We start from the raw sequence: 55913 nt of genomic DNA, 5'->3' as shown, positions 1-55913 counted from the left end.
GCGCCCGTTTCCCGCACCCACACAGCAGCCGGAATGATACGCCCTTTCCCTGAAACAGCCTGTTGTACTTCGCCGCCGTCTCCCGCAGCTCCGGAAACTCTTCCATGGAAAGGGAGACGAGATTTGCCGCCTTCACTCCCGCCAGCGCGGGCCCGCAGTGATAGGCCAATACCTGGTCCAATTCTCTGTACATTCTGTTCCCTCATTTCTATTTCCACATAAGTTAGTTTCAGCTAACCGATGCAGAAATATAGAAGGGATTAAACCCCCCTTTGGTTAGCTTTTGCTAACTTACATATATGCTACCATGTCGCTGGGTCATTGTCAAGAGAATTTTTGCGCGGGAGGGCGCCTCCTCCTCACACTTTGCCCCGCAGTCCATTCCGGGCGCTATCTCTTCCTCAGCTTGCTGAGGGGGCTCCGCCGTCAGGCGCCGCCCCCTTTTCCCTCATTTTTTGCGATGTGTTCCTTCAGCCTCAGAAACGTCTCTTCGCTGATATCATGTTCGATCCGGCAGGCGTCCTCAGCCGCCACCTCCGGCGAGACACCCAGCTCGGAGAGCCACCGGGTGAGCAGCCTGTGGCGCTCATAAATCCGGGAGGCGATGGTCATGCCCGCCTCTGTCAGGGTCAGAAAGCCATCCTTGTCCATCTCCACATAGCCGTTTTCACGCAGCAGGCTCATCGCCCGGCTCACACTGGGTTTGGAATATCCCATATGATGCACCACATCGATGGAGCGCACCAAGCCTTTTTTCTCCTTCAAGATCAAGATAGACTCCAGATAGTCCTCGGCGGATTCCTGAACCTTCACGGACTTCCCTCCATTCCTTCCAAAAATATACGCCTGATGGGCGACTGCCTTTTTTGCTATTTTAGCACAAAAAACGGGGATACACAAGGGGCCCGTTTTTTGCCAAATGGGGATTGACAGAAATGGTTAGCCGTGGTAAACTACCAACGTAAGAGGGGTTAGAAAGAGCTAACCCCATATTATACGGGCACTGGTTAGCATCTTCTAACTTTCCTGCCCTGCTATTTTTTAAGAGAGGTGGTCGTTATCATGCCGTTGACTATGGCGCCTTCCGGGACTGTAACCACGGTAAAAAAAATCCACGGGAAGGACGAAACCCGCCGCTTCTTGGAAAGCCTGGGTTTTGTAGAGGGCGGAAAGGTCACCGTCGTGTCCGAAATGGGCGGGAACCTTATCGTCAACATCAAGGACGCCCGCATCGCCCTGAGCAAGAGCATGGCCGGTCGCATTATGGTCTGACCGGCCTGGAAAGGAGGAAGGAATCGATGAGCACACTGCGAAATGCAAAGATCGGACAAACCGTCACAGTCACCCGCCTGAACGGCGAGGGGGCTCTGCGCCGCCGCATCATGGATATGGGGATCACCAAAGGCACCCCCATTTACGTCCGTAAGGTCGCTCCCCTGGGGGATCCCGTGGAGGTCACGGTCCGCGGCTACGAGCTCTCCATCCGTAAGGGTGACGCCGAGAGCATCGAGGTCCAGTGATGGTTTCTTTGCAGTCAAGAGTTAGCCTAAAATAACCAGCCTTCAAAGACTGATTTTTGTCAGCGGGACCTCCATCCCGCAGAGGAGGAAATGAAAAAATGTCCATAACCATTGCCCTTGCGGGCAACCCGAACTGTGGCAAGACCACCATGTTCAACGCCCTCACCGGGTCCAATCAGTTTGTCGGAAACTGGCCCGGCGTCACAGTGGAAAAAAAGGAAGGCCGTTTGAAGGGACACAAGGATATCTCCATCATGGATCTTCCCGGTATCTACTCCCTGTCCCCCTACACCCTGGAAGAGGTCGTGGCCCGAAACTATCTGCTGCATGAAAGTCCCGATGTCATCCTGAACCTGGTGGACGCCTCCAACATCGAGCGGAACCTGTACCTCACCACACAGCTTCTGGAGCTGGGGCTTCCGGTCGTGATCGCCCTCAACATGATGGATGTGGTGAAGAAAAACGGCGACAAGATCGATACCGCCAAGCTCTCGGCCTCCTTGGGCTGCCCGGTGGTGGAGACCTCCGCCGTGAGGGGTGAAGGCTGTATCGCCGCGGCCGAAAAGGCTGCGGAGCTGGCTCGTTCCGGAAAGAACGCCGTTCCCCAGCATACCTTCTGCCAGAGCGTGGAGACCGCCCTCTCCACCATTGGGGATCTGGTAAAGGACGTGGTTCCTCAAGAGTCCGCCCGGTGGTTCGCCATCAAGCTCTTTGAACGGGACGAAAAGGTGATGGAGGGCTTTACCCTCTCCGCAGATGTAAAGGATCGTCTGGAATCCGCCATCCGCGTCTGTGAAGAGACAATGGACGACGACAGTGAAGGCATTATCACCGGTGAGCGCTATGAGTACATCTCTAAGTTGGTGGGCCACTGCGTCCGGAAGGGCAAGACAGGGCTTTCCACCTCGGATAAGATCGACCGCATCGTCACCAACCGCTGGCTGGCGCTTCCCATCTTTGCCGTGGTCATGACGCTGGTTTATTACATCTCTGTCTCCACCATCGGCGACATCGTCACCGGCTTTACCAACGACACCTTCTTCGGCGAGTGGATCTCCCCTGCCGTCGAAAATTTCCTGGTCGGCATCGGCTGCGCTGACTGGCTCACCGGCCTCATTGTAGAAGGCATCGTGGGCGGCGTGGGTGCTGTCATCGGCTTCGTGCCCCAGATGTTGGTTCTCTTCCTCATGCTGTGCATCCTGGAGGACTGCGGCTACATGGCCCGCGTTGCTTTCATCATGGACCGCATCTTCCGCCGTTTCGGCCTCTCCGGCAAGAGCTTCATCCCCATGCTCATCGGCTCCGGCTGCGGCGTCCCTGGCATTATGGCCTCCCGCACCATCGAGCAGGACCGCGACCGCAAGATGACCATTATGACCACCACCTTTATTCCCTGCGGCGCCAAGATGCCCATTGTGGCGCTGATCGCCGGCGCCTTCTTCGGCGGCGAGTGGTGGGTGGCCCCCTCCGCATACTTCATTGGCGTGGCCGCCATCGTGGTCTCCGGTATTCTGCTGAAAAAGACCAAGCGATTTGCCGGTGAGCCCGCCCCCTTCGTCATGGAGCTGCCCCCCTATCATGCCCCCAAAGCCGTCAATATCCTCCGCGGCACCTGGGAGAGGGGCTGGTCCTTCATCAAGCGCGCCGGCACCGTCATTGTCCTGGCCTCTATCTTTGTCTGGTTCACCTCCAGCTTCGGCTTTGTGGACGGCCATTTCACCATTCTTACAGAAGATGCTCTGGCCGCCATCAACCCCACACTTCTGGACGACACCACCGATTTTATGGATCTGTCCATCCTGGCCACCATTGGCTCCGCCATCGCCATTATCTTCCAGCCCCTGGGCTTCGGCAACTGGCAGGCCAGCGTGGCGACTTTCCTGGGCCTGGTGGCCAAGGAAGAGGTTGTTGGCTGCTTCGGTACACTGTTCGGCGTGGCCGGAGACGCGCTGGAGCTGGTGGATGCCGGTGAATTCGAGGCGCTTACCCCCATCGCAGCGGCTTTTGGCGGGTCTTCTCTGGCCGCTTACTCCTTCCTGGTCTTCAATCTGCTCTGCGCTCCCTGTTTCGCCGCCATCGGCGCCATCAAGCGGGAGATGAACAACGCCGGCTGGACGCTCTTCGCCATTGCCTATCAGTGCGTCTTTGCCTATGCCTGCTCCCTCATGGTCTTCCAGTTTGGCAGCCTCTTCCTTGGCGGAGGGTTCACCGTCGGTACCGTGGCCGCCATCATCGTTCTGGTCGCCATGCTCTATCTCCTGTTCCGCAAAGGATATCAGGGCGAGGGCTCCAAACTCCGTGCCGTGGACGCTGTCCACGCGTAAGAAAGGAAAGCACCCCATATGGCAACTTACATCGTCGGCGGCATTCTGCTGGTCGTGGTGGCGCTCATTGTCTACCATCAGTGGAAGAGCCGGAAAAAAGGCGGCTGCTCCGCCTGCGGCGGCGGCTGCGATCACTGCAGCGGCGGCTGTCACTGACCCTTTAACTGAAATTGCCCCTCCTTTGAAAGGAGGGGCAATTTTTCATGCTTGCCGGATGCTTTAAGTCTCCCGTTCCTCCCGCTCCACAGCGGACATGGCGTTTTCTGCGATCCGGTACAGCAGCGTCCGCGCCATTTCGGCCTCTTCCGGCGTCATGCCGCGGGTCAGGTACTCGTTCCACTGTTTTCTCGCCTCATTCACCGCCTTGGCGATGGGCTCCACCATATCGGTGGTATACAGCCGCCGCACTCGTTTGTCCCGTTCATCCGGTACACAGCGTACATATCCCTGTTCTTCCAGCTTCTGAACGGCCCGTGTGACTGTCCCTTTGTCGAACCGCCCCATCCGGGCCAGGTCGTACATACTGATCCCCTGGTTCTCATAGATTCTCAGGAGGAAGAACTGTTGTCCGCAGCCGATTTGATAGGGCGAGAGCACCCGGTCATAAAACCGGTTGCTCAGACGATAGGCGATGGAAATATTTCGCCCCAAATATGTGGACTCGCTCATGACCGTCCGCCTCCTTACGATCCGATGTTTTTTGTATTTTGGGGACCTAATTGAAAATTTCCGGCCCCTAGAATACCACAGTATGCTGGGATGGGTCAACCAAAATGTGGGGCTCTCCGACCATTCCCTACCCCGAATGCTCCGCGAAATAAATCAGATTGTGCTGGTAAGCGGGGTCCTCCGGCTTGTACTGTCCAGCCCGCAGGTTATACGCCTCGGCCAACTCCCGCCGGCCCAGACGGTCGTAGCAGACACACAGTTGAATACAGGGCAGATAGCCGTAGCAGTCCGGCTGGACGAAGGCCCCGCTCCTGTCTTCCCGTTCCCTGGTAAGGGCCAGCTCATACCAGAACGCCGCGCGGCGGTATTCTCCCCGGTCGAGGAAGTGTTTCCCCAGGTCACAGCAGGTCTCCGCCCGGGGATCATCGAAGCGGAAGCTCTCCAGCAGAGCCTGGAGCGCCTCATCCTGTTTTCCCATCTGATATGCGCAGTAGGCCAGGAACCGGCAGGCCTCGATCTCATTCTCTACCCAGCCTCCGCCCTCGTCCATGAAGGTGCGAAGCTCCCGTTCCGCCTCCTCATACCGGCCATGGTAGTAGAGCTCCCGGGCATAGTAAAACCGCTCTCTCGGCTCCGGATGGAGCCCTGCGGCCCGTCGCGCCTCAAAGATGCGCAGATTCCGGTCCGGGTCACCGGCGCCCTCCTTTTTGTGGGTCACCGCTACATCGGACCAGACCACCTGGCCAAAGGGCGGAATCACTTCATGGACCGCTCCCACCCACATGGGCCGTCCCGTATTTCGGATGATGCGCTCCCGATAATAGGAAAACGTAGGATTCCCGGCCCTGTCGAAAGCGGTGTGATACTTCATCATGACCACGTCCACAGAGGCCGGGAGAGAGCGCTTCAGGTCCAGAAACTTTTCCCGGTCCTGCATCAGCAGTACATCGTCGGCATCCAGCCACATGCAGTATTCCATACTCGCCTGGGCGAAAGCAAAGTTCCGCGCCGCCGCGAAGTCGTCTATCCAGGCAAACTCGCATACCCGGTCCGCATATCGCGCCGCGATCTCACGGGTGGCGTCGGTGCTCCCCGTATCCACCACCACAATCTCGTCTACCAGCCCCGCAGCGCTGTCTAGGCATCGCCCCAGTACCGCCTCTTCGTTTTTGACGATCATACACAGGCTGATCGTAGCCATCCGGCACTCCCCCTTTTCCGCCATCCTATGTGTGGGAGAGGTCGGATGTGAAAGGACCGCGCCCAGGCAGGGGCACGGTCCTTCTGTCTTTTACCGTTCCATACGGGAGAGGCCTATGACTTCATCCACCGGCAGAGAGAAGAGCACGCCGTGGCTCTCGGTGGCGATCCCCGCCTCGCGGTTCACTGCCTCCATAATGGGCTGGCGCAATTCTCTGGGGGCCAGGATCGCCACGATATCTTTTTCAGGCCGGACGCCGCTGCCGCCAGGCTTCTCACCTTCCGCCCCCAGTCTGCGGCCGTGGAGGATCGTGCCCCCCCTGGCCCCCGCGGACTTGGCGGCGGACATCACTGCGTCATCGCATCCGCTATTGACCACGACCACGATCAGGTCGTCTTTTTCCTTCTGCTGCATCGGTTCCTCCTTTTCCGCTCCGGTCCTCTGGACCTCTCGGTTCACAATTTGGGCAACCGCCCCACTCACCGCGGACAGGGGCATTGTAAAGAGTATCCCCTTGCCGGGCGTTGCCAGTTCCAGCTCCTTCCCCGCCGCCGCAAGCAGGGGCGGGACGGCATGCTCGGGCAGGAGGGTAAGGAGCACGTCCTTTTCCGTCTCCCCCAGACCCAGATAGTCCAATATATCCGAATTGGCGGTCCCCCTGCCCGGCGTGGCGTAATGCTGCCGGAGTCCTGCGCCCGCAAAGAGCTCCACCGCCCGTGCGCCCCGGCCCCGGTCCAGGATGGTGACCATCAGCTTGATTCTCGACTGTTCTTTCATCAGGCGTCCTCCAGGCGGACTGTCTCCTGGTCCGCGTCGTCATAGATGATGATCTCGTCCGCTTCCACCGCGGTCAAAAGGGCGCGCTCCGCCTCCAGGGCGGATTTCTTCTGGTAGACCAGACCCAGGACCTGGATGGCTACCAGAGGGGTCATGGCTACCATGGCCACGATGCCGAAAGCATCGGTCAGCACGTTGCCCCCCAGCGCCTCACAGGCGCCCATGGCGAAGGGCAGCAGAAAGGTCGCCGTCATGGGGCCGGAGGCCACGCCGCCGGAGTCGAAGGCAATGGCGGTAAAGACCTTGGGCACCTGAAAGGAGAGGCTCAAGGCCAGCATGTATCCGGGGACCAGGAACCAGAGGATGGATATCCCTGTCAGCACCCGCACCATGGCCAGGCCCAGCGCCGCCGCCATACCCACGGAGAGGGCCAGCCCCATGGACTTTTGAGACACGGCGCCGCCGGTGAGGTCCTCCACCTGCTGGTTCAGCACGTGGACGGCGGGCTCCGCCGCCACAATAAAGTAACCCACCACCATCCCGATGGGGATGAGGACCCAGTGATAGGGCAGCTTGGCGATCTGCGCGCCCAGGAAATGCCCCGCGGGCATGAAGCCCACGTTGACCCCCGTGAGGAAAAGCACCAATCCCACATATGTATAAAGCATCCCCACGATGATCTTGATGAGCTGCCGCTGGCGCAGATGGAGAGAAACGATCTGAAACACGGTGAAAAAGGCGACGATGGGCAGCAGCCCCAAGGCCACCTCCTTAATATAGGTAGGGAACCCAGATGCAAAATAGGCCCCCACATCGGCGGTGGTCTCCAGGTCCGGGATGGAAAAGGGTGTATAACTCAAGTCAGGGGCGTTGTAGCACAGTCCCAGGATCATAACAGCCAGAATGGGCCCGATGCTGCACAGCGCCACCACGCCGAAGCTGTCCGCCTCCGAATCCTTATGGCTGCGCAGGGCGGTCAGCCCGGCACCCATGGCCATAATAAAGGGCACGGTAATCGGCCCCGTGGTAACGCCGCCGGAATCAAAAGCCACGGCCAAAAATTCCTTGGGCACCAGAAAGGCCAGCAGAAAAACCAGAGCGTAAAAGCCAATTAGCAGCTTGTTGAGGGGCCACCCGAAGCGGGAACGCAGCAGCGCCACCGCCAGGAAAATGCCCACGCCCGCCGCCACGGTAAGGATGATCACCATGTCCGGCACAGCGGGAACCTGGTGGGCCAGCACTTGGAGGTCCGGCTCCGCAATGGTGACAAACACCCCGATGACAAAACACAACGGCACCATGGCCCACAATTTGCTCCCTCTGGCCACCTGCTCACCGATCCCATCTCCAATGGGCATCATCGCCATGTCCACGCCCAGAGAAAAAAAACCTACTCCCACAATGAGGAGCAGGGCCCCGACCAGGAAAAGGATCAGAGAGGCCACAGGCATAGGCGCCATCGTAAAGCTGAGCAGCAGGACGATGGCTGTGATCGGTACGACCGAGGAGAGGGCTTCCATTACTTTTTCCTTCAGTTTCTTATTCATTGACGCCTCCTTCAAAAAGTATATTATTTTCCCGTTTTATTTTACCAGATTTTTGCTGAGCTGTAAATCTATTTTTCGCTAAGAATATGCTAAGAATGTGGAAAGCATGTGGAAGAAGCCAGCCTCTCCCACATGCTTTCCACATCTCTCTTCCCGTATTCACCTCAGCGGCTGGCCGCACGGTCCTCCTGGATCAACCGCTTCAGGGCCTCCACCCCCACCTCGATGGCAGCGGCGAGGTCATGGCTCTCCTTCTGGTCCAGCCCTGCCGCCTCCCGCTCCTGGTTCCAAATGACATGGAAGCAAGAGCCGCATCGGACCCCCAGAGCGCTGGCGCAGCAGAAGAGCGCGGCAGATTCCATTTCGGAGGCCAGGACCCCCAGACGTTTCCATGCCTCCCACTTGTTCTGGAGCTCATAGCTCACCGGCATCCGCCCCGGGTCATGCTGTCCGTAAAAAGAGTCCTTGCATTGGACGACACCTGCGTGCCACGGCTTTCCCAGCGCCTTTGCCGCAGCCACAAGCGCCTCCTGTACATGGTAATCCGACACCGCCGGAAATTCGATGGGAGCATATTCCCGGCTGGCCCCCTCATGGCGGACCGCTCCGGTGGCGATCACCACATCGTCGCTCTGGACCTGCAATGCGATACCGCCGCAGGTCCCCACCCGAATAAAGGTATCCGCCCCTATGGCGGCAAGCTCCTCCATGGCGATGACGGCGGAGGGCCCGCCGATCCCGGTGGAGCAGACCGAAACCTTTTCCCCAAGCAGCGTCCCTGTATAGGTGGTGTATTCCCGATTGGACTGCACCTTCACGGGATCGTCAAAGTAGGCGGCAATCTTCTCGCACCGGCCCGGATCGCCGGGGAGGATGCAGTACCGCCCTACATCGCCCTCTTTACATTTGATATGGAATTGCAATTCATGCTTCTGCATTGGCTCACCTCCAAAATAACCGATAGCCATTTTTATTATAGCGCCTCTTCAGGCTTTTTGCAAGGAATCCGGCATATCTTGGTTTGTAACCATTTGTTCTTGCAATTTGTATTGCCCTTGAGTAGAATAGCTACAGATCAGGCTCTGATTTGGAAAGGAGGCGGCCATGAAAAAAAATGCACCGCTCTGTGTCCTCTGCCTGCTGCTGGGCTGCCTCGCCGGTCTCGCGCTCAACTTCTCCCTCTGGGACGGTGGCGGACTGTTCTCCGCTTATATTCCCTCCGGGGCCGCTGTCCCCGGCGCGGAGGCCCCGTCCCCGGAGTCATCCACGGATACCTGTGACCCCACGGACAACACTCCCCTGCTGGAGGCCGGAGACGCCGTGCTGGAGGCCCTCAAAAGAGGGGATATCCAAGTCCTTGCCGCTCTCATCGACACAGAGCGCGGGGTGACCTTCACTCCCTACTCCACCGTGGACCCCCGCAGCGATCTCACCTTTTTGCCCGACCAGTTCACCGAGGCCGGCATCAACGGCACGCGCTATGTCTGGGGCGCCACTCAGGGAAAGGGGGACCCCATCGAGCTCACACTTCCCGAATATCTGAAACGCTATGTCTATAACGCGGAATATACCCGGGCTCCGGTCATCGGCGTGGATCATGTGTTCTCCTCCGGAAATTCTCTGGAGAATGTGGCCGAGGCCTATCCCGACGCCCGCTTCCTGGAGTATTATTTCCCCGGGGTGGATCCGTCCAACAACGGCTTTGACTGGTGTGCGCTCAAACTGGTCTTTCTCCCCAGAGACGAGGGGTATCGACTGGTCGGTATCATCCACAGCGAATGGACCATATAGAGATTTCAGGCATCATCCCCACGCCCCGGTGGAGCCGGTGATGTTATGCGCCCATGCCATCCAAAAGAAATCTCGGCAAATTTCAGTAGGCCCTTGTCGATGCTGCCTCCGGTAGACATCCAAAATTTCCGGCCCGCATCCTGCTCCCGGGAATCCAGGCGTTTTCGAGAGCGTAGAGGGGTGACGGGAGATACGGGACCGAGTGTGTTTGACAAAAAGGCGTGGCCCATTTTTGAGCACAAATATGCGGGGCATCCATAAGAGGATACTCAGATCCTCTATAAAGGACGCTCCGCGGTAAACGCAGCGAGACTGAATGTGGCGAACGTAGTCATTTCAAGGCTTCAGACAGGGTGTTGTTCAATGAGAGCAACACCCTGTTCTATTGCTTTTTAGGCTCATTCTGGTATATCAGAAGTGTGTCCTATTAAGCTTCACGAACAATACTATTATCAGTTGCAGAACGATAAATAGATTCTCCATACACCACAATACTTAATATCTCATTTGTTGTCGGAATCTGATTCCCAATAATTAGTTGAAAGGCTTTGAACTCCATCGTAACTTCTCCCACGCCATGCATTTCCATGGTATCTATTTTAGCAGTTCATCAAACGATGTATCCAATAATTCTTTAATTGCTTTTAATTGAGTAGCGTAAATGTGTTGGACTCCACGTTCAATCTTTACAAGGGTTTCTCGTGTCATTGTAATACCCCTGAGTTGGATTTTTCGAACGAGTTCCGTTTGTCCCATTCCCTTAGATATTCTTATTTCCCTAATATTTTTCCCAATACAGATTTGATCCTGCTTTATCTTTGTATCCATCATACGTTCTCCAATCGTTGGACCAATTTCGGTCCATTTTTTACTTTATTTTACGATTGAAGTGTGATACAATGGGACCAGTATCGGTCCATACGTGAATTCGGATGCACAATATGTAATGGAGGCATAGGTAATGAAACAAAGCGGAATAGCTAGAAAATTGGATAAGCTTGGGCGAATTGTTGTACCTATTGAAGCTCGTAGAGTATTAGGGTGGGAAGATACTACACCTATTGAAATTAGTCTCTTTGGACATTACATTCTTTTGCATAAGTATGAAGATAGTAGTGCTGCATCCATTGAATTAAAACAAGGTGGACCTATATTAAGCGAATTATACGAAGCACTAAACAACCTTTCAGACAAAGACGCACTGATGGTATTAGAACTTTTGAGGCGATTCACGACGCCAAAAAACAATAATTAAAATAAGCGAAGTCCAAACTGGACCAAGTTGCAATGATACATCTCAAATTGAGACATATTTCGCCAACGTGTCCCAACTTAGGACGCAATTCGATGGTCAAAGATTACAACGGGGGAGCCTGCCGGATGGCAGGCTCCCCCGTTACCCGCCGCCACAAGGACGGCGCAAGCTGTTGTTTGAGGTAAATGGCGTGGGACGCTGTATTTTGCGTCCCGCCCAAGTCAGACAGCAAAACGCGGTCGGAAATCTGTTTGCCGTCCCTCTGCGGACCTCAGGAAGGTTACCGGTGCGCTCTAAAACCATTCAGCAACAGATTTGCAGTAGCATGATTTTCAGCAAGATTTTAAAAGCCAAGATAAAATAAAAAGTGCTGAGAAATTTGAAAAACTCCAAATTTCTCAGCACTTTTTGGTCCGAGTATCACTAAATAACCTGGAAAAATACATTAAAACAGTGCTTTGCCAGCAGCAAGAGGTTTTTATCCAGAAAAAGAAAGTCGAAAAGCTGCCGCTTATAAAAACTTGCGGATGTCTACAGCAAGCTGCTCTTCCAAATTGATGAGCCGTTTCGCAATATCCTTTGAAACTTCATCTGCTGCCTCATATTGGTTCAGATACTTGTTCAGCGATTTGACACCCATATTACAGCCGTCCGTCATCAGGTCTGCAATAGTCTGATCGGAGTTATCCATGCCCATTTTCATGTTGGTTTTAATCCAAGACATCCCCTTGGCAATGGGGGTTGGCTCTTTTCCATCATCATGGTATTTTTCCAGTAGGGTCTGAATCTCATTCTTTAGCTGTTCATGTTTCTTTTTGCACTCCGTCAGATATTGATTAAGCGCTCTACTGTGCACTTGATCAAGAACATCGTCAATGGACGCGACCCCCATTTTAACGCCTGCGTCACATTCTCGAAGCAGTTTTATCGTGTCCTGTTCAATCATAGAAATTCGCCCCCTTTAATAAGGTAAAGTTAGTCTGCACAGTTTTGCATTTCTTATTCTCTGACCCAACACCCAAGCTAGAACCATATTGACACCCATTTCTTGGTTAGACACCACACAGAGCATTGGACGTACAAAAAGTAAACCCCTTAGGGACGGTGTAGCAGGTAGCACGATAGAATTGAGATAGAGTTCTGGCCCGGGTCCTACTCCCGGAGATACAAGCCTTTTTCGAGAGCGAGGAGGGACAGCGGGAGTTTGCCGAGCGGAAAGCACGGCGGGACGCTGACGAGGCCAAACAAGAATAATGTGAAGGCGGGGACATCTTAAATGATGTTCCCGCCTTTGTTTGCAAGTGCGCATTATACCCAAGAAGGCGTAGTAGATCAACCTGACAACCTGAATTGTCACTTGAAATAATCATTGCAGGCGTCTCGCAAGGCAAAGCAAAACGCTCTCAGTTCGGTTTGGTCTATGCTGTTCTCAAATTCAAGTGTATGTTCATTGCCAGCTCTGTTCCCGCCATGTAAAAGGCCTTTGACGGAAATATGACCTTTTCCATCGCCTATAAATTGCAGATACATATGCAAACCATATGGTTCTTCAATCCTCGCCTCGCCGGACAGCGTATCATATACCTGGCACAATTTTTCAGAAAATACAGCTAGTTCCCTTATATCTATATCCATTGATGTGCTTGCACAAAATCCGTCACTATAGACGTTCACACCCATTATTGTATTAGTTGGATATGTTATATCCTCAATATAAAAATCCGGTGACAATTTGAGTTCAAGGTTTTCTGTAAGCAATTCAAATTCCATTTTTAGCACCTTACAAACCGAATTTTAACTAGTACGCATTTTTCTGTCTAAGCGTACCACGCTCTGCTTGTCAAGTAAATTATATCATTATTCCAGAAAGCAGGTAAGGGCAGGAACTCACGTTCCCGCCCTTGCTTGCTAAAGCACATTTTCAATAGAAATGATAAATCCGAACACATTACCCACCTGGATAATGTAGTTCGGATTATCATTGTTTGTCGTGTGTCGACAGAAAAGATGCCCTTTGCACATCATTTGTTGTATCGCTCTGAAATTTTCTTTCTCATATCTGGAGTCATAACTTTTTTGTACTGCTGTGCCATTTCGCAAAACTGGATTTTTAGTTCTTCGGTTACTTCCTTTTTCTTGCATCGTGTCTTAAACAAAGTGGGTTTTCCACCCAGAAAAATATACCGCCGCTTATCTGGAATATAATCTGTTACAAACACCAACCCAGCGTAGTACACAATCACCGAGAAAGAATGACTTTTTGCCAAGAACACAGAGTATCCAAAAATGCATCCTTTGGCAAGTTCATTTACCTCCGATTGCTTAATCAGTCGATTGAGTTTGTATACTCTGGTTTTAAATTGTTTTGGAATTTTGGAGTTTGCGCCATCTTTGAACGCAAGTAAGCATTTCCCCAATTCATCGCAATACTCTTCAAAAATATGTCTGGAGAAGTGTTCACAATGTGACTTCATGCGATACAAATCATCCCAAAGTACTCGCCATGCAACAGATAAAAAGTAATAGTTCACCCATGTTGAATGGAGGTTCTTCAGCTTTTCAGATTCTAAATACGGATCAAGGAAAAGCGTCGCAAACTTTGATTCAAACGCACTAAAGCGTTCTTCACAGTCGTGACATAACATTGGCCTTTTTTCACCATCTTGCATGGCTTTTGAAAAGTTATCTAAACTACGAAATCTTGATTTTGGATGAGACCTAATTCTCTTATAAATCAGTTTCGGAAAAATATGGCTCTGCATCAATGGCACATTTTTCTTACACAAAGCACAAGGCAATAACATCACCATCCCTAATTGCCATTCTCCGTGTGTTTAGCCGGAAATCATTTGTGTTGTAGGACCAACCAACATTATTAAAATTATACACCGCCTTTTAATTCCTGTCCACTACTGCACGCAATGAAATAAGGAATAGGGGCGTACTGAGCGATATGTCAGTACGCCTCTATTCCTTATTTTAGCCGCAGCATTTGCTCATACAGCACAACGAATCGTCTCTCCACCACCATGTTCTCATGGTAATGCCCGAAGAACCAGTACTGGAATCTGCAGCGTTCCTGAATCTCATCGAAGAAGTCTGTCAGCGCATCTCGCTGGTAGAATCCTCTACTGAAGGTGTCCTGGACACTGCTGGGGCAGCAATGGGTAATGATGTAATCTACATCCCACCTTGCCTGATTCAGAGTTTTCCTTGCAGTTTCGTATTCATCCACGCTGGGCAGTTCCTCTTTCCACCACGACCTGTGGTTGACGCGGAACAGCGCGCCTGCGGCGTTGAGCTGCCGCAGCTTTCGCTCATAGTCCGGATTATCCGGTTCCAGAATGCCGTCCCGGATATCGTGGCTGCTGGCGCCGCCCATGGTAAAGATGCGCTTTCCGCAGATCTCATAGAGCTGCCCCCGCATCAGATGCAGGACACCGGGACGGATCGTCTGCACCTGTCCGCCGTGCCATTCGCACGTCGGGTAGTTCCGCAGGAAGTCATAGTTTTCGTGATTACCGTCCACAAACAGGGTGGTAAAGGGCCTGTCCGCCAGCCAGTCCAGCCATTGTTGTTCAGTGTCGCTGCCATCCCAGATACCGCCAAAGTCCCCGCAGATGATTACATAATCCTCTTTGGTCAAGCGTTCCTGTTCCCGGAAGACCTCCGGGCGGAGGCGGCTGAAGTCGCCGTGCGTATCGCCTGTGAGAAAAATTGCCATTAGTTTCATCCCCATTTCTTTTTATAATTCCTGTTCCAGCACTTCGTCTGAGTCTCTGAAGTGGATGCGGATGGTTTCCGCGTCCTCCACCGTGATCTTTTGGATGACCTGCCGGACGAGCTCATTGTCAAATTCTGTATAGCCTGCGGCGCATTCCATGATGCTGTCCCACATCTGCCGGCGTCTGGTAGCCTGTTCCTCCAGATCGACTTCTGCCTGCTGCGCGTCCGCGATCTGTGCCTTGAGGGATTCCTTCTCATCCGTCAGCGCTTTCATTCTGGCATTCAGCTCGGTATCGGCCATGTTGACGAGCAGCCGATCCAGCACATCGCTTTGCTCCCGGCTCACCTCATCCATGCGCTTCTTCAGCTGCAGCAGCTGCGCGCCAGCCTGAGATAACGCCTGTTTTGCTTCCTCCGCCATGGCCAGCACATCGGGGCAGACCTCCTGCCGGATGGCGGCGTACTCGTTCATGGCCGCGAGGATGGCGCTGTGCAGCCTGCCTTCATCCAGTGTCGGGGAGTGCTGGCAGTATTTTGTACCGAACTCCAGCCGGGAGACACAGCGCCACACGATGCGCTTTTTCCCATTTCTGGCCCATGTGACCCGCTTGTAGGGGGAGCCGCACTCGCCGCACACCAGCAGTTCTGTCAGCGCGTATTTGCCGGAGTATTTCCCAAGTTCCGTTTTTCCGCTCTTTTGCAGCACCTTCCGTTTGCTGGACCGGCGTGTCATCTCCTGCTGCACCTGATTGAACAAGTCCTTTGAGACAATAGCCGGGTGGCTGTTCTCCACATAGTACATCGTGCGTTCACCGCGGTTCTTTTTGACCTTTTTGGTGATGCAGTCCGTCACATAGGTTTTCTGCAGCAGGGCGTCTCCAATGTACTTTTCATTGGTCAGGATATTGTGGATCATGGAGGGAGACCAACGCTCTACACCCTGTGCGGTGGGAACGCCGTCCTCGTCCAGCTCCCGCTTGATCTGGCCCAGGGTGCAGCCGTCCAGATACCTGTGGTAAATGCGGCGGATGATCTCCGCTTCCTCCGGTACGATCTCCGGCTGTCCGTCCGCCCCCTTCCGGTATCCCAGCATCTTTTTGTACTGGAAGGTGACCTTTCCCGCCTCCGCGCTCTTCTGCTTTCCCCATGCGACATTCTTGCTGAGAGACTCGGATTCCGCCTGGGCGAAGCCGCTGAACAGGGTGATGAGAAATTCGCTGGATTCCGTGAGGGTGTTGATGTTTTCCTTCTCGAAGTACACCCCAATGCCGTTTGCTTTCAGGAGCCGTACCGTATCCAGGCAATCCACCGTGTTTCTGGCAAAGCGGGAGAGGGACTTGGTGATGATGAGGTCGATGTGTCCCCGCTTGCAGGCAGTGATCATCTTGTTGAACTGCGTTCGTTTTTTCAGGCTGGTGCCTGAGATACCCTCATCGGCATAGATCCCTGCCATCTCCCAATCCGGGCTGTCCTGGATCTTCTGGGTGTAGTAGGTCTTTTGCGCCTCATAGCTGTTGAGCTGCTCTTCACTGTCCGTCGAGACGCGGCAGTAGGCTGCTACGCGCATTTTTCCGTCATGGTCTCTGTGCAGTTCTTCCGGTTTTCTGGTTGCGGGGATCACCCGAACCCGCCGCTCTAAGGTAGCTGCTGTCGCTTCCATGGATCATTCGTCCTTTCCTGTCGCTTTTTTATCCGTAAATATAAGAGTTACTTCGGCATCCTGTGAGATGATGATATGGGAGACTGTCCTGCGGAAGCGTTTCCAATTCGTCTCCGTCAGCCGCTCCGACCCCTCAGATTCGGCAGACGGCTCTGGACAGCAGGCATACCGCGCTGCCGCACCCTGCAGGATCAGCGCCATCACCGTTTCCGGCGAGGCCGGCTGCTCCAGCCCCCGGTTGATGGCATTGTCCAGCCGCATGACCTCCGCAGAGGGCGTGTAGGCGGTGCAGCTGGGCGGTTCATGGTCCCGGAACTGACGGACGATCCAGTTTACCGTCGCATCCATGTCCATGACCGCGGTATTCCCGCAGCCTTCGCATCTCAGATACAGCTTGCCGCTGTCCTGCCAGCCGCCGCCCAGCCGGGTCATCTTCCCGCCGCAGGTGCAGCGGAAGTATGGAGTCAACCGCGCAATGGCAGGCTTCTCTCCGTGGGACTGCTTCCTGGCATTCTTTTCCGCCGTCTTTTCCTGCGCCGCTTGGAAAATATCCGCTTCCACCAGTATGGGGTATCCCTCCTTACCGGTGTAACGGGGATTTTCCAAAAGGCGCTTTACCTTATGCTTGTTCCAGAGCGGCACTTCCCGGCAATACGGAATACTCTGCCGGTTCAAGGCGTCCGAGATGGCCTGATAGGAAGCCCCGGCGTTGTAGAGCGTAAAGACCATACTGACGGTCCGCTGCTCCTCCGGCACGATCTCTAACGCGCCGTTTTGGATCTGATACCCGTATAACACCTTGCGGTTGATCATCTTGCCGCCACCTCCCATTGTTCTGTCAGTTCCAAGCCTCCGTAAAGCCGGAAGCGGATACGGTTTTGAGACTCTGCAATGATCTTCTCCACCAGATGTTCGAACAGCTCTTCATCGAAGCCGTCCAGCCGTTCCGGTCCGTTGAGAAACGTCTGCTCCACCTTGCGGAGCGCATCCATCGTTTCGTCTATCGCTTCGTTCTCTGTCAGCCTGCGCCGTTCTCCGCGAAGCTGCGCCAGTCTGGCGCTGATGGCATTCATGCGGGCGGCGCAGATATCCGCGTCCAGCAAGCCATTGGCCCGCAGAGTGCTGATCTTATGGCTTTCTTCTGTTGCTTCCGCGATGGCCCGGTTGATGGTCAGCAACTGCGGATGATTCTGCCGCAGGATCGTGTCCAGCGTGTTCAGCTGCCGGAGGGCCGGGGCCAGAATGATGTCCGCGTTGCTTTTGAGCCTGTGGTACATCCGCAGGAAGGCGGCATGGATCTCCGCTTCCGGGATGCGTCCTACAGGGCAGTCCGCGGCGTGGCGGTCGTGGGTTCGGCAGACCCATGTCACATATCCGCTCTGGCTGCTTCGGCGCTGAAACACCGTCCCGCAGTTCCCGCAAACGATTTTTAAGGCAAGAGGGCTTTTTTCTCTGCGCTTTTTCTCTTTCTGCGCTTTCTTTTGCAGCAGTGCCTGCACCCGCTCAAAGGTGTCCCGGTCGATGATAGCTGGATGGGAGTTCTCCGTGTAGTATTGCAGGCGTTCCCCGTGATTTCGTTTCTGCACGAAGGGAAAGCCGCAGCTGTAGGATTTCTGGCTCAGAGCGTCTCCAATGTACTTTTCATTGGTCAGCAGGTATCGAACCCCCGTTTCTCTCCAGCATTCCGCGCCGGACTGGGAGGGGATGCCTTTCGCCGTCAGCTGCTCCGCGATCCATCCGGAGCTGCGCCCCTTGAGGTATGCGTCGAAGATCCAGCGCACCGTGGCGGCTTCCTCTGGGACGATCTCAAGATCTTTCTTATTTACGATTCGGTATCCGTAAGGGGCGGTGCAGGTGATAAATTCCCCACGCTCCATCCGCCGCTGATAGCTCATCTTCTGATTGGCGGAGATGGAGATGGATTCTTGCTGGGCAAGAGAACCGGAAACGCTCACCATCAGTTCGGTGGTGAGCGTTTTCGTGTCGATATTTTCTTTTTCAAACCGGACGCTGACGCCCATGGCGGATAACTCCCGCAGGGCGGACAGGCAGTCTCTGGTATTCCGGGCGAAGCGGGATACGGACTTCACCAGAATGCGGTCGATCTTGCCCTTCCGGCAGTCCCGCATCATACGGTTGAAGTCATCCCGCTGATCCATCCGGGTGCCGGTCAGCCCTTCGTCGGCATACACATCCACCAGCTCCCAGCCGTCATGCTGGGCGATCTCTTCCGTATAACTGCGGATCTGGGCGGCGTAGGAATGCAGCTGATCCTTGGAGTCCGAACTGACCCGGCAGTAGGCTGCCACCCGCAGATGTTCCGCTTCCCGCGTCTGCGGCGCGATGATTTTTACCTGTGCCATGTTTTTCACTTCCTTGTATCTTTTTTGTCAACACACAAGCTACCACACGATCCGCAGAATATCCAGCACTATTCCCAAACAGTCTGCGGGGTGTATTTTTCTCCGGCCAGCCTTTTGGCATAGACCAGCTCTTCCGCGCTCAGCAGGCCGATTTCCGCCAGATGCTCCAGCATCCTGACTGCCAGCCGATACTGCAATTCTTTCTTTGCGTCGATCATCTTTCTACCTCAAAATAGCTCTCCGGCTTTTTCTCCCGCAGAAACCTTGTCACTTCCCGCAGGCTGCCAGTCCTCCGCATTTCCGGCAATGCCTCACTCACAGCCTGGGCGTATCTGCGGCCACGGCAGGCCCGTTCATCCAGAATGGCGATGACGCAGGTATCGCTCTCCGTGCGGATGGCCCGGCCAAAGCCCTGGCGCAGCTTGATCTGCATCTCCGGTACAGCTACCTCACGGATGAATGCGTGAAGGGAAGAATACTTCTCCAATTCCCGTTCCTTTCGTGCGTCTGGGTAGGCGAAAGGCAGGCGTGGGATGATCAGCAGAGATACACAGTCGCCGGGGAAATCAAAGCCCTCCCATGCCGCGCCGGTGGCCAGCAGCACCGCTCCCGGCGTGTGCCGGAACTGTTCAATGATGTGGGGCGCGTTGCGGCCCAGCGTCAGGAATGGGAATGGGAGAGATTCCTCCCGCAGCCGCTCCTTCACAGCCGACATGGCTGCGTAGGAGGTAAAGAGCACCAGTGCGTGACCGGAAGCTGCTTTGATGAGTCCGACGAGCTCGGCAGTCAGCTCATTAAAGTACACATCCGTATCCTCCGCTCTCTGGCGGGGCGGGATTTGCGGAAGGTAGAGCAGGCAGTTGTTCCGGTAGTCAAAGGGGGATGGAGAAACGGATTCCATAACACGGTGCCCCTTCTCCAATCCTGCCTGCGTTTTGAAACGGCGGAAATCGCTGCCCACCGCCATGGTGCCGGAGGTCAGAACAAACGCCTGATCCGGCTGCCACAGGATCTTTTTTATTCGCTGCGTGATATCGCCGGCTGCGGCGCACAGCATGGCGCCGCCTGTGCTGACATCTTCGGCAGTGTAAAAAATCATATCTGTCTGGGAACTGGTGAACAGCTTGACCGCGTCCAGCACCGTATTCAGCTGGCGGCTTCCCAGCGGGGAGAGCAGGCTGCCGATCTGCCGCTGGATGATGGGCAGTGTGCAGGATGGCGCGGTCAGCAATCGCAAACAGGCTTCCACCGGCTCCGCTTCCTCTCTGGGCTGTGCCAGCTTGCGCAGCAAAGGACCTGTGCTGTCCTCCAGCATTTCTGCCGCCAGTAAGTACCGTTCCTCTTTTAGCTGAAGGATAAGGTTTCGTATCTCTTCGGCCGCCAACGTCACACCCAGCATCTGCTGTGCGGTTTCCGGGAGCTTATGGGCTTCATCCACGATGATGATGCTGTGCTCCGGGAAGATGGGGCGTTTTCCCTCGCTGCGGTGGATGGCGTCTGCCACCAGCAAATTATGATTGCAGATTTGAAACAAAAATTGATCTTTGTCGCAAGTCTTGAGGAACCGCTGATATCGGCAGTCCCTCTGCTTGCAGTCGCAGACCTGCGGTACGCAGACACGCTCCCGGTCATAGCCGCTGAGATGAGAAACTCTGTCCATGTCCAGCGTTTCCCTAAGAGTCCGGAGCGCCGTCAGCGCTTCCGGATTTTTCTTTGCAGGATATACCTGACGCAGCCGCCTGTCCAGCCGCTCGTCGCAGACATAATGGCTTTTGCCTTTGCGGATGACCGCTTTCAGTGGCTTGGTAAGAATCCCGTCCGCCATTAGGACGCAGGACAGCAGCGGCAGATACTCCGTCAGCACCGCGTTTTGCAGCGCGATACTGGAAGTGGAAATGATGATGGGGCGGGCGATCTGCCCTGTCGGGAAAGCAGACGCTGCCGTGGCAGCCGCCAGATAAGCGTAGGTCTTGCCGATGCCCGTCCCGGCATCGCACAAGGCGATCCTCCCGTCCTGCATGGCTTCCAGCATCCGGTGACTCAATTGGATCTGCTCCGGACGCTGCGCCATACCGTGGGCGGGAAGAAGGTCCTGAAAAATATGGTCGATCAGTTTATGGGCTTTCAGCCTGTTATCGTTGGTATTCATCCGATAATTACCTCTTTTCCTGTCATGCTTTGTTTTCGTTTCCACCGTATTTGCAGCGCGCCCCGGTGGGAAAAGGGAACAATACGGACAAGGTCCGGCAAGACCTTCACGGGCGTATTTCCGGGATCTCTACTGCTTTCAATCCCGGAGCAGCCCAGCCTCTTCATGCTGGCCAGTGCATTGTGTCTCATTATCTGCCCGGACAGCGTCTCTGCGGGCGGCGCTGCCAACGCCGCCCCTGCGCAGGTAAAATCGCTCGCCGCGGGAAGCTGCAAGGCTTCCCACGGGTCGTGGCGCACACTGCGCGGATCGCTCTTCTGTCCGGGTGGTTATCCGTATTGCTGGTATGCAATTTTCAAGGAACAGCGAGGGGCGATTCGGAGCCCCTCACTGTCCTCCCGAAAATTGCGTTCGGTGAATACCCTTATTTCGAGGAATTTTCAAAAAACTTTTTGAGATCCCGCAGGATACGGTCTCTCCGCTTGATGACCGCCCGCTGGCTGACGCCCATTCTTTGGGCGTATTCCCGTGTAGACGCGCCGTCGAAGAACAGGGCGTTGATGAGTTCCCGGTCGGTATCCTTTAGTGACAGCAGCGCCAGCAAAAGGATCTGCTTCTGCTCTGCCAGATTCCGAAGTTCCTCACGCTCCAGTGCCTCCGTTTCAGCACTGGGGGCCGTTTCCGCTCCGACATAGTCCGGAAGCAGGTCGTCCTCCTCCATCTGCTCCAGAGAGAGCAGCTTGCCGGAGGACTGTTCCTCCGTGATGTAGCGCTCACGGCGGTCTGCCTGGGAGTAGGCCAGATACACATCCTCCGGCACCTCTACGTCCATACCGTCTACAGTGATGATATTGGCGATGACTTCGCCACCTTCGTTTAGAACGCGCCGATAGTTGCGTTCTTCCTGCCATTTTTTCATGATTCATGACTCCAATCTCAGATTTTTTTGAAATGTCTGAGATTGGGTCACGGATATTTAGCGATATAGGGCTGCCAGCGTCTGCGCATTGTGTGCCTTTCCGCTTTTCAGCCAAAGAAAGGCGCAAAAAAAGAGCCTTACGCATAGCTGAAAAGCTACTTGTAAGGCTCCTAACTCAATGTTCCCATATTCGATGATGGGTGGCTGGTGCGCTTGACGAAGTCATATCAATTGGATTTTTAATTTATGCCTGAACATATCCCATAAAGTGGATGGGCGTGTGGATCAGGGGGTGAGCATCCGGTGTCAGCACCGTGATGCCGATCTGTTCGCCGCACTTGGGGCATTTGGCGATCAGGTCAGGGTGTTCCGCTCTGTGCAGAGCAAACAGCCTGTACTGAGACTGCTCCGCACCACTGGGGATATCCGCGATACGGCCCTTGCCGCACAGCGGACAGCGCAGGGAATTGGTTTTTGACATAGCGCCTCTCTTTCTCTGTTCTCTTTTTTGAGAACAGCACATGAAAATTTTTTACAGCAGGTTATGGTTCTCCAACCGAATGCGCATGGCCTGCTTGGATACCTGAAAGATACCTGCCATATCCGTCACCAGCTGTTGATTCGTCCGTCCGGAGCGCAGCTGATAGAAACAGCGCTTGACCTGCGGCAGCGGCAACAGAAGGATAGAGCCCAGCAGGTTCGCCTGCACTTCCAATGTGTTGTCGCTCTCATCGCCGGAACGGAGCGCCGCGTTTTCGCCGGTCCCGCTGAACTGTTTCTTATGGAGCAGCCAGTGCCCCAGCTCATGGGCGCAGGTAAAGCGCAGCCGCCCGGTAGATGCTTCCTCTTCGCAGAGAGAGCAGTCGATGAGGATGGTGCCGCCCTTGACGGGAAGAAGATCATAGCGGTGGTTTTCCCAGTCATAGATCGCTGTGAGACCGTCGTCAAAGATGGTTTCGCCCAAAACCCGCCCATTATTCCGCAGATATTGATACTCCAGCACCAGCCCCTGTGCCTCGATGATGTCCTCAATGGGAATGGCTGCGGGGGAACCGTAATAAAGTCTGGGGTCATAGGCGATGATCACATCGCGGGCGATCCGCTCCAGCGCCTGTTCGCGGTAATATGCTTTTTTCATGCGTCTATTTCACCGCCCTCTTTGGATTTCTTTGCGCGCTGGGTGATCCGGTCGATAAATTCCTGCCACTCCTGGTCTGTGGCATCTGCCTCCTTCGCCGTGCGGAGAGCGGCCCGGACGATCTCCCGATCCATGATGTAGTCCGGCAGGTCTGCGGATACCCGGTTATTCTGGGACTTGGCGGCAAGATCCAGCATCTGCTCGGTTTCCACCTTACTCAGATGCAGTTCCTGCTCCAACCGTTCCAAATATGCGCGCGTCGGCGCCGGTCTGCGGTCGTTCTCAATGTTGCTCAGATAGACTGGCGATAAGTCCAGCTTTGCCGCCAGTGTGCGCAGAGACAATCCGATAGATTGCCGTTTCTCCCGAACGAAGCTGCCGAATGTCTGTTCCAAGTAACTCACCTCCTATCCGTGTTCTCTTCTCTGGAAACACTGTAGCCTCAGTATAGCAAACATTCGTTCGATTGGCAAGATGCGAAAAAGATGGTGTTCCCCGCAGGGAACACCATCCAGAAATTATTTCAGCCACGCTGCCATATCCCGCATTTCCTCCAACACTGCTGCTGGGCTGACGATGCGAATCTTACCGCTAAAGGTAAAGACCCAACTGAAGAACGGAGGGCTTGGCGCGACCTCGACTGTGGCGCGGAAATGCTGTTCATCTACAGTTTCCGTCCACACATTTTCACCGAAGCGGTCGATCACGCTGCGCATGACCTCATTATCGCACAGCAGCTCTACGGTACAGAGGTTGTCCGGGTACATCCCAAACACCTTGCGGACATACTCCGCCGGATCAAAATCCAGTGTCTGGACTGCCGTATGTTCCAGTGGTTCGACTGCCGTCATTCGATCTACCCGAAATTGTGCAATCTTTCCGTGCTTTTCCGACCAACCTACGGCATAATAGCAATCTCGGCTCCAAATAAGGGCATACGGGCTGAACTGATAGCGGTAGCCGTTATGCTTGAGTATCTTTTCTTTCTGCGGGGTGTATTCGTAATACTGAAAGGTGATCTGCCGTTTTTCCTGAATGGCGTTATGGATCTCATCCACGCTGTAATAGATGCACTCATTCTCCGGTTTGGCGGTGCCGTCCATATAAATATGCCGATCCAACTGGCGGGCATGAGATTCACTGGTGAGCTTACCCAACTTTTCAATAAGCCGCTCGCTCTTTTTAGCCGTAATAAAGCGGGAGGATTCTACCGCGTCCACCAGCAGCTTCAGCTCCGGCAGTTCAAACATCCTCTCCCCCACGAAATATCGATTCTGGGTGCTTTTGACGCATACGATGTCCATACCGCTGCTTTGCAAGACTTCAATAGCGGAATATACGCTCTTGCGCCCCGCCTGAATGCCATGCTCCTGCCAGAAGGCAAGAATATCCGCCACAGAGGCCGGATGCTGGTCATCCGTATGCTCATACAGATACCGCTGTAATAGCAGCAGACCATATTGGGATTCATTTTTCACATAGCAGTACTCCATTCAAATGGGAAAAGGCGCGGCGGCATTGCCGCCGCGCCGTTCAGTACTTTGCTTGGATATTTGCGTTTGTACCTTACTTCATCGCGCGATAGAGGAACGTCACGATCTGGGCTCTCGTGCAGGTGTCGCCGGAGCCGAACAGGCCGTTGCCGATACCGCCGGTAACGCCGTTCTTCTCTGCCCAGGCGACCGCCGCCGCGTAGTAAGCGTCAGCTGCCACATCGGTGAAGGCAGAATTGCCGCTGACAGCAGGGCTGCCGTTGGCACGCCACAGGAAGGTGACGATCTGAGCGCGGGTGCAGGAAGCGTTGGGGCTGAAAGCGGTGTCGCTTGTGCCCTTGGTAATGCCCTGCTCCATAGCCCACAGCACTGCGTCATAGTAGTAGCTGCCGGATGGAACGTCAGTAAAGGGCATGACCTTGGTCTTGGGGGCGGGGGAACCGGCAGCGCGCCACAGGAAGGTGACCGCCTGCGCTCTCGTGCAGTTGCCGCTCGGGTCGAAGGTCACAGCGCTGGTGCCGCTGGTAATGCCCTTCTCAACCGCCCAGACAACAGCGTCCTCGTAGTAGGAGCCAGAGGGAACATCGATGAACGGGTTCTTGCCGGTGGGGGCAGAAGCCTTGAACGTGGCCGCCACGGTGACCTTGCTGGCGGGCATGGTGAAGGTGAACTTGCCGTTCTTCTCGGTCAGTTTGAGATCCTTGTTGTTGCCGTCCAGAACGGTGAGGGTATCGAGCACATAGCCCTTGTCGGGAGTGACCGTCAGGGTGACAGCAGTGCCCTTAGAGGCAGTCTTGTGGCTCGCGGTCACGTCGCCGTTCTTGCTGTCGAGCACCTTGACGGTGTAGGTGGTGCTGCCGGAGGAGGAACCGCCGGAAGAACTGCTGTTTTTCTCAAAGATGGCCTTGACGGTCACATCGCTGGCAGGCATGGTGAACTTGTTGTTGGTGATGCTTACACTGCCGCTGACCACCTGCCACTCCTTGAAGTGGTAGCCGCTGTCGGCCGCGGCACTCAGGGCAATCTCGGCGCCTGCCTCAGCACTTGCGGGCGTTGCGCTGGCGCTGCCGTGGCCATCGTTCTGGACGGTGACATTATAGGTGACGGGCGTATCCGCCTTTTCAACTGTTATGGTGCAGTTTGCGGTGTATCGGCCGTCCGCTGCAGCAACGGTGACGGTCGCAGTACCCTCGCCGACAGCCATCACAACGCCACTATTGACCGTCACGACAGAGGCATTGGAGGTCGTCCAGGTAACAGACTGGTTAGTCGCATTTTCCGGCTGAACTGCAGCCGTCAGAGTTGCAGTGCCGCCGACCTTCATGTTCAGCGTGGTCGGGGTCAGTGTAACACCGGTAACATCGACCGGGACCGCGTTCACAGTCACGACGCAGCTTGCAGTCTTATTGCCGTCAACCGTAGTAACAGTGATCGTAGCGGTGCCAGCGCCGACACCCGTCACAACGCCGTTGTTGACCGTCGCAACATTGGCATTCGAGGTCGTCCAGGTAACATTTTTGTTGTCCGCATTGGCGGGGGCTACAGTCGCAGTCAGGGTCTCAGTTCCGCCGACCAGCATGGTGGTTTCAGACTTGTTCAGCGTAACGCCGGTGACGTGGACAGGCGGGGTGTTGATGGTGAGCGTAGCAGATGCGGTCTTGCTTGCCCAAGATATGTCATTGTTATAATCATACGTAGTCAGACTCAGATTCTTTACGCCAATTGCATACTCGCCGGCAGTCGCATCATCCGGAACATGAACAACAATTTTGGAAAAGACAGTTGTTACGGCATTATCGACTGAGGGAACGTACCAGCTTACAATGCCTGTGTTAAGGTTGACGAACCCGGTGTAAGAAATAGCGGGCGTGCCGGATTCAATCGAAACCAGCGTAAATCCATCCGGAAGGTCGACAGTGTAGGAAACACTGCTAAGGCCAAATTCCTTGGACATCTCCAGTGTCAGCGTAACATCCTGTCCAGCTCCAGCCTCAATGCTTGTTTTATCCAGCTCTGCCAGAACCGTTGGCGCATCTTCCGCAAACGCGGTAACACACAACGACAGGCACAAGACAACAGCCAGAATCAATGCCAGAATTTTTTTCATTTTACCTATCCTCCTCGTTTAAGCATCCCAACTTAACTGTTCGCCTCTGAGATATTGACGGTTCATAAGCGCCAAATCAGCTGCATTCACTACGCCATCGCCGTTCACATCGCAGATCATCGTATCAAATTTGCCAATTTGCTTCCCCTGGAGAATTGCACGATTAATCAGCGCAAGATCAGCAGCATTCGTCTCCCCATCTCCATTTGCATCACCCTTGGTTGCAACAACAACCTTTGCAGCCTTGGGAAGCCCCGAGACATCAAAGATATACGTATTGTCCGAATTTCTAGTGCCGATCAGTCGGGTCAGCGTACCGTCAGCAGCCTGAATCATCACAACGCAGGGCTGATCGCACGTTACGGTCAGCGATTTATTTTCTGAATCGTAGATCGTCGATGCAGCCGCAACGCCGATCGTCTTGTTGTCGATCACAATGCTCTCCGTTTCACCGCCGCCAGTTGTCGAACCGCCTGTCGTGGAGCCACCGGTCGTGGAACCGCCCGTTGTAGAGCCTCCTGTCGTGGAGCCACCGGTCGTGGAGCCACCCGTTGTAGAGCCGCCCGTCGTGGAGCCGCCAGTTGTCGAACCGCCCGTCGTGGAGCCGCCCGTCGTGGAGCCACCGGTCGTGGAACCGCCCGTTGTAGAGCCTCCTGTCGTGGAGCCACCGGTCGTGGAGCCACCCGTTGTAGAGCCGCCCGTCGTGGAGCCGCCAGTTGTCGAACCGCCCGTCGTGGAGCCGCCCGTCGTGGAGCCGCCAGTTGTCGAACCGCCCGTCGTGGAGCCGCCCGTTGTCGAACCGCCTGTCGTGGAGCCACCGGTCGTGGAACCGCCCGTTGTAGAGCCGCCTGTCGTGGAGCCACCGGTCGTGGAGCCGCCCGTCGTGGAGCCGCCCGTCGTGGAGCCGCCCGTTGTCGAACCGCCTGTCGTGGAGCCACCGGTCGTGGAGCCGCCCGTCGTGGAGTCACCCGTCGTGGAGTCACCGGTTGTACCACCGGGTACGACAGTAGACAAAATACTCTCATTGTTCGCATTTTTAAAGGTCGTCGTTTCAATCTTTACTTGTGTGCCGTCCGAGCAGTCTGCCTTCACCTTGAATTTCAAAGTGAATAGTGTTCCGTCTCCCGTGCATTCATTCTGAACGTTAGCAATAAAATTCACCTTGCCTGTGGCCGTATTACCAATAAGAGTTCCTCCGAAACTTCCATTTTCAATACCTTGTAGTTCCAGTCTCTCCTCATCATACTGGATGGTAAAGTCAAACGCCGCAAAGCCAGGATTGTTCGCTACGGAAACATTCAGTGTAACTTCATCGCCTACCTTGACTGTTTGCTTTACCGTTTCAACAGCTATGATAGCTGCACTGCCGTTGTCTGCATCAATTGCCGCAGCAGTGGTGATACTCATTGTGAACATCACTGCCAAGGAAAGAAATAGAGACAGCAAGCGTTTTCTGCTTTTCATTCTTTTTTCGTTCCTTTCGTTATAAAAATGTGTTGTATCACAGGATACATGAGTTGAATGTGCCCTCCTGCCAGAGAATATGCTTTTCCGAATTCTCTGGCAGGAGAATAATTAATCAGTTCTCATAGCCAGCCAGACGCCTCTGGAGTACCCAGGCATCAAAAATGTCAACATCACCGTCGCCGTTTACATCGCCATTGGCAGGAATAAAGCCTTCGACCTCATATCCGGCAAGATAGCGACTCAATGCGTAGACATCGAAAATATCAACATCGCCATCGCCGTTCACATCGCCTGTCGCAAAGTCAGGTGCTGCAAAGGTCTCATCCAGCTTTGCGATGCGCTGTGCGAGCCAGCTCTGCATATCGGCAAGAACCGAAGTATAGGTGGTGTTCTGCCAAATGTGTTCGGCATTGCTCGGATCTCCCACTCGGATATACGGCCAGAGGACGAAGTTCATTTCCGCACTATCTGTCAGGTGGTCCGCATAACCATAGATCGTACCGTTCTTCGCGATCAGAGCATTGGCTTGCGGAGCAAATGTCTCGTTATAGCACTTGATGACGGCATCCCGGAAATCGGGGATCTGAATCAACGCTTTCGCCAGATAGTGATAGTCGGTCGTTTCCGGCGTGATCTGCTTGGTCCAGCCGGTGCCGAGCGTCATATCCTGATCCCAAATAGGACCGGCATACATGATATTATCCGCATCCTTGTAGAAGTAGAGCGAGGACACAAAGCCGTCCGGATTGAGTGCCAGCTCCTGCAGCAGGAAGATCTTCACGAGCGAATCGCGGTCAACATAGTCGTAATAGTGCTTACCTTCGGCGTTGATGCCGGTGTAATTGCCGGTTTCGTCCGTGGCATAAACCGCATTCTCAAACGCCTGATAGTATTCACTGATATACTTCATGGCTTCGTCGCTGCACCATTTGGGGCTCTTGACATTGATGCCCTTGCCCTGAAGGGTCACAAAGCCGTTGATCTCATCCGGCGCGTTGTGGTTCAGCTCCAGCAAATAGCCGCCCGTGATGTCGGCCGGGTCAGTAAGGCCGGTCGTATAGGTATAGCTCCCTCCATAGGCATTGGTGCCGGTCGCGGGGGTCATGTTCGTCCCGTATCCTGGATTCTTTTCCTTGTACGCCGCTTCCAGATCGGTGATATCGATGCCGGTATCCTTGACCGCATTCTTTTCGCTCAGCAGATACACGCCGCGATACTCACCATCGTAGTACAGGTTCACCCAATCGCAGCTCGCTGTATAGGGCATTCCCAAAGCAGCCGCCATGTCCTTGAACAGCTTGTCGTGCATCAGCGTAGCGTCAAAGTAGCTTGCCAGCAGCACCCAGGTCTTTACGCTCTCGTCGTTTTGCAGCAGATCGGAGACCGTTTCCAGCTTCATCTGATACGACTTCTTTTCTGCGTACGTGAAGGTGGAATTGCCGCGCGCCTTTAGCTCGGTGATGTTCGTCGCGGCGATCTCGCCGCCGTTTGCGTCGATCATCTTGAGCGCGGCTGTCGTGGTGTTCCGCTTGCTGCTGTCTACATAGCTGCGTCCCTGCGCGCTCGTATCCGTGCTTGTCAGATAGAGGGTCGGAAGTTCGGATGCCTGCATGATGCGGACGGTGAACGCCGTGCCGTTTCCGACCTTCGCAGTGATGGTCCGATAGCCGTTCGTCTCGGAAGCCAGCGCCGAAACATCCAATGAATCTGTGCTGGAAACGTTCTGGCTGCCCAGATCGCCCATCACCACCAGATCACCGGTCTCAGCCGAGCGCGTGAACACGGCGTTCAGGCTCGCAAGGTTTGCCGAAGCGGGCAGGAAGAGGTAGTTCGTGCCGTCCATTGCCACCGCGGGGATCTGGACGCTGTCGACCGTTGCCGTCATCGCCTTGACGTCTGCCGAGATGGGAGAGGTCCGTGCGCAGAGGATATTGGACCATTTTGCGCTGCTGTAGACCTTATTGTTTTCCGCCGGAACTTTGGTGCGGCCAGCCGCTACAAAGTAATACTCCGTGTCCTCTTTTAGACCTGTAACCGTAATGGTAGTTTCGGCAGTGGTTCCCATGTAAGTCCGGCGTTCGTTATCCTTGTCGCACTGGTAAACTTCATAATACTCCGCACCAAGTGCGGCGTTCCATGTAAGGGTCAGAGAGTCTTCCGTTGCAGACTCAAGCGCCAGCTTCGTCACATTGTTGGGCACAATGTAATAGGTCAGCGTTTTATCGCCGTAGTAATTTCCTCGGCCTGTACATTTGATCTCGGCCTTGCCGACATTCTTGCTGTCCGGCCATTCCACATACAGATCGGGGATCTGTCCGTTGATGAGGTTGGCGTCATTGTTCTGCGTCAGCACATAGTCACCGCGTTTGGCAAAGCTGCCGGGACGAACACCGGTGCCGGTGTAATAATAGTTGGGGGCCGGTTCGATATCGCGAGGATTTTCAGGGCTTCCGAATTTGAAGACGACATCTTCGCTGTTGATATCGATGCCGTGGAACTGGCAGACCGTGCAGACATGGTTCTCATCCCACTTGTGATCGACGGGGCGCTGAAAATCAGATCGATCCGTTGTCTTGCATTGCGGACAGGTATAGGTAATATAGCCGCCGGTCACGCAGGTGCGGCTGTCGCTCTGCGTGGTAAGGTAGGCATAGCCGTCCGCGCAAGAGTGGTATCTGTTCTCGCCCAGAGAAGAGAACTCGTTCTTCTTGACACTTCCGTTTGCGAGGATGACCTGTTTGCTGTCTGTGGTGGAGAGCAGACCATTGAAAGCATAGCCGTCTTCAGGTTTCAGTGCCGTGCCGCAGACTGCGCAGGAAATCGTTCCAGCGGTCATATCGTACTTGCTGGTTCCACTCACCGTGTGCTTGCCCAACTCGCAGTCGGTGCGCGTTTTGGTGTAGGAATCCAGCTCAGTGCCATCGTACTTGATAGCCTTGACCGTGAAGGACGCTTCCGTTGCCTGCACTGTGAGATACATGCCGTCGTATTCGGTATGAGGCTTGGCGCACGCATAGTACTCCCGATTTTCAAACTTGTTGCTCTTGCCGCTCAAATCGCCGCAGACAAAGTACACAACGCCGTTCCGGCTGTTTTCCACCTGCTTCACGCCACCGAGCATGGGATAGGTGCGGGCGTAGGCATGGTCATCACCGCCGAAGACGAAGCTGAAGCCTGCCTTCTCAATGCTGGCAAGGATTTCCGGTGTTGCGGAAACGGACTCGGTGCCATAGATGGGTTCGTGCGACACGAGTACCTTCCAGACGCAGTCGGTGGTCAGGTTCTCGGCAATGTCCGTCAACGTCTCAGAGAGCTTCGTGCCATGGTTCACGACGACTACGCAGACCTTGCCGTATTCCATTTTGTACCAGCTGTTCTGCGCGCTCTCAGGCAGATCATAGATCGCCTTGCTGATCTTGCCATCCGCATCGCCGTAATACTCATGGTTGCCAAGCACATGGATCAGATCCACGCCGCCCAGCGTACCGCTGTTGAGCGTGTTCAGGAACGGACGGCAATGTGTTTCATACATTGTCACATTGTCGATGGCATCGCCGGTCTGAACACCGAAGTCATAGCTTCCTGCTCTCAGCTTTTCCAGCGCTGCGGCCAGATTTGCTGTGTTGCCTGTTTGAATGTCGCCCAGGATGAAGAAGTTGGTCGTATCCGCGTTCGCAACAGATGTTTTGAAGCTCTGCGTATCAGACCATGTTCTCCCATCGCCCACCTGATAGTAGTAGGTAGTGCCGGGTGTCAGACCGGTAAGCGTTACCTTGTTGCACCGCAGTGCATCGCCGTGGCTGCTCTGCACAAAGGTCTGAAGTGAGGAGGTCCCCTCCACCGGCGTAACGCCGCTGAGGTCTTCCGAATTAGAATACTTCACCTGTGCCTTTGCATCAGAACCATCGATCTGGGTGAGCCAGGTAATGCTCTTGGTGCCGGGCACTGTCACGCCGTTGGTGAGGATACCGAAGGGCTTGCCGCCGTTCTCAGTCGTTCTTTCGCAGACGATCACGCGCTGGTTCCAGGAGCGGCCGCTGCCGTTCTTTTCGGCATAGAAGGTATATTCACCCGCCACGTCAAAGGTTTTGGTAAATGTGCCCTTCATGTTGGTGCTGCCAAGCTTCGTGCTTGTGCCGTCGCTGTTCACCTGATAGATATTGGCGAGCGAAACGTTTGCGCCATTGACATCCGTTACGGTCAGCTCGGTCGGCATTCCGGCAATCGCCTGCTTGCAGTTGAGCTGATAGTCCGCTTTTAAGGGGATGGCCTTCTCCTCACCGGAGAATGTATAAACAGTTTCGTTTCCGTTGCTGTCCGTAACAGTGTAGCTGCCCTGCGTCACTGTGCATTTCAGTTTGCTGTCCGATGCGGCATTTGCAGGAATCTTGATGATGAGATAACCCAGCTCGGAGACATAGTCATAATCTGCTTCCTGCACTCCGGTCAGCATTGTCCGCCGCGCCTGCGCGGCCTGCTTCGTGACCGTGATCTTCGCAAGTCCCTTTTTCAAAGCGTCTTGATCCAGTGTCAGTGTATAGTTGCCGCTGAGCGATTTGACCTCAGCGCCCTCAAGATACTTTGCAGCGTTGCCCATGGCGCTGAAATCCACCGTCAGCTCTGCCTTTTTGACAGTCTCGCCAGTGTTATTTACGATAGCAAAGACGTATTCCTTGCCGATTTCCGGCGCCTCGGGCTGCGGCACGATATCGACGGCGGAGCGCACGCCCTCGGTGTTCTCCACGCGGAAGGTGCGGGTCTCGGTCGTCACGTTGCCGTAGAAGTCTTTAAGCCGGATGGTAAGGGTATGCGTGCCGTTACGGAGCGCCACGCCCGTGAGGTAGAGGGAACCGTCATTGATCTCCAGCTTGCCGGTATAGTCCGTACCGTCCAGCAGCACGCGGATACCGCTGGTATCGATGCCAGTGGCGTATTTATCGGTGAGCTCGCTGTCAGAATAGATGGCGTTAAAAGTGAGATTGCCGCTGTTCAGCACAGTGGAGCCGTCTCCTGCCAACGCCGTACCGGAGGAAGTCTCCGTGACCGATTCCAGCACCGGGTTGGTGATATCGTTGGTATTCGTGCCGTAGATGAACTGGACATTATCCACCAGAATATGTCCCTTGAAGCGTTCATTCATCAACTGCGTCTTGACAACGCGGAAGGTATAGGCGCGGTAGACATCAATGGGCATCTGCATGGCGGAGATATCCGCCTCCACCCAAAGCCAGCCCTTACCGGCCATTTCGCCCAAAGTATTCAGGATAATCTCGTTCCCTTCGGCATCCTTGCTCTTACCGTAGTACTGGGTGTACATGGTCGTACCCTTGGGAACCTTGCCCTTTGCGCCGGCATCACCGAAGTTGCCATATGTAAAGGTTCCGTCCGGCTGCAGTGTGTTGTACCCGCCATCGGTGTGTGCCTCCGCCGTGTCTCTTGCTCCGCCGGCTAAAATAGCCTTCAGATTATAGGGGCAACCCTTCAAATCCGCCGGCACATTTACCCACATGCCGATCTTGGTGGGCTGCACAGTATTGACATACAGGTCGCAGGAGAAGCCACCATCCGCTGCCGCAACTGATGTTTCACCACAGGGTGAAAAGTCGAAGCACAGCTTAAACGCCTGCTCGCCAAAGCGGACGCGTTCATCCACCGTTGCGCCTACCACACCAGAGCCATCAAATTTAACACCGGAGTTGGTAGCCGTTCGCATCCAAAGTCCGTACTCCCGGATATGGGCGTCTGTCAATTGGCCATATGTGAGGTTATCACCCTCTCCGCCGTTCTTTCCGCTTGTAATGTAGGTGTTCCAATTGACACCAGTCCGGGGCTCAAAGTCCATAAGCACCAGGGGCTCCAGACCCACCACCAGCTCCACCTGCCCGGTCAAGGCCGAGTTACCGGCAAGTGTCACCTTAGCCGTTGCTCGCAGGGAGTTGTTCGTGTCTGCGGTAAAGCGATTGCCCGTGAATTTACCAACTGCGAAATCATGGGTTAAATTCACTCGATCTGCATTTTGTTCCAGGGTGCACTCCGTCCACGTATTGTTGCGCATGTCCAGCATTTCAGCCTTATCATGTGTCAGAACCTCGTGGATCCCAATTGTTCCATCAGTGTAACTGATGGTGCGGCTTGCCTCGGTAAAATAAGTTAAATAGGTTCTTGTCTCTGTAGAACCCCACTCTATTTTCTGTTGCACACCGATGCTGCCGGTAAGCGACATATAGACATTGCCATTGGAGTCAGAGTATTTCCATGTTGGAAAACCCGCGCTGGGGACATCTCGTCCCTCCCAAGCCTTTTCCTCTACCTTGGTATTGTACTTATAGCTGATGGGTTTACTTTCATCCAGCGTCCAGACGAAGTCTCCATCCTTATAATGGACCTCTCTGCCCTGCCATGTAGGCTTGAAGGTCAAATCGCTTGTTTTGCCGAAATCAATGGAGACGCTGTTGTTGGTGAAGCCCAGCTTGTCCGGCCATTGCACCTGAATTTTGGTCTGTCCAATGATCTGGCCGCCGACCTTCAGACCGACTTTGACCTCGTCGCAGGTACCGGCAGCCGTGTAAAGACCATTCGCATCGATGCTGCCATTGCCGGAGAGAATCGCCCAGGAAGCACCTGTGGGAATTTCCGCCTTGCCGCCGGCGGCGTCAATGCCGGTCGCTTTAAACTGCACCGTGCTGCCGGGGGTATAGACCTCGTCATTGGGCGTCACCACCGCATGGTCGAACTGACCTGTGGGCTGCGCCGTGGAGAGCACCATGATGGTGTTGGACACCTTACGCTCGTAGCCGTCGGACGGACGGCAGCGCAGGGTCAGACCGGCGGTGCTGTTTTCCTGCTCGCCCTCGCGCTGGGTGGCAAAGGTCGAGGAGCCGCCGCCGTCCAGATTGATGGCATGCACGCAGCCCAGATCTTCCATGGCAGCGGCAACCTCCGCCATGGTCATGCCGACGGAATAGGGCGCCTGACGACCATCCACCATGAACATCACCACCGAGCCATCCGCCTTGATGCCGATGGCCGTGCGGGAGGCGCGGGTGACGTTGTCCAGACCGCTGCGGGCATGGCCATTCTCAAAGATATCGCCGAAGCTGGCGACCGCTTCCAGAACATTGCCTGCCGCATAGGCGGCGTTGCACTCCTGCGCGCTGGTGATGTGCGCATCGCCGCTCTTGTCGATCCAGAAGGTGGTGCCGGTCGGCGCGTTGATTTGCGTGCCGCTCATGATGAAAGCACCACTGGGTCGGCCGTTGCTCATGTCGTATCCGCCCGCATTGATCGCACCAACAACATTGATATTGCGGCGGGACTGCATGCTCTGCGCCTGTTTGGTCGTTTCTGTCATGGCCCAGTTTCTGCCGGTTTTGATGGTATCGATATCATCATCACTGTAACCGGCCGCAATGGAAGCTGTGGAGCCTTCGCCCACCTTGACCTCCATCACATGACCCATCATCTGCTGGGTCAGTGCGCCATTGTTCAATATCCATTCGTATTCCTTGACATCGGGTGTCATGGCATATTCCTTTTCGGATATCTGCCGGATACCCAGTCGGTCAAGTCCGCCGCTGCTTGCGTTCTCCGCTGCCTGAACCTGTGCCGGTAGCAGTGATGCCGTCAAACAGAATGTCAGCAGCAGCGAAAACAATCTTTTCATGTGATCTCCTCCTGCAGTATATGTTTTCTGCGGCTCCCCGCAGTTGGGCACCTATTACATTAGTGTGTCGGCTTCTCCGGCTGCCCGGCTAAGATCGCCGTACATTGGCTCAGCGGCCTGCCTGCGCAGACAGGGCAGCCGCAGCGCTGCTTTCCTGTACGGCTGCTGATGACCGACTTCCACGCATGGCCGTTTTCACACAGCCACCATGCCTTCCGGCTGCTGCCGGGCGTTACCTGCTGTGGCGTGAGACTGCCGTTAAGGGTCGGATGCCACTGCGATGCGATCACCGGCTCCTTGGCCTCCAGATCATTAAATCCCGGCAGGACCTTGCGGTTGGTGCAGTACGGGCAATCGCTCCCCTTATTCACACGGTGGGTGATGACCGCACAGAAGGAATGGCCCTTGTCACAGAGCCACCACACGCGGCGATTGGAATATGCGCTCACCGCCTCCGGCGTCAGCGCGCCGTTCTTTTTCCGGTCCCACTGGACCGCAAGCCGCGGATGCAGCGAAGCGAGATCATTAAATCCGGACAGGACCTTTTGTCCCGCGCAGAACGGACAGCCTGCATTTGATGTGACGCGGCTGGCAACGCTCGCCTGCCAGCTATGTCCTTTCGGGCACCTCCACCAGACCTTCCGGTGTGCTCCCGGCATGACCTGCGTCGGCAGCAACGGGGAATTCTTTTCTGTGTCCCAGTCCGAAAGCAGATCAGGAAATTTTGCCGCCAGGGAGTTTTCCTCCGGCAGAACGATGCGGCCAGCGCATATGGGACAGCCCGTCCCCTGTGTGCGGCTTTTAACTGCAGAGCGGTAAGAATGTCCTTTAGCGCATCGCCACCATACAAGCCTTCGGCTGCCAACCGTCAGCTCAGAGAATTGCAGCAGACCATTCTTCTCTGCATCCCATTCCGGCTCAAGCTCCGGATGGCACATTCGCAGAGCCTTCTTTGGCTCTGCCAGACGTCCTGAGCAGTATGGACATCCGCTGCCGGCGGAGCGAGAATAGATCTTCGCCTGCCAGTGATGCCCGCTGGCGCATCGCCACCATACCTTTTGGTGACTTCCGTAGGTCACATCCTTCGGCGTGAGCGGCGCATTCCGTTCACCATCCCATTGTGCCAGCAGGTAAGCTTGATCATGCTCGGCGCAGAAATCGTACAGAGACGGACGGATCGCCGCTCACCTCCCGCAGAATCGTTGTCCGCCTGTATTACAGGCGGATGGGTCTTTTATAGCTGATTGTGTATCCGGCACAGTGGCTAAAAAAGTACGCTTTTTTAGTCGGTTTTAGGCCCTTGCCTTATTGATATTTTGTTGGGGGTGTGCTATGGTAAATAAATAAGATTATTTGTATATCGCTGTGGTCGGCAACCTGTACTTTTTTATCCACGCATCTCAGTCCGCTCTTTCTTAACAGTTTCTTTACATCTGCCATCCTGCGCCCAGAGCAAAAAGCTCCGGTGGGTGACGCCCAGCAGTTTTCCTGCCGCACGTGCGGACAGCTCGCCGCGCTCCCAACGCGCTTTGACTTCGCCGAATCCTTCTGGCAACGCCTTGCGGGGCCTGCCAAATTTCACGCCGCGCGCCTTCGCTGCGGCGATCCCTTCCGCCTGCCGCTGGTGAATGAACTCGCGCTCTGTCTGTGCCACATAGGATAGCAGCTGCAGCACGATGTCCGCGATCAACGTTCCGGTGAGGTCGCGATTCCGCCGCGTGTCAAGCAGAGGCATATCCAGCACAACGATTGCCGCACCCTTTTCCTTTGTGATGATGCGCCATTGCTCCAAAATTTCCTCATAGTTTCTTCCGAGACGGTCGATGCTCTTGATCACAAGCGTATCGCCGTCTTTCAATTTGCGCAGCAGTCGCTGGTAGCTGCGACGGTCAAAGTCCTTGCCGGACTGCTTGTCCACAAAAATCGCCCGGTCCGTTAAACCGAATTCCCGCAGAGCGATGAGTTGACGCAGTTCATTCTGCTCCTTGGTCGAAACTCTTGCATAACCGTATTCCATATGCTGACCTCCCAATTTATCAGTAGATAAATTGTAAGCCAGGTGCCGGCCACATGGACAATATAGTGTTATATCACTATTATAGCATATATTTTTCCGTTAGTGAAGTATCACTAATAACCTTTTCTCAAATAATTTACCATAGTGATAAATCGTCATGGAGGTTTACACTATGGATACTCGGGAAACTGTTGCACTTCGCATCCGCCAACTTTGCGCAGAACGAAAAATTACGCCGAACGGATTAGCAAATCTGTCTGCCGTTCCTCAAGCAACCATCAAGAGTATCCTTAATGATGAAAGTAAAAATCCGGGCGTCGTGACGATTAAGAAGCTTTGTGATGGCCTTGACATCACCCTCGGCGAGTTCTTCTCCACGCCTGAATTCGATACGTTGGAGCAGGAGATCGAGTGAAGCATCTTTCTCAGCCTCTACCGCCAGCGCTCCTCCATTTTTCACGTAGAGTACACGCATAGTGCGTGAACTCTACGCTCTATACGGGGTATGCCTCGCTCCACGAGGCAGGAAACGCTTTCCTGCAGCGCTGAACCCTCCGGCACATCGGAAAATGTGGGCGACGCGGCAAGAACTGGGATCGTCAGTACTGCGGTCAGCATCAACGCTGTGCAGAACCGACGCAAAATGATCTGAATTCTGTTCACAGGATAACCTCCATAATATAGAGCCGACCGGGACACAGTTTTCTGCGTCCCGGTCGGTCCGTTTTTTTCTTCTATTCATAATAAAATATTGGCCTTGCAATGGATGTAAAGCCGCTCTTTCCCGTCACCACCACGTTGTTGTACCCGCTGGCGCAGTGGATGATGAGCACATTACCGTTGCCGTCAAATCCGCAGACAATACCGACATGACTGTCTCCCGGATAGAACACAAGGTCTCCCGGCCGGGCATCGCTCCAAGCGATGGCAGTGCAGTATTCGTGCTGCATGGTTGCTCCGCCGCCATGGCCGATGATATAGCTGCCGCCAGACTGGTTGTAGAATACCCAATCGACGAATCCCGAACAATCTAAGCCGAATGGACGCACGGTCCCGCTGCTGGAGCTGCCTGCCGCTGTCACCTCCATAGGCGTTCCCCAGCGAGAGTCCCATCCAAGCACAAGGCTCTTTCCGCCCCAGAAATAATTGACCTTTCCAAAGAGCTGATATGCGGTCAATACCACCTGCTTGCGTTCCTCGCTGAGATCGGCGGGGAGCTTTTTGATGATCTCTTGGATCTTCTCCGGAGACAGGTCGATATCCTGATAACTGCCGGTAAGCGCCATGAACAGTTCCTGATACTCCGGCTGCATCAGTTTTTCCAACAGCTTGTGCTGCTCGGCGTTGAACCGATACTCGTCCGCCATTTGCAGATGATCCTTGACTGTGACAGTGATGTGCAGGATAACGGTATCGCTTTCATCCTCGTCTCCCGAAATGGTTTCCACCCAATAAGAGATGGCGTTCATGTCCCAGAAGATCTGCCGCAGGATGTCCATTTTTTCTGCCGTCAGCGTGGCGACCTCATCCGGCGACGATGCATCCGTCGTTGTCCTCACAGCATAAACAGCCAGCACATCCCGCCAATTGGAGATCATGGCCGCACTGCCGGCGTTGTCCATATCCAATTCATCATGCGGATTCTCCGCCTTGATCTGCTCGATGCGGTCTGTAAACTCCGTGTTCAGCATCGTCACAGCCTCCGGCATCGTATATCCGGTGCCGCTGTCCTCACCGGAGAAGAAAATCCCAAACGGTGACGCGATCAGGAGCCCGATCAGGCAGATGACTAACACCATTGAGAGGACCGTGCTGCCGCCCGCCATCATCGCCGCCACAAGACTTCTGGCGGCGGACAGGATGGCCCGCAGCGCCCGTCCTGCCGCCTGGGATGCTTTCTGCGCGGTGGCCTGCGCCGCTTTCGCGGCTTGCTGATACCGCGCTGTCTGCACCGCTGCTTCCCGTGCGGTGCGGGCGCTGCTTTGCAGCATGACCGCCTGCTTCTGTGCGGACTCCAAAGTTTTCGCTGTATCAGCTATCTTCTTAGAACGCGGCGAAACAGAGACGATGTCACGCTCCATCGGCAAGTACTTTTTCCTCGCTGGTTTGGGCAAGCTGGTTTCAGCTCGTTCTTTGATGTGAGGTATCTGCTCCGAACGCATTCTGCCCGGCATGGCGCTGCCGCCCCTATCTGAATGTAAGGCTTGCGCCGTCTTGACCTGGTGGCGCGATACGGCTCGCTTTTGCTCTGCCTGCCATCGGGCAGCTTTGCGCCCGCGTTCCTCCATGAATACTCTCTGCCCCTGCCGCTGCGGTTCCGCTGCCACTGTGACCTGTGTCTCTGTCTGTGCGCCGATATAGGTATCTTTTGTCTTGTCCTTGGCGGCCTTTTGCGCGGCGTTCTGGCGCGCCTGCTGCCGTCCACGCTCCGCAGCGCTCTGCGACTGCGACCCGGCAGAAGTGGTATCTTTTCCCTTGATAGCAGAATACTTCTGCTCTGTGGCATCGGCAGCAGGAGCGCCGCCCTCCGGCGGCTGCTCCTGCGGTCTCTTCTTCCGCTGCCGGGTGAGTTCCTTTTCTGCCCGACGCAGGCCGCGGGCGGCGGTATCCTCAATGGTGTCGCCGCCGTACTCGTCTGCCTGCCCGTGCTGGGCCGTATCCCGCAGCTGCGTCCGCAGCCGCTCAGAGCCGTCGTCCAGACCGCTGTGCAGCAGTTCTCTGGGTGTCGATACCGCCTTTTCCTTGATGCGCTCAGAGAGCGTGGGTTTTTCTTTGATTTTTTTCATAGCACATCACGCAATAAGGTCGGAGGGGCGGGTCGTCATCATCTGATACAGCCTGGTGTGGCGGGGAAAGCTGTCCACGAAAGGCACGATGGCGCTGCCGCACTTGATGAGCCCACGCCCGGAGTCCACATTGGTGATGTAGGAGAGCTGATTATCCGAGATGTTCAGCAGGCGCGCCAGTTCCTCCCGGTCTGTAGCCGCCTGATTCAGCATGATGAGGAATTCACTGTTTGCCAGCATGGTGCGGGCCGTGTGGGACTGCAGCAGGTCTTCGATATTCTGACTGATCCCCGTTCCGCAAGCCTGGTATTTTCGCATTCGTTTCCACAGGGTGAACAGGAAATTGGCGCTGTACTCATGCTGAAACAGCAGGTATATCTCATCAATATAGATCCAGGTGTTGCGCTTCAGCCCACGGTTGCGGATGATGCGGTTGAAGATGCTGTCCAGCACCACCAGCATTCCTACCGGCAGAAGCTGCTTGCCAAGGTCTCGGATATCGTAGCAGAGGATACGGGCGTTGGTGTCCACATTGGTGGGCTTGGCAAAGGTGTTGAGACTGCCGTCTGTAAACAGCTCAATGGCCAGCGCCACATCCTGTGCTTCCTTTTCCGGCTGGCGGAGCAGCTCCGCGTGGAAGTCCTGCAAGGTGGGGACCGCGCCGTGATAGCCGCTGCGGATATAGTCCCGGTACACCTGCGCGGTACAGCGGTCGATGACGGATTTTTCCTTGGCAGACAGCTTGCCTGCCCCAATGAGCTGTTCACAGAGGGAAAGCAGGAACTCGGATTTCAGCACCACGGGGTTCTCTCCGTCCCCATAGCCCTGCTCCATATCCATGGCGTTGATATGGTTGGGTGAGGTGGCGGAGATGTTGATGACCTGGCCGCCCAGTCCTTCGATGAGGGGGCGGTACTCCGATTCCGGATCGATGACGATGATATCGTCCTGCGTGGACAGCGCCAGTGACACCATCTCCTTCTTGGCGCTGAAGGATTTACCGGAGCCGGAGACGCCCAGAATGAATGCGTTGCCGTTGAGAAGCTGCCTGCGGTCCGCCACGATGAGATTTTTGCTGATGGCGTTCTGCCCGTAGTACACACCGCCACGATCCCAAATCTCCTGGGCCTTAAAGGGCATGAGGACAGCCAGCGCTTCCGTGGTCAGTGTGCGCAGGGCATCGATGCGGCGCAGGCCCAGCGGCAGCGCCGTCACCAGCCCGTCCGCCTGCTGCCAGTTCAGCGTCGTGAGCTGACAGAGGTGCTTGCGGGCAATGGACTGGAGCGTTTCCGTATCACTGTCCAGTTCTTCCTTGCTGTCTGCCAGATGCACCAGCGTCACCACGGCAAACATCATCCGCTGGTCGCGGGTGGTGAGATCGTCCAGCATCTCACGGGTCTCCTTGCGCTGCTGCTCCAGATCGTAGGGGACAACGGCAGAAAAGTTATTGTTGGCGTTCTGCCGGCGCTGCCAGTTGGTCACATTGGTCTCCACACCCAGCAGGCGGTTCTGCATCTCTCGCACCGCCTCATCGGTAGGGACAGGGATGATGTCAATGGACAGCATGAGACTGCGGTTCAGGCTGGTAAGCTCATTGATCATGGAATCCTTGATGTAGCTGGCATACTCCTTCAAAAAAAGCACCCGGCCATATTTACCGCCCATGATAAAATGATCCTTTTTGAATTCCATGCTGTCCGGGCAGATGGCGTCCTTGAAGGAGCGCCCGTTCTTCATGTTCTCCCGGAGGTCAAAGCGGAACTCGCTTTCCTCACCCACACGGTAGAAATCATGCAGGATATGGAGGCGGTCTGCCGCATCCAGTTCCTCACAGCGAGAGTCCATGTGGTTCAGACGGGAAGAGGCGTCATGGACCGTGCGGTCAAAAAACGCGCGGGCTTCCTCCACATTTTTCTTATGGACGGACAGTGTGATGTAGCGCTCCTGCACCACACTGTTGGATGAGTCCGTCACCTTATCCAGCAGCATGGCGTTGTATTCCTTACGCCCGCCGTCCAGATCATCTCCCTTGGGCGGGATGAGGATCTCCTGCTCAAAATTGCGTCGGTCCAGGCGCTTATTGTTGATGGTGATCTTCGTGGTGGAGCCGGTGTCCAGTGCGTTCAGCAGCTCGGAATAGCTGAGAAACATGGCTGTCTTATCCTCTTTCGAGGCGATGGCATAGTTGATGTCGCTAAAACGCAGTGTTTTAGAATACTTGCTGCCAAATTGAAAGACCCCATCCGGCCAGATGCGGCGGATGGGGATGATGTCCTGTACAGATTTCGGAACCGTAAATCTTTCTTTGTCCTGCTTCAGCGTATTTTGCAGAGTTTTAATCAAGTTTGAGAGCCTCCTTTATCGTTGAATTTTCCAGAGCTTTGGCGTATATGTTGTCCGATTTGAACACGAGCCTGCGGGGAAACAGGAATTCCGAGCGGATATACGCGAGCAGAAAGCGTTCCAGCGTCATGCCGTTATACTGAAAAAAGCCGCCCAGGGCAAAGGGAAAGGCTGCAAGCACGCAGACCCAGCCGATCTCCCCATTCCCCAGCACAGGGCGCAGGCCGAAATATACGCCCACTGCCACGGCGACCGCCAGCAGCGCGAACAGCAGCTGCCGCAGGGACAGCCCGAAGAATAGACTCTCCTGGTAATTTCGTACTTCTTTGTTGATGCGGACCTCCAATGGATCACCTCCGAGTTTTTTCTGAGTTTTGCTGAACAGACTCTTGCTTTGTCTGTGCAGTCATGGTACTATGCCACAAACCCGATGAAGGAGGTCGTGACACATGATCGCTTTTCTGATGATCGCCGGGCTTGGCGTCCTGGCGCTTCTCTCCCGGTTCGCCGCGCTGACACGGATGACCATCCCGCTTTTGTACACCGTGTCCATGCTGACGGTGTTCCACGGCTGGTATCGCGCCCATACCGTGCTGGCAGACCGCATCCTGTTCGCCCTTGTAGGGCTGGTGGTGCTGTCCTGGCTGCTTTCGCTGATCCGCTTTGTCTGCGATCTTGTTATGCAGGCACGGGATGACGCTGCCGCTATGGAGTATTTCTCCTACCGTGTTCGCAAAGCACGGGAGAACGGCGAAGACACCGTCAGCACAGAGGGCCTGTGGCGCTGAATCAGCCAAGGCCCATCAGCTCCCGGATGATGCGGTCGCTCATCTTGATCGCGCCCACCAGCACCAGCATATTGAAGATCAGCTCGCCCACATAGTTCCATACGATGGTGGCTGCCGCCAGCGTATCGTCCGCGATGGCGGGCGGGGACGAGGCAAAGGCAGAGAAGATCACACAGGCCAATACGATGACACAGCCCTCCATGCAGATGGCGGCATAGCTTTTCAGAAAAGCAACGCCGATACTGCTGGAGGGCTGTCCCGCAAAGCTGGCCAGCGGGATGGGTGCGATGGCTGTGGCGATGTAGAGCTTAAAAAAACGGCTATATACCGTCAGTATCATGACAAGGGAGAGCACCCAGATAAAGAGCGAGCCCAGCAGCGTCACCGCCCAAAGGGGGATGGAGTCAATAAAGCCCACATCCTCGATGACACTCACCAGTTCGTCCGGCAATGTGGTGGCAGACATGGCTGTCAGTCCGGAGGAATCCATGATGGTCGTCACCATGCCCTGGGCAACGCGAAACGCGCCGGTCATCAGCTCCATGCCCCACGATACCGCCGCCTGCGCCAGCACAAAGCGGATGAAGCATTTGAAGGCCACTTCCGGCTTCTTCATCTCGGTAAAGCTGCCGCAGGTCTTGACCACGCCCATCACGAAAAACAGCACCAACAGCGCATACCCCACAGCTTTTAATCCATCGTTGATGTTCACGATGACATTCCAGACACCGCCGCCCTTGAAGGACTCCGGCGAGGTGCTGATGAGCTGCCAGATCTCTGCCAGCCTTCCGTTCCACATTTCCAGCGCAGAGTTCAAATTGTCTACGATCCAGTTTCCACTTCCCATTCAAAATCACCTCCTACGGGAAGAACAGGGTGAACGGTATCATGCCGTTCACCCTGCCGCGTTTTTTCAGCCGGTGATGAGGGAGAGGATCTCCTTAGTAAAGGTAATGACGATACCGCCTGCCACCGTCAGCATACCGTTGGCGCGCTGGGAGGGATCATGGCTCTTGAGAGACAGGCCCACCTGCAAAATACCGAAGCCCAGCAGGATGAGGCCAATGGCGCGGATCAGCGAGAAAATGAAATCAGACAGGTTGTTGACCACCGTCAGCGGGTCATCTGCCGCCAGCGCAGGCACTGCGGTGGCGCCCAGAAGCAGAGTAACGCAGGCAAACACGGAATAGACGCGCTTTGCCTTTCTCTCGAAATTTTTGTTGTTCAAATCATGTTTCATGCTGCAGCATTCTCCTTTTCATTGTCAAAATCAGTTTGGAACAGCGGCTTTCCCGGAATGGGAGGCTCCACCGTTCCGTGGTGGATGTAGGGCGGTCCGCCGCCATCCATCGTATAGCGGATGGCGGGATGCTCCATGAGCTCATACTTTTCGTCCATCACCGGCCGTGTGCCGCGGATGAACAGAATACAATACCGGTTATCCAGCATCCGCACCTCGTCCGGCGTCAGCAGTTCCCGCCCACTGATCTGGAAGTTGGTGGAGTAAGACCCGGACCGCCCTTTGGTCTGCCCGTGGGTCTTGGTATCGATGGTGGACTTGCCCAACGCCTCGGAAATGTACTTGTGGGTGCTTGCCTCGTTACCGCCCAGATAGAGCAGCGTGTCCGAGTTGCCGGGGATGGTTTCCCATGAGTCCTTATACAGCTCCTTGATCTGCGCCATGTTCTGGATGATGGTGCTGCAGGAGATGTTGCGGGAGCGCATGGTCGCAAGCTCCCGCGGCAGCCCCGGCAGATTGACCGATGGCGCTTCATCCAAGATGAAATGCACGTGGCAGGGCAAGGCTCCGTGATGGATCTGGTCTGCGCAGTAGTAAAGGGTCTGGAAGATCTGGGAGTACAGAAGACTCACTAAAAAAGTAAAGGTCGTATCATTATCCGGGATGACGGCGTACAGAGCGCACTTTCGCTCTCCCAGCGTGTAGAGATCCATGTCATCATGGTCGGTGACAGCTTTAATCTGCGGCAGATTGAAGGGCGCCAGCCGCACAGCGGCAGACACCAAAATGCTTTTCGCTGTTTTGCCCGCCGCCTGCTTGAAAACCTTATATTGCCGCAGGGCAACGCTTTCCGGGTTCTCATACTCCATTGCCCGGAACAGCAGATCCAGCGGGGAGACATACTCGTCATCGTCCTCCTTCACTTCGGCATATTCCAGCACACGCAGCACCATTGAAAAATTCTGCTCATATTCCGGCGCTTCCTGGAACAGCATGAGGATGATGGCCTGCAGCAGTGCTGTCTCGGACTTCGACCAGAACGGATCGGACTCGTGACTTCCCTTGGGCGTCGTTGCCTGGATCAGCGTGTTCACCAGCTTCAGCGCGTCCTTTTCATCCCGCAGATAGCGGAACGGGTTATAGCCGTCCGACTGCGACAGATCTACCAGATTCAGCACTCGGATGTCGTATCCCTGCCGTTTCAGATACCCTCCGGTGGCGGTCAGCACCTCCATCTTCGGGTCCGTGATCACATAGTTGCTGTTTGCTTCCAGAATGTTGGGCTTGACATAGCCGCGGGTTTTGGCCGCGCCGCTGCCGCCAATGACCAGCACATTCAGTGAGCGCCGGTGCTTGTGGGTATCCAGCCCCAGCCGCACATGGCGGGTGAGGATCTTGTTCTGCTTTTGACGGAACTGCGCGTTGAGCTGCCGGGGCGAGCCCCATGCGGCGGAGCCGTGTTCCTCTCCGTACCGTGTTCTGCCCTGTCCGGAAGCATAGAGACACAGCCCCATGAGATATGCGCCGGTGCAGACGAGAATGGAGAACAGGCTCTTGTCTGTCCATTGGATCTGGAAGGGCTGTTCCAGCGCGGCAGTTAAGTTTGATAGCAGCTCCGGCAGACCGCCGCCAAGGGACTGGGCGATCAGCAGCGCCGCCCATATCACAGGGATATAGAGGAACAGCGCAAGTACCAGATCCGTTGTTTGGGATGTCTTTTTCAGCCGCATCACCTCCTGCATAAAAAATACGAGGCCGGCAGAGCATTCCACTCTGCCGGCCTTGCTGACGAAACGGCTTTCTTACTTTGTTCTGTCCGGTCGTGCTTTTTGATGGATCTTTTCTCTGGCCGGGGCAGACTTCTTCCGGGTATCCAACTGCGCCTGATACCCTTTCAGCCGTTCCAGAACCGAAGGCCGCTCACTCGTCATCGTCCCGGCAGCCGTTTCCCTGCCGCTGGATGAGGTCGATCTGCCTTTGGTATCTGGCAAGTCTGTTCCCGACCGAGATTCTTTTTTTGGCGCCACCTCCTGCCGCTTGCCCACAGGCGGTGTCACAGGCGTTTCCCCCTGCCGGGGGCGTTGCTGCTCGCGCTGCGGCGCCTCTTGTCCCACACGGGCTTCCTGCTCCTTAGAGGGGGCATCCTGCCGCGCCTGCTCCGGCTGCCCGGTATATCGGATGCGCTCAAAGATCATATTGGCGCGGTCGATCTCCGTTACCGGCATGATCACATCCACGACTTTTCCCTTGTTATCCGAATCACGGATGGCAGAGAAAAGGATCTTCTGTTTTCCTGCCCGCTGCCTGAATTGCTGATACTGCTCCGGAGACATGGCGAACCGCCGCACATCGCGGGTCTCCTTCAGCATCTTTGCCAGATTGACTTTGCCGGAAATGGTCTTGTGTTTTTTCGCCAGCGCCATGGTGAGCGCCAGTACATTTTTAATGGCGGAGCCGCTCAGCCGGACAGCGACCTCGCTGCCGAAGAGCATCATGCGTACCAGCTGGTCCGCCGCTTCACCGCCTCCGATGTTCATGTTCCCGCACCTCCTTCTGGTGTTCTTCTGTTTTCTGGATGTCCTGTTCCATTACAGGCGTCTGCTGGCAGATCTCCCGGCAGAGCTTCAGCTTTTCCCGCTCTGCCCGGATCTTCCGATTCACCTCTGAGAGCTGTTCATACACTTCTGCCTTTTCTTTCTCCAGCACCTCCTGCGGAACGCCGCTGTCCTCCAGCAGCTTCACGGCTTTCATGTACTGCTCAAACTCCTGCTCCATGCCGGTGAGCCCTTCCTCGTATAACGCTCTGCTGGGTTCCAGCGCCTTCGCGTCTGCCAGCGCCGCGTAGAGCGGCTGGCGTTTCTTCTTCCGCACATTGAGGAGGGTCCGCTGCTTTGTCAATCTGCCCAGCGTTTCCTCTGTGCGATGTTCGAATGCCGCCATGTCAGCAGGCGCTGTGATGTTATTTTCCCGCAGGAACGCGAACTGTGCCTGATACCGTTCAAAGCGCATGACCGCCTGCCGCAGATGCGGCGTCATGCGGGGCGGATACTGTCGCTTTTCGATTTTGCCCAGCAGATAGAGATAATGGACATAGAGGGCGAGAAAACCGCTGTATCTGGGATGCTTCCAGTACGGCTGATACGCCGGCCGCGCAGGCAAGACAGGCCGCAGCCCCGCTTCGATCTGTTCCAGGTTGCCCTGGATGGCAGCACGGATTCCGTCCTCTGTGAACAGCGGATCTCGCCTGCCGGGGTACTGGTATCGATCCTGCCCCCGCAGGCGGAAGCCGAGCCTGCCGCCATGATGGATCTCATACCCCTTATGCTCCATGAGCAGGAAGAAGTGGCCGAGGTCGTTGGCGTCCCGGATGGCATCCCGCAGATCTGCCTCCAGCAGGGAGCGGAAGGTGGGCTGCCCCCTGGACTGCCGCAGCCACTCCACATAGCTGATGGCTTTGGCAGGCTCTCCCGCCATAATAACGGACAAGCCATGCTCCCGGCAGAGCCGGTCTGAGGTGCCGCGGATCTGCTGGTAGTAGCTTCGGGCGTTGCTGTGATATTTTTCTCCGGTGAGCTGGTTGATGGAATTGAATGCGATATGGGCGTGGATGTGTTCCCGGTCGGTATGGATGCCGATGACTGCCTGGTATCCGGGCAGATGCTCCCGCACGAATTCCTGCGCGATCTCCAGCGCCAATTCCGGCTCGATCTCGCCCGGACGGAAGGACTGGATGATATGATAGAGCTGCACTCCGTCTGTTTTGTTCCAGCGGATCTTGGCATCCTGCATCTCGGCGCAGGCACTTTTGATTGAGCACCCCTGCGTGGCAGTCAACACCTGTTCCTCCGTCTTGTCACCGTTGACCACATAGGCAATGGCCTGAGCCAAACCGCCTCTGCGGGCAAGGATTTTTGTGACTGCCATTACTGTTTCACCAATTCTGTCATTTTTGTCTCTATCGTCCGCATCAGAAACTTCAGTTCCCGGATATCCTCCTTCGTAGCAAAACCGGCGTTGGCTTTCCGGACGATCTGATTGATGTTCTTGCCGATGCGGTTGATCTCCACATACAGGTCGTGAAGCTCCTGCGGCGGCCGCTGGCGGATGGTAATACCACCGATCATCTCCCGGATCGCCGCGCTGACCGGCAGACCGGAAACGGCGCAGATCTGCGATAGCTTCCTGCGCTCCGCGTCGGTCAGCCGGACGGAGATCATGTGTGTTTTTTCGGGCATATCGCCCTCCTTTCCCGCGGCGCTGCCGCAAAATCTTCCGCCCGCAGGCGGCATTGGGGACTGGGGATGCCCCCAGCAAGCGCGTTTGTCATACAAACGCTATGCTTGCGCCAGCGCCGCCCACGGCGGCGTTGGCTGTTCCCCGCCGTCGGCGGGGCGTTTTTTGAGAGGTAGGTTGATTCCAATACAGGCGGACACGATCCGCACCTTTTCCAGAAAAAAGAAATGTCTGGCAGCAGCGCCAGACATCCGGTTTCGCAGGGTCCTTCCGCACAGGGTGTCAATGTAACACCCAAAATAGAAACGGCAGGGTGTCATCAAGACACCCTGCCCGTTCAAATATTGAATCAACGCTCGATCTCTTCCGTTTTCTGCCTGCTGTTTCGTGCAGTAGTTCGAGCTGCGTCGAAGGGAAGGACGAATCCTTCTACCTGTTGATAATAGCTCGTCTGTTCCTCTACAAAGAATGCCACAAGAGGCGCATAGCAAGTGCTGTTGCCACACAGCGCAGGCTCAGGCGGCGCACGCCAGTTCCTTCCGAATACGTTCCCGTGCCAGCTCCGCATAGGTGTCTGTGACTTCGATGCCGGTGGCGGTATAGCCCTCCTGCACAGCCGCCAGCACCGTGGTACCGCTGCCGGCAAAGGGGTCCAGAATATGCCCGCCCGGTTCCGTAATCTTCACAATGTCCCGCATCAGCTGCAGCGGCTTCTCCGTCAGATGGATGCGGCTCTGGGGATTGCCGTATTTGAACACCCCCGGCAGACACGGGACCGGACGGCTGATGGGCATATCGCCGTTGGAGCCCCAGACGATATACTCCGCCTGCTGACGGAAGCGCCCCTTCTGCGGGCGGCTGTTGCCCTTATCCCAGACAGCGGTGCCTCGCCAGATCCAACCGGCCCACTGGAGAGCGTCTGTCGCCGCGGGAAGCTGCCGCCAGTCGATAAACATACATACCGGCGCACCGCTCTTGCATACCTTTCGCGCTTCATACAACCACTCCGCCGCCCAGCGGGTCCAGGAGCGCTGGTCCTTGGCGTCCCCATCGAAAGGGGGCGGTGCGTTCTCGCCCATGCTGGAATACTTTCTGGCTGTGGATTTGTTTTTCTCCGTCTGGGTGCGCCCACCGGACGCATAGGGCGGATCGGTGATCACAGCGTCAAAGGTGTTGGGGGCAAAGGTCCCCAGCACCTTCAGGGCATCCCCCTGGAGGATGCTCCATTTCTGATTATCGCTCATGCTCATGCTTCTCCTTCTTTTTCGTTCGATTTTCGCGGGGCGGAGACAGCTCCGTCTCCACATATTCGCTGATGATTCCCAGTGCTTCCTCGTAGCTGTGGCACGCTCCGCCCATGATGCGGGTCTGCATTTCCTTTGCTTCTGCCGCCATGCCATTCTGCCGAAGAACTCTGGCGGCAATACCCATCAGATGGAAGATGTTGCCGTCCTGCCCCAGCAGAGGGCAGAGAGGGCGGGGGTTCTCCTGCCGGGCGGAGCGAAACCCGCCCAGCCTGTTGGGAACATAGTCGGACAGCCATGTGCCGCCGAATGCGCCGTGGGTCTGCAAACGCCACATCGCCAGCTTCCCCATATCCACCTGAATGTTCTCGAAGGGGAACAGCAGATTGTTGAGTCCATCGTGCTGAAAAACCTTGACCGTCTCAAAGCGGCTGCCATTCTGCAGGATGCCGTCCTGCGTCAGCAGGTCATTGATGCCATCCAGCCACTCCTGCGCCTCTCCGCCGCAGCCCTGCAGCACCAGTCCCTCCTGATGCTCCATATCCCGCAGATCGTCCGCAGTGATCCTCTCAATTGGCATTTATCTCTCCTTTCTTTTGGGATGCCGTGCAGGCGGCGTCCGGCCAATGGTTTTCTGATCCGTCAACACGGGGATGCCCAGCTCACCGGCTTTATAGATCTCCTGCCACATTCCATCTGTCCAGACCGGACCGTACACATTCATCTGCTGGCAGGATTCCAGCAGGCGCAGTCCCATCGCCCTGGCTTTTTCATCCTGGGCGGGATCGTCGGGATCTGCGACAGGCGGGAAGAGCAGATGCGGACAGATAGGGATATTTCCCTCCACAAACACCTCCTGCGCTTTCTGCCGCGCAAACTCCACGTTGTTTGTCACATCGCCCCGCAGCGGAGCACAGATATAAACCAGCTTGGGGCCGCTCCGTTCCAGCTCCGGCGTGCGCTCCCGGAATGCGGACAGATACTGACCGACGGCATCCCGCAGAGCGGCATAGTCCGCGGCAGTGGGATGATAGGCGTACCATTCCACTTTTCCGTAGTCATCCCACAGGTGGGGAATGACGCCGCTGCGGAAGTTGGGATTGTTCGGCACCTGCTTTTTACCCCAGACATCCTGAAAGCGCAGCAGCGTCCGGTCCACCACGCCCTCCGTGCGGTTGAGCACCGTGAGGCGGATGGCGTCATATTGGCTGGAGATATGGGTAGAGAGAAACTCCGCCCGTACACGCAGGTCCTTTCCGAGATCTCCCACGCACAAACGCCCGGAGAATTGAGGCTGATCCACGAGATTGCTGTGTTCAAACAGCTTTCGCAGCTCCTGCTCATATACGGTCATCGCTCCACACCTCGTTTCTTTGGCGTTTTTGTTTTCATGGGACTTACTTCTTTTTGCAGAGGTTTCAAGGTATCACGCCCGATGCCGCGGATCACGCTGCGGCTCTTGCCGCTCAGGACAAAGGCATCCCTTGTATCGTTGCGGACTTCCTCGCAGGGCAGGATCACGGCAGAACCGGTGATGCGGATATCCCCCTGCACCGTGCCATACACCTTGCAGTTGCCGGACAGAATGGGAGTCCCCATCGTATGGGGATCGTGAATGATCTGCGCGTTTCCGGAAGCCAGCGCTTTTCCTGTCATGGAGGCCCCGCGGAGATAGGCGTTGTCCTCGGCGCGGCTATGGCCGCCCATCACGCTGCCTTTGGAAACATAGGCGCTGCCACAGGCGATGGCGTCGCCACGCAGACAAGCATCCCGATCCACATAGGCATCACCCGCTGCAATGGCGTCATCGAAGATCCACGCGCAGTCTCCCGGCTCCGCGGACAGGTTGCTTTCGCTTTCCACGAAACCGCCTATGTCGCCTGCGCGGATCTCGCTGCAGATATCACGCAGCGCACGGATGCGGTGCAGGAACGGATATTCCTCATGGGCCATGTCTGTGATCTCATATTTCTGATTGCTGATGGTTCTCATCTCCTTTTCTTTTTTTATGCCGCTTTTTGGCACAGGGCATCTTCTTTTCGGAATGCCGCATCGATGTCGGAAAAGCGCTCCGTGCGGTTGAATTTCTCGGACACCTTTCCCGGCATTGCCTGCAGTTCCAGCATTTTCGCCCACAGCTCCGGATGGTTGTCATAAAGGTGCCGCAGTTCCTTCCGCTTGGCGTTCGGGCAGAACCAGCAGCCGCCACGGTCTGTGAACGCATAGACAGGTGAAAGCAGCCCTGCCGTTTGGCAGAGCTGCTTTGCATCCTCTTCGGTGTAGTGATATTTTTCCAACAGGGACACCTGATTTCCCTGCAAGCGGCGCAAGCGCACCGGCTCATCGCTGGCGATGCCCACATACTGCACAGTATCCGGCGTCAGAGTCCTGTTATACCGGCGGATGGGACGGAGCTTACAGTCCCGCTGAACATAGCAATGCCCGCACAGAGGGAATCCGCGCCGAAGTCCTTTTTTCGGACCGCGGGTAACTGTTCCGGCAAACAGGTCCAGATAGGTCTTATCCGAACGCAGCACACGGACAGGGACCCCCAACTGTTCCAGTCTGGGGATCGCGGTCTCATAGATGAATGCCCGATGCTCCGGCACCTCGCCGGAGGTTCTTTTATCGAACATCACCTCACAGTAGACCGCTTCATCCAGCGGTTCCCCGTGCTCCAGCGCCAACAGGATCGAGGCAAGGCTGTCTTTGCCGAAGGAGCAGGACGCGATATGCAGGGTTTTCTTCTTTTCTTTTGAAATCGTGATCACCCTTTCTGATTCTGTTTTTGCTGGCAGTATTGTCAGCAGGTGGGGAGTCTGCTATAATAGCGCATATCATTTCCAGTCATTTTAGATATGAAGGAGACGAAATACGATGAATAAAACAGAACTGATCACCGCCATGGCGGAAGCCAGCGGCCTGACCAAGAAGGACTGTGACACCGCTCTGAATGCGTTTGTCGACACGCTGCAGACTGCGTTGAAGTCCGGTGACAAGGTACAGCTGCTGGGCTTTGGCACCTTCGAGGTGAAGGAGCGCGCCGCCCGCACCGGCAAGAATCCGGCCACTGGAGCCACCATTGAAATCCCCGCTTCCAAAGCGCCGGCTTTCAAGCCCGGCAAGGCATTCAAGGATTCCGTACAGTGATAACACGCCCGCGAGAGACCATCTCTCGCGGGCCTTTTCTGTTATCGGTCCGATACGCCCATGTCCTTGGCACGACAGGCACATTCCAGAACCTCTGTCATATCCGTGCGCTCCCAGGGCGCGTCCGCATGGGTGAAGTGACCGTAATTGCAGAACTTTTGGAACATAGGCTGATCCAGTCCCAGCGTTCCGATCATGCCGTCCGGCGTCAGGTTGAATACCGTGCAGACAGCCTGTTCCAGCACATCATCGGAATAGATGCCGGTATGCTCCGTATCCACCGTCACCGCCACAGGCTGTGCCTTGCCGATGGCATAGGCAAGGCTGATGGTGCAGCGCTTGGCCAGTCCTGCCGCTACGATATTCTTGGCAATGTAACGGGCCATGTACGCGCCGCTGCGGTCCACCTTCGTTCCATCCTTGCCGGACAGCGCGCCGCCGCCATGAGGGACGAGGCCGCCGTAGGTGTCCACCATCAGCTTGCGTCCGGTGAGTCCGGTGTCCGCTTCAAAACCGCCCTGGACAAATCGACCGGAGGGATTGACCAGCACTTCGGTATGTTCGTCCAGCGGAAGTTCCTGCATGGCGGGGCGGATCACATGGCGCAGAATGTCCCGGCGCAGTTCCGGCAGGGGCAGCTCATCCTCATGCTGGCAGGATACCACCACTGCGGCAACGCGGTACGGGACTCCAGAGCGGTATTCCACAGACACCTGCGCCTTGCCGTCCGGACGCAGGCCGGGGATGATGCCCTGCCTGCGGGTATCGGTCAACAGGCGGGCCAGTCGATGGGCCAGCACCACAGGTAGGGGCAGCAGCTCCTTTGTTTCATCGCAGGCAAAGCCGTACAGGATTCCCTGATCTCCTGCGCCGGTTTCCGTGCCGCCGCACACAGCTTCCGCAATGTCGGGACTCTGCTCATGGGTGATGACCTCCACCTCATAGTCGCTGCCGCCGTATCCGGCTTCCCGCACCGTTCTGCAAATAATGGCAGGGATATCCGGAATCTTCGCTGCCGTGATCTCGCCTGCGGCGATGATCTTTCCGGCTGTGGCCATGACCTCACAGGCAACGCGGGCAGCGGCGTCCTGCGTAAGACAGGCATCCACCACCGCGTCCGCGATGGTGTCGCAGAGCTTGTCGGGATGTCCCTCGGTGACTGACTCAGCGGTCAGAATGCAGTTATCTTTCATGTTCATGTTTCTCCTTTTTCATCGGTTTCTTTTGTGCCTCCGGCTGTTTCGGAACAGAGAGGATCATTTCGTTGCTGTATTTGTCCTTGTACTTTTCGATCTGCTGCTCCGTCAGCGAGGCAAAATCATCCTCTTTAAGACCGGCAACAAAAAATGTGCCGCAGACAATGTCATACGGCACACCGTGATCATCGGTCAGGGTGCGGTTCCACGGCAGGCCCAGCAGCTTGCCCTCGTCATTGCAGACGAGCGCCACCGGGTCATCGAAGGGGTAAACTGCCTGAATGGTGCCGCCTACGAGTTCCTGCATGGCAGAAAGGGTGTGGTCGATCTCCTGCACTTCAGGCATTTCCATGGGGCGCACCACAAGGACTTTCATTTTTTCTGTGCTGATATGGGTTCCTCCTTCCCAAAAGAAAAGCGGCAGCGACAGATTCCTCTGCCGTTGCCGTAAATGGTGATTCTTATTCTCTTTTTGATGCCAATGTCCGGGTCTTCAGCAGGGCATTCTCCAACGTCCGATGATCTTCATGCTCCGGCCACCATTGGGGGCGCAGGAATCCCAGTGCCGCAGCCGCCCATTCATAATCGGCCCGTTCCAGTGCACCGCGCATCAGCCCTTGCCGAAATCTTCGATGCTGCTCCCGCACTGCCGGGTCCACGCTGTCCCGTTCCAGATACAGTTCCAGAAAGCCGCCGATGACAGCAGCTTCCTCCATCGTGTAAAACATATCCGCACCCCTCCCGCAAACAGGGGATATTGTAACACAGACCGTGGAAAATGAACACCTCTTTTTTCGCTCCGACTGTCTGTTGCGCGGATACCGCGCCTGTGATACACTGTGCATACGAACAAAAATATGAGGAGGCTGCTGTGATGATATGGTTTTGGGAGCTTTCATGGCTGTGGAAGATGCTTGGCGTCGCTTTACTGGTTTCCGCGGTATGCGTCGCCGCGGCCGCGCTGATCGGCAAGGCGGCAAAAATCCGCCCCGGCGGAAAGGTTTTCCTGCTCGTTGGGATCTTGGCCTTTGTGATCTCTATTCTGGTAATCTTCTTTCTTGCACAGACGCCGGCGCTGCTCTGAGTTACCGCTCCGGCCCTCTGTTTCGCTCAGGCGCTCGCTTTGGCTTGTCGATCCTGCCGCTCC

Annotated in this window: 56 protein-coding genes (2 of these 56 running past the window's edge); 10 read left to right on the top strand and 46 right to left on the bottom strand. The window is 55.6% G+C overall.

Features of this window, described 5'->3' with window-relative positions:
• Together SRB521_RS07250 and SRB521_RS07245 are read right to left on the bottom strand one after the other, a co-directional pair.
• A protein-coding gene (locus tag SRB521_RS07250) for a DUF3793 family protein (RefSeq protein ID WP_075704009.1) crosses the window boundary here: on the bottom strand, nucleotides 1-193 show its beginning. The gene continues 371 nt to the left of window position 1, outside the view; 193 of the gene's 564 nt are visible here — the first part of the coding sequence; the start codon lies at nucleotides 191-193; its stop codon lies off the left edge, out of view.
• A gap of 233 nt (nucleotides 194-426) precedes the next feature.
• Nucleotides 427-813, bottom strand: coding sequence for a metal-dependent transcriptional regulator (locus tag SRB521_RS07245; protein WP_075704010.1), 387 nt, complete (start codon nucleotides 811-813; stop codon nucleotides 427-429).
• A gap of 249 nt (nucleotides 814-1062) precedes the next feature.
• On the opposite strand from SRB521_RS07245, the gene SRB521_RS07240 reads away from it, so the two are divergent.
• From SRB521_RS07240 to SRB521_RS07225, 4 genes are all read left to right on the top strand, one after another.
• Complete coding sequence (locus SRB521_RS07240) at nucleotides 1063-1272, top strand: FeoA family protein (protein ID WP_033118986.1); 210 nt, start codon at nucleotides 1063-1065, stop codon at nucleotides 1270-1272.
• 26 nt (nucleotides 1273-1298) lie between these two features.
• Nucleotides 1299-1520 (top strand): FeoA family protein, encoded by a 222-nt coding sequence (locus SRB521_RS07235; RefSeq protein ID WP_033118985.1) that lies wholly within the window; start codon nucleotides 1299-1301, stop codon nucleotides 1518-1520.
• A gap of 98 nt (nucleotides 1521-1618) precedes the next feature.
• Nucleotides 1619-3844, top strand: a complete 2226-nt coding sequence (feoB, locus tag SRB521_RS07230) for a ferrous iron transport protein B (protein ID WP_116722078.1) — start codon at nucleotides 1619-1621, stop codon at nucleotides 3842-3844.
• Between the two features lie 18 nt (nucleotides 3845-3862).
• The gene (locus SRB521_RS07225; protein ID WP_081959970.1) at nucleotides 3863-4000 is read left to right on the top strand and encodes a FeoB-associated Cys-rich membrane protein; all 138 of its coding nucleotides are present in this window, start codon (nucleotides 3863-3865) and stop codon (nucleotides 3998-4000) included.
• Nucleotides 4001-4063: 63 nt separating this feature from the next.
• Here the strand turns inward: SRB521_RS07225 and SRB521_RS07220 are convergent, their stop codons facing one another.
• The 5 genes from SRB521_RS07220 to udp all read right to left on the bottom strand — a co-directional run bounded on the left by SRB521_RS07220 (nucleotide 4064) and on the right by udp (nucleotide 8976).
• The gene (locus SRB521_RS07220) at nucleotides 4064-4513 is read right to left on the bottom strand and encodes a MarR family winged helix-turn-helix transcriptional regulator (RefSeq protein WP_033118983.1); all 450 of its coding nucleotides are present in this window, start codon (nucleotides 4511-4513) and stop codon (nucleotides 4064-4066) included.
• A 127-nt stretch (nucleotides 4514-4640) separates the two neighbouring features.
• On the bottom strand, nucleotides 4641-5714 hold the full coding sequence (locus SRB521_RS07215; RefSeq protein WP_116722077.1) for a tetratricopeptide repeat-containing glycosyltransferase: 1074 nt from the start codon (nucleotides 5712-5714) through the stop codon (nucleotides 4641-4643).
• Between the two features lie 90 nt (nucleotides 5715-5804).
• The gene (locus SRB521_RS07210) at nucleotides 5805-6491 is read right to left on the bottom strand and encodes a hypothetical protein (protein WP_033118981.1); all 687 of its coding nucleotides are present in this window, start codon (nucleotides 6489-6491) and stop codon (nucleotides 5805-5807) included.
• Complete coding sequence (locus SRB521_RS07205) at nucleotides 6491-8038, bottom strand: DUF1538 domain-containing protein (RefSeq protein WP_116722076.1); 1548 nt, start codon at nucleotides 8036-8038, stop codon at nucleotides 6491-6493. The genes SRB521_RS07210 and SRB521_RS07205 overlap by 1 nt, the downstream gene beginning before the upstream one ends.
• Before the next feature lie 164 nt (nucleotides 8039-8202).
• Nucleotides 8203-8976 (bottom strand): uridine phosphorylase, encoded by a 774-nt coding sequence (gene udp / locus SRB521_RS07200; protein ID WP_116722075.1) that lies wholly within the window; start codon nucleotides 8974-8976, stop codon nucleotides 8203-8205.
• Between the two features lie 166 nt (nucleotides 8977-9142).
• Between udp and SRB521_RS07195 the strand changes: the two genes are divergently transcribed.
• Nucleotides 9143-9829: a hypothetical protein gene (locus SRB521_RS07195; RefSeq protein ID WP_116722074.1), complete on the top strand. Its 687-nt coding sequence runs from the start codon at nucleotides 9143-9145 to the stop codon at nucleotides 9827-9829.
• A 427-nt stretch (nucleotides 9830-10256) separates the two neighbouring features.
• Here the strand turns inward: SRB521_RS07195 and SRB521_RS16675 are convergent, their stop codons facing one another.
• Both SRB521_RS16675 and SRB521_RS07190 read right to left on the bottom strand, forming a co-directional pair.
• A complete protein-coding gene (locus SRB521_RS16675; protein WP_257534826.1) occupies nucleotides 10257-10388 on the bottom strand; it encodes a hypothetical protein in 132 nt (43 codons plus the stop codon).
• A 35-nt stretch (nucleotides 10389-10423) separates the two neighbouring features.
• Nucleotides 10424-10660, bottom strand: coding sequence for a helix-turn-helix domain-containing protein (locus SRB521_RS07190; RefSeq protein ID WP_178388448.1), 237 nt, complete (start codon nucleotides 10658-10660; stop codon nucleotides 10424-10426).
• Between the two features lie 130 nt (nucleotides 10661-10790).
• Here SRB521_RS07190 and SRB521_RS07185 point away from each other — a divergent pair, with 130 nt between their 5' ends.
• Entirely contained in the window at nucleotides 10791-11084 is a 294-nt protein-coding gene (locus SRB521_RS07185; RefSeq protein ID WP_075704012.1) for an AbrB/MazE/SpoVT family DNA-binding domain-containing protein, read from the top strand.
• A 511-nt stretch (nucleotides 11085-11595) separates the two neighbouring features.
• On the opposite strand, the gene SRB521_RS07180 is transcribed toward SRB521_RS07185, so the two are convergent.
• The 19 genes from SRB521_RS07180 to SRB521_RS07090 all read right to left on the bottom strand — a co-directional run bounded on the left by SRB521_RS07180 (nucleotide 11596) and on the right by SRB521_RS07090 (nucleotide 37786).
• Nucleotides 11596-12030, bottom strand: a complete 435-nt coding sequence (locus SRB521_RS07180) for a hypothetical protein (RefSeq protein ID WP_075704013.1) — start codon at nucleotides 12028-12030, stop codon at nucleotides 11596-11598.
• A 407-nt stretch (nucleotides 12031-12437) separates the two neighbouring features.
• A complete protein-coding gene (locus SRB521_RS07175; protein ID WP_075704014.1) occupies nucleotides 12438-12854 on the bottom strand; it encodes a WapI family immunity protein in 417 nt (138 codons plus the stop codon).
• Between the two features lie 251 nt (nucleotides 12855-13105).
• On the bottom strand, nucleotides 13106-13894 hold the full coding sequence (locus SRB521_RS07170; RefSeq protein WP_118623849.1) for a hypothetical protein: 789 nt from the start codon (nucleotides 13892-13894) through the stop codon (nucleotides 13106-13108).
• 164 nt (nucleotides 13895-14058) lie between these two features.
• Nucleotides 14059-14808 (bottom strand): metallophosphoesterase family protein, encoded by a 750-nt coding sequence (locus tag SRB521_RS07165; RefSeq protein WP_116722072.1) that lies wholly within the window; start codon nucleotides 14806-14808, stop codon nucleotides 14059-14061.
• Nucleotides 14809-14829: 21 nt separating this feature from the next.
• Nucleotides 14830-16470 (bottom strand): recombinase family protein, encoded by a 1641-nt coding sequence (locus SRB521_RS07160; RefSeq protein WP_116722071.1) that lies wholly within the window; start codon nucleotides 16468-16470, stop codon nucleotides 14830-14832.
• 3 nt (nucleotides 16471-16473) lie between these two features.
• The gene (locus SRB521_RS07155; RefSeq protein ID WP_165366595.1) at nucleotides 16474-17283 is read right to left on the bottom strand and encodes a recombinase family protein; all 810 of its coding nucleotides are present in this window, start codon (nucleotides 17281-17283) and stop codon (nucleotides 16474-16476) included.
• Nucleotides 17280-18833, bottom strand: coding sequence for a recombinase family protein (locus SRB521_RS07150; RefSeq protein WP_116722069.1), 1554 nt, complete (start codon nucleotides 18831-18833; stop codon nucleotides 17280-17282). Before SRB521_RS07150 ends, SRB521_RS07155 begins: the two co-directional genes overlap by 4 nt.
• 68 nt (nucleotides 18834-18901) lie before the next feature.
• On the bottom strand, nucleotides 18902-19051 hold the full coding sequence (locus tag SRB521_RS16095) for a hypothetical protein (protein ID WP_165366594.1): 150 nt from the start codon (nucleotides 19049-19051) through the stop codon (nucleotides 18902-18904).
• Entirely contained in the window at nucleotides 19048-20982 is a 1935-nt protein-coding gene (locus tag SRB521_RS07145) for an ATP-dependent DNA helicase (RefSeq protein WP_116722068.1), read from the bottom strand. The genes SRB521_RS16095 and SRB521_RS07145 overlap by 4 nt, the downstream gene beginning before the upstream one ends.
• Nucleotides 20983-21406: 424 nt before the next feature.
• Nucleotides 21407-21901, bottom strand: coding sequence for an AsnC family protein (locus SRB521_RS07140; RefSeq protein WP_116722067.1), 495 nt, complete (start codon nucleotides 21899-21901; stop codon nucleotides 21407-21409).
• A 244-nt stretch (nucleotides 21902-22145) separates the two neighbouring features.
• Nucleotides 22146-22382 (bottom strand): hypothetical protein, encoded by a 237-nt coding sequence (locus tag SRB521_RS07135; RefSeq protein ID WP_116722066.1) that lies wholly within the window; start codon nucleotides 22380-22382, stop codon nucleotides 22146-22148.
• A gap of 51 nt (nucleotides 22383-22433) precedes the next feature.
• A complete protein-coding gene (locus tag SRB521_RS07130; protein ID WP_116722065.1) occupies nucleotides 22434-23039 on the bottom strand; it encodes an ImmA/IrrE family metallo-endopeptidase in 606 nt (201 codons plus the stop codon).
• Nucleotides 23036-23434: a helix-turn-helix domain-containing protein gene (locus SRB521_RS07125; RefSeq protein WP_024723002.1), complete on the bottom strand. Its 399-nt coding sequence runs from the start codon at nucleotides 23432-23434 to the stop codon at nucleotides 23036-23038. Before SRB521_RS07125 ends, SRB521_RS07130 begins: the two co-directional genes overlap by 4 nt.
• A gap of 123 nt (nucleotides 23435-23557) precedes the next feature.
• Nucleotides 23558-24517 (bottom strand): helix-turn-helix transcriptional regulator, encoded by a 960-nt coding sequence (locus tag SRB521_RS07120; protein ID WP_116722097.1) that lies wholly within the window; start codon nucleotides 24515-24517, stop codon nucleotides 23558-23560.
• An 88-nt stretch (nucleotides 24518-24605) separates the two neighbouring features.
• Nucleotides 24606-26639 (bottom strand): InlB B-repeat-containing protein, encoded by a 2034-nt coding sequence (locus SRB521_RS07115; RefSeq protein WP_116722064.1) that lies wholly within the window; start codon nucleotides 26637-26639, stop codon nucleotides 24606-24608.
• An 18-nt stretch (nucleotides 26640-26657) separates the two neighbouring features.
• Nucleotides 26658-28103: a cohesin domain-containing protein gene (locus tag SRB521_RS07110; RefSeq protein WP_129868822.1), complete on the bottom strand. Its 1446-nt coding sequence runs from the start codon at nucleotides 28101-28103 to the stop codon at nucleotides 26658-26660.
• 115 nt (nucleotides 28104-28218) lie between these two features.
• The gene (locus tag SRB521_RS07105; RefSeq protein ID WP_116722062.1) at nucleotides 28219-35769 is read right to left on the bottom strand and encodes a phosphodiester glycosidase family protein; all 7551 of its coding nucleotides are present in this window, start codon (nucleotides 35767-35769) and stop codon (nucleotides 28219-28221) included.
• 59 nt (nucleotides 35770-35828) lie between these two features.
• Complete coding sequence (locus SRB521_RS16880) at nucleotides 35829-36896, bottom strand: zinc-ribbon domain-containing protein (protein WP_420810026.1); 1068 nt, start codon at nucleotides 36894-36896, stop codon at nucleotides 35829-35831.
• Between the two features lie 260 nt (nucleotides 36897-37156).
• Nucleotides 37157-37786: a recombinase family protein gene (locus SRB521_RS07090; protein WP_116722060.1), complete on the bottom strand. Its 630-nt coding sequence runs from the start codon at nucleotides 37784-37786 to the stop codon at nucleotides 37157-37159.
• A gap of 172 nt (nucleotides 37787-37958) precedes the next feature.
• On the opposite strand from SRB521_RS07090, the gene SRB521_RS07085 reads away from it, so the two are divergent.
• Nucleotides 37959-38201, top strand: a complete 243-nt coding sequence (locus SRB521_RS07085; protein ID WP_116722059.1) for a helix-turn-helix domain-containing protein — start codon at nucleotides 37959-37961, stop codon at nucleotides 38199-38201.
• A gap of 319 nt (nucleotides 38202-38520) precedes the next feature.
• On the opposite strand, the gene SRB521_RS16475 is transcribed toward SRB521_RS07085, so the two are convergent.
• The 3 genes from SRB521_RS16475 to SRB521_RS07070 are packed head-to-tail and all read right to left on the bottom strand — an operon-like array spanning nucleotide 38521 to nucleotide 43261.
• The gene (locus SRB521_RS16475) at nucleotides 38521-40572 is read right to left on the bottom strand and encodes a C40 family peptidase (RefSeq protein ID WP_242976557.1); all 2052 of its coding nucleotides are present in this window, start codon (nucleotides 40570-40572) and stop codon (nucleotides 38521-38523) included.
• A 6-nt stretch (nucleotides 40573-40578) separates the two neighbouring features.
• Nucleotides 40579-42915 (bottom strand): VirB4-like conjugal transfer ATPase, CD1110 family, encoded by a 2337-nt coding sequence (locus SRB521_RS07075; protein ID WP_116722058.1) that lies wholly within the window; start codon nucleotides 42913-42915, stop codon nucleotides 40579-40581.
• Nucleotides 42908-43261, bottom strand: a complete 354-nt coding sequence (locus tag SRB521_RS07070) for a PrgI family protein (RefSeq protein WP_075704031.1) — start codon at nucleotides 43259-43261, stop codon at nucleotides 42908-42910. Before SRB521_RS07070 ends, SRB521_RS07075 begins: the two co-directional genes overlap by 8 nt.
• 103 nt (nucleotides 43262-43364) lie before the next feature.
• On the opposite strand from SRB521_RS07070, the gene SRB521_RS07065 reads away from it, so the two are divergent.
• On the top strand, nucleotides 43365-43703 hold the full coding sequence (locus SRB521_RS07065) for a hypothetical protein (RefSeq protein ID WP_116722057.1): 339 nt from the start codon (nucleotides 43365-43367) through the stop codon (nucleotides 43701-43703).
• Between the two features lies 1 nt (nucleotide 43704).
• On the opposite strand, the gene SRB521_RS07060 is transcribed toward SRB521_RS07065, so the two are convergent.
• The 11 genes from SRB521_RS07060 to SRB521_RS07010 form a co-directional block, all read right to left on the bottom strand.
• Nucleotides 43705-44550, bottom strand: coding sequence for a VirB6/TrbL-like conjugal transfer protein, CD1112 family (locus SRB521_RS07060; protein ID WP_116722056.1), 846 nt, complete (start codon nucleotides 44548-44550; stop codon nucleotides 43705-43707).
• A gap of 66 nt (nucleotides 44551-44616) precedes the next feature.
• Nucleotides 44617-44943 carry a formate hydrogenlyase gene (locus tag SRB521_RS07055; RefSeq protein ID WP_116722055.1) on the bottom strand — a complete coding sequence of 109 codons (327 nt, stop codon included), beginning with the start codon at nucleotides 44941-44943 and terminating at the stop codon, nucleotides 44617-44619.
• Nucleotides 44940-46685 carry a VirD4-like conjugal transfer protein, CD1115 family gene (locus SRB521_RS07050; protein ID WP_242976556.1) on the bottom strand — a complete coding sequence of 582 codons (1746 nt, stop codon included), beginning with the start codon at nucleotides 46683-46685 and terminating at the stop codon, nucleotides 44940-44942. Before SRB521_RS07050 ends, SRB521_RS07055 begins: the two co-directional genes overlap by 4 nt.
• 60 nt (nucleotides 46686-46745) lie before the next feature.
• The gene (locus SRB521_RS07045; RefSeq protein ID WP_116722054.1) at nucleotides 46746-47480 is read right to left on the bottom strand and encodes a DUF3801 domain-containing protein; all 735 of its coding nucleotides are present in this window, start codon (nucleotides 47478-47480) and stop codon (nucleotides 46746-46748) included.
• Nucleotides 47461-48867: a relaxase/mobilization nuclease domain-containing protein gene (locus SRB521_RS07040; RefSeq protein ID WP_116722053.1), complete on the bottom strand. Its 1407-nt coding sequence runs from the start codon at nucleotides 48865-48867 to the stop codon at nucleotides 47461-47463. The genes SRB521_RS07045 and SRB521_RS07040 overlap by 20 nt, the downstream gene beginning before the upstream one ends.
• Nucleotides 48867-49178, bottom strand: a complete 312-nt coding sequence (locus SRB521_RS07035) for a plasmid mobilization protein (RefSeq protein ID WP_165366593.1) — start codon at nucleotides 49176-49178, stop codon at nucleotides 48867-48869. The genes SRB521_RS07040 and SRB521_RS07035 overlap by 1 nt, the downstream gene beginning before the upstream one ends.
• 513 nt (nucleotides 49179-49691) lie before the next feature.
• Nucleotides 49692-50420: a DNA-methyltransferase gene (locus SRB521_RS07030; protein ID WP_116722050.1), complete on the bottom strand. Its 729-nt coding sequence runs from the start codon at nucleotides 50418-50420 to the stop codon at nucleotides 49692-49694.
• A complete protein-coding gene (locus tag SRB521_RS07025; protein WP_116722049.1) occupies nucleotides 50410-51000 on the bottom strand; it encodes a hypothetical protein in 591 nt (196 codons plus the stop codon). Before SRB521_RS07025 ends, SRB521_RS07030 begins: the two co-directional genes overlap by 11 nt.
• A complete protein-coding gene (locus SRB521_RS07020; RefSeq protein WP_116722048.1) occupies nucleotides 51001-51774 on the bottom strand; it encodes a DUF7768 domain-containing protein in 774 nt (257 codons plus the stop codon).
• Nucleotides 51771-52412: a hypothetical protein gene (locus SRB521_RS07015; RefSeq protein WP_116722094.1), complete on the bottom strand. Its 642-nt coding sequence runs from the start codon at nucleotides 52410-52412 to the stop codon at nucleotides 51771-51773. The genes SRB521_RS07020 and SRB521_RS07015 overlap by 4 nt, the downstream gene beginning before the upstream one ends.
• A gap of 14 nt (nucleotides 52413-52426) precedes the next feature.
• Nucleotides 52427-53191 (bottom strand): adenine nucleotide alpha hydrolase family protein, encoded by a 765-nt coding sequence (locus SRB521_RS07010; RefSeq protein WP_242976555.1) that lies wholly within the window; start codon nucleotides 53189-53191, stop codon nucleotides 52427-52429.
• Nucleotides 53192-53297: 106 nt separating this feature from the next.
• Here SRB521_RS07010 and SRB521_RS07005 point away from each other — a divergent pair, with 106 nt between their 5' ends.
• Nucleotides 53298-53570, top strand: coding sequence for an HU family DNA-binding protein (locus SRB521_RS07005; RefSeq protein ID WP_116722047.1), 273 nt, complete (start codon nucleotides 53298-53300; stop codon nucleotides 53568-53570).
• 41 nt (nucleotides 53571-53611) lie between these two features.
• Here the strand turns inward: SRB521_RS07005 and metK are convergent, their stop codons facing one another.
• The 3 genes from metK to SRB521_RS06990 form a co-directional block, all read right to left on the bottom strand.
• On the bottom strand, nucleotides 53612-54763 hold the full coding sequence (gene metK, locus SRB521_RS07000) for a methionine adenosyltransferase (RefSeq protein WP_116722046.1): 1152 nt from the start codon (nucleotides 54761-54763) through the stop codon (nucleotides 53612-53614).
• Nucleotides 54753-55142 carry a DUF3846 domain-containing protein gene (locus tag SRB521_RS06995; protein ID WP_116722045.1) on the bottom strand — a complete coding sequence of 130 codons (390 nt, stop codon included), beginning with the start codon at nucleotides 55140-55142 and terminating at the stop codon, nucleotides 54753-54755. The genes metK and SRB521_RS06995 overlap by 11 nt, the downstream gene beginning before the upstream one ends.
• Before the next feature lie 85 nt (nucleotides 55143-55227).
• Nucleotides 55228-55494, bottom strand: coding sequence for a hypothetical protein (locus tag SRB521_RS06990; RefSeq protein WP_116722044.1), 267 nt, complete (start codon nucleotides 55492-55494; stop codon nucleotides 55228-55230).
• 146 nt (nucleotides 55495-55640) lie between these two features.
• Here SRB521_RS06990 and SRB521_RS06985 point away from each other — a divergent pair, with 146 nt between their 5' ends.
• Complete coding sequence (locus tag SRB521_RS06985) at nucleotides 55641-55850, top strand: hypothetical protein (protein WP_116722043.1); 210 nt, start codon at nucleotides 55641-55643, stop codon at nucleotides 55848-55850.
• Between the two features lies 1 nt (nucleotide 55851).
• Here SRB521_RS06985 and SRB521_RS06980 read toward each other — a convergent pair whose 3' ends face one another.
• On the bottom strand, nucleotides 55852-55913 hold the end of the coding sequence (locus SRB521_RS06980) for a gamma-glutamylcyclotransferase family protein (RefSeq protein WP_227152332.1). The gene runs 442 nt beyond the window's last position; the window shows 62 of its 504 coding nt (coding positions 443-504); its start codon lies off the right edge, out of view; its stop codon occupies nucleotides 55852-55854.

Source organism: Intestinimonas butyriciproducens, assembly GCF_004154955.1.
Classification (GTDB): Bacteria; Bacillota; Clostridia; order Oscillospirales; family Oscillospiraceae; genus Intestinimonas; species Intestinimonas butyriciproducens.
This window is presented reverse-complemented; position numbering and strand designations above follow the sequence as displayed.

What these genes read in the sequence shown, in the direction of transcription:
- SRB521_RS07240 (WP_033118986.1), top strand. Translation starts at nt 1,063, where the DNA reads ATGCCGTTGACTATGGCGCCTTCCGGGACTGTAACCACGGTAAAAAAA.
- SRB521_RS07235 (WP_033118985.1), top strand. Translation starts at nt 1,299, where the DNA reads ATGAGCACACTGCGAAATGCAAAGATCGGACAAACCGTCACAGTCACC.
- feoB (WP_116722078.1), top strand. Translation starts at nt 1,619, where the DNA reads ATGTCCATAACCATTGCCCTTGCGGGCAACCCGAACTGTGGCAAGACC.
- SRB521_RS07225 (WP_081959970.1), top strand. Translation starts at nt 3,863, where the DNA reads ATGGCAACTTACATCGTCGGCGGCATTCTGCTGGTCGTGGTGGCGCTC.
- SRB521_RS07220 (WP_033118983.1), bottom strand. Translation starts at nt 4,513, where the DNA reads ATGAGCGAGTCCACATATTTGGGGCGAAATATTTCCATCGCCTATCGT.
- SRB521_RS07215 (WP_116722077.1), bottom strand. Translation starts at nt 5,714, where the DNA reads ATGGCTACGATCAGCCTGTGTATGATCGTCAAAAACGAAGAGGCGGTA.
- SRB521_RS07210 (WP_033118981.1), bottom strand. Translation starts at nt 6,491, where the DNA reads ATGAAAGAACAGTCGAGAATCAAGCTGATGGTCACCATCCTGGACCGG.
- SRB521_RS07205 (WP_116722076.1), bottom strand. Translation starts at nt 8,038, where the DNA reads ATGAATAAGAAACTGAAGGAAAAAGTAATGGAAGCCCTCTCCTCGGTC.
- udp (WP_116722075.1), bottom strand. Translation starts at nt 8,976, where the DNA reads ATGCAGAAGCATGAATTGCAATTCCATATCAAATGTAAAGAGGGCGAT.
- SRB521_RS07195 (WP_116722074.1), top strand. Translation starts at nt 9,143, where the DNA reads ATGAAAAAAAATGCACCGCTCTGTGTCCTCTGCCTGCTGCTGGGCTGC.
- SRB521_RS16675 (WP_257534826.1), bottom strand. Translation starts at nt 10,388, where the DNA reads ATGGAGTTCAAAGCCTTTCAACTAATTATTGGGAATCAGATTCCGACA.
- SRB521_RS07190 (WP_178388448.1), bottom strand. Translation starts at nt 10,660, where the DNA reads ATGATGGATACAAAGATAAAGCAGGATCAAATCTGTATTGGGAAAAAT.
- SRB521_RS07185 (WP_075704012.1), top strand. Translation starts at nt 10,791, where the DNA reads ATGAAACAAAGCGGAATAGCTAGAAAATTGGATAAGCTTGGGCGAATT.
- SRB521_RS07180 (WP_075704013.1), bottom strand. Translation starts at nt 12,030, where the DNA reads ATGATTGAACAGGACACGATAAAACTGCTTCGAGAATGTGACGCAGGC.
- SRB521_RS07175 (WP_075704014.1), bottom strand. Translation starts at nt 12,854, where the DNA reads ATGGAATTTGAATTGCTTACAGAAAACCTTGAACTCAAATTGTCACCG.
- SRB521_RS07170 (WP_118623849.1), bottom strand. Translation starts at nt 13,894, where the DNA reads ATGGTGATGTTATTGCCTTGTGCTTTGTGTAAGAAAAATGTGCCATTG.
- SRB521_RS07165 (WP_116722072.1), bottom strand. Translation starts at nt 14,808, where the DNA reads ATGGCAATTTTTCTCACAGGCGATACGCACGGCGACTTCAGCCGCCTC.
- SRB521_RS07160 (WP_116722071.1), bottom strand. Translation starts at nt 16,470, where the DNA reads ATGGAAGCGACAGCAGCTACCTTAGAGCGGCGGGTTCGGGTGATCCCC.
- SRB521_RS07155 (WP_165366595.1), bottom strand. Translation starts at nt 17,283, where the DNA reads ATGATCAACCGCAAGGTGTTATACGGGTATCAGATCCAAAACGGCGCG.
- SRB521_RS07150 (WP_116722069.1), bottom strand. Translation starts at nt 18,833, where the DNA reads ATGGCACAGGTAAAAATCATCGCGCCGCAGACGCGGGAAGCGGAACAT.
- SRB521_RS16095 (WP_165366594.1), bottom strand. Translation starts at nt 19,051, where the DNA reads ATGATCGACGCAAAGAAAGAATTGCAGTATCGGCTGGCAGTCAGGATG.
- SRB521_RS07145 (WP_116722068.1), bottom strand. Translation starts at nt 20,982, where the DNA reads ATGAATACCAACGATAACAGGCTGAAAGCCCATAAACTGATCGACCAT.
- SRB521_RS07140 (WP_116722067.1), bottom strand. Translation starts at nt 21,901, where the DNA reads ATGAAAAAATGGCAGGAAGAACGCAACTATCGGCGCGTTCTAAACGAA.
- SRB521_RS07135 (WP_116722066.1), bottom strand. Translation starts at nt 22,382, where the DNA reads ATGTCAAAAACCAATTCCCTGCGCTGTCCGCTGTGCGGCAAGGGCCGT.
- SRB521_RS07130 (WP_116722065.1), bottom strand. Translation starts at nt 23,039, where the DNA reads ATGAAAAAAGCATATTACCGCGAACAGGCGCTGGAGCGGATCGCCCGC.
- SRB521_RS07115 (WP_116722064.1), bottom strand. Translation starts at nt 26,639, where the DNA reads ATGAAAAAAATTCTGGCATTGATTCTGGCTGTTGTCTTGTGCCTGTCG.
- SRB521_RS07110 (WP_129868822.1), bottom strand. Translation starts at nt 28,103, where the DNA reads ATGAAAAGCAGAAAACGCTTGCTGTCTCTATTTCTTTCCTTGGCAGTG.
- SRB521_RS07105 (WP_116722062.1), bottom strand. Translation starts at nt 35,769, where the DNA reads ATGAAAAGATTGTTTTCGCTGCTGCTGACATTCTGTTTGACGGCATCA.
- SRB521_RS07090 (WP_116722060.1), bottom strand. Translation starts at nt 37,786, where the DNA reads ATGGAATACGGTTATGCAAGAGTTTCGACCAAGGAGCAGAATGAACTG.
- SRB521_RS07085 (WP_116722059.1), top strand. Translation starts at nt 37,959, where the DNA reads ATGGATACTCGGGAAACTGTTGCACTTCGCATCCGCCAACTTTGCGCA.
- SRB521_RS16475 (WP_242976557.1), bottom strand. Translation starts at nt 40,572, where the DNA reads ATGAAAAAAATCAAAGAAAAACCCACGCTCTCTGAGCGCATCAAGGAA.
- SRB521_RS07065 (WP_116722057.1), top strand. Translation starts at nt 43,365, where the DNA reads ATGATCGCTTTTCTGATGATCGCCGGGCTTGGCGTCCTGGCGCTTCTC.
- SRB521_RS07060 (WP_116722056.1), bottom strand. Translation starts at nt 44,550, where the DNA reads ATGGGAAGTGGAAACTGGATCGTAGACAATTTGAACTCTGCGCTGGAA.
- SRB521_RS07055 (WP_116722055.1), bottom strand. Translation starts at nt 44,943, where the DNA reads ATGAAACATGATTTGAACAACAAAAATTTCGAGAGAAAGGCAAAGCGC.
- SRB521_RS07050 (WP_242976556.1), bottom strand. Translation starts at nt 46,685, where the DNA reads ATGCAGGAGGTGATGCGGCTGAAAAAGACATCCCAAACAACGGATCTG.
- SRB521_RS07045 (WP_116722054.1), bottom strand. Translation starts at nt 47,480, where the DNA reads ATGAACATCGGAGGCGGTGAAGCGGCGGACCAGCTGGTACGCATGATG.
- SRB521_RS07040 (WP_116722053.1), bottom strand. Translation starts at nt 48,867, where the DNA reads ATGGCAGTCACAAAAATCCTTGCCCGCAGAGGCGGTTTGGCTCAGGCC.
- SRB521_RS07035 (WP_165366593.1), bottom strand. Translation starts at nt 49,178, where the DNA reads ATGCCCGAAAAAACACACATGATCTCCGTCCGGCTGACCGACGCGGAG.
- SRB521_RS07030 (WP_116722050.1), bottom strand. Translation starts at nt 50,420, where the DNA reads ATGAGCGATAATCAGAAATGGAGCATCCTCCAGGGGGATGCCCTGAAG.
- SRB521_RS07025 (WP_116722049.1), bottom strand. Translation starts at nt 51,000, where the DNA reads ATGCCAATTGAGAGGATCACTGCGGACGATCTGCGGGATATGGAGCAT.
- SRB521_RS07020 (WP_116722048.1), bottom strand. Translation starts at nt 51,774, where the DNA reads ATGACCGTATATGAGCAGGAGCTGCGAAAGCTGTTTGAACACAGCAAT.
- SRB521_RS07015 (WP_116722094.1), bottom strand. Translation starts at nt 52,412, where the DNA reads ATGAGAACCATCAGCAATCAGAAATATGAGATCACAGACATGGCCCAT.
- SRB521_RS07005 (WP_116722047.1), top strand. Translation starts at nt 53,298, where the DNA reads ATGAATAAAACAGAACTGATCACCGCCATGGCGGAAGCCAGCGGCCTG.
- metK (WP_116722046.1), bottom strand. Translation starts at nt 54,763, where the DNA reads ATGAAAGATAACTGCATTCTGACCGCTGAGTCAGTCACCGAGGGACAT.
- SRB521_RS06995 (WP_116722045.1), bottom strand. Translation starts at nt 55,142, where the DNA reads ATGAAAGTCCTTGTGGTGCGCCCCATGGAAATGCCTGAAGTGCAGGAG.
- SRB521_RS06990 (WP_116722044.1), bottom strand. Translation starts at nt 55,494, where the DNA reads ATGTTTTACACGATGGAGGAAGCTGCTGTCATCGGCGGCTTTCTGGAA.
- SRB521_RS06985 (WP_116722043.1), top strand. Translation starts at nt 55,641, where the DNA reads ATGATATGGTTTTGGGAGCTTTCATGGCTGTGGAAGATGCTTGGCGTC.